The organism is Cupriavidus sp. DL-D2 (assembly GCF_039710735.1).
Classification (GTDB): domain Bacteria; phylum Pseudomonadota; class Gammaproteobacteria; order Burkholderiales; family Burkholderiaceae; genus Cupriavidus.
Window position 1 is genome coordinate 1 of sequence record NZ_JBDKXK010000060.1, and the last position, 46,295, is coordinate 46,295.

Annotated in this window: 42 protein-coding genes; 37 read left to right on the plus strand and 5 right to left on the minus strand. The window is 64.4% G+C overall.

The annotated features are described in order from the left end of the window. Positions 1-533 precede the first annotated feature (533 nt). The 5 genes from ABDB81_RS24455 (at position 534) to ABDB81_RS24475 (ending at position 5,309) form a co-directional block, all read left to right on the plus strand. Positions 534-1,217 (plus strand): 3-oxoacid CoA-transferase subunit A, encoded by a 684-nt coding sequence (locus ABDB81_RS24455; protein ID WP_346813852.1) that lies wholly within the window; start codon positions 534-536, stop codon positions 1,215-1,217. A 19-nt stretch (positions 1,218-1,236) separates the two neighbouring features. Continuing rightward, a complete protein-coding gene (locus ABDB81_RS24460) occupies positions 1,237-1,884 on the plus strand; it encodes a 3-oxoacid CoA-transferase subunit B (RefSeq protein ID WP_137925491.1) in 648 nt (215 codons plus the stop codon). Positions 1,885-1,913: 29 nt separating this feature from the next. Then, the gene (pcaF, locus tag ABDB81_RS24465) at positions 1,914-3,116 is read left to right on the plus strand and encodes a 3-oxoadipyl-CoA thiolase (protein WP_137925492.1); all 1,203 of its coding nucleotides are present in this window, start codon (positions 1,914-1,916) and stop codon (positions 3,114-3,116) included. Positions 3,117-3,460: 344 nt separating this feature from the next. Further along, positions 3,461-4,192, plus strand: a complete 732-nt coding sequence (locus ABDB81_RS24470; protein WP_137925493.1) for an SDR family oxidoreductase — start codon at positions 3,461-3,463, stop codon at positions 4,190-4,192. A gap of 112 nt (positions 4,193-4,304) precedes the next feature. Next, on the plus strand, positions 4,305-5,309 hold the full coding sequence (locus tag ABDB81_RS24475; RefSeq protein ID WP_137925494.1) for a tripartite tricarboxylate transporter substrate binding protein: 1,005 nt from the start codon (positions 4,305-4,307) through the stop codon (positions 5,307-5,309). Between the two features lie 186 nt (positions 5,310-5,495). Here the strand turns inward: ABDB81_RS24475 and ABDB81_RS24480 are convergent, their stop codons facing one another. After that, positions 5,496-5,711 carry a hypothetical protein gene (locus tag ABDB81_RS24480; RefSeq protein WP_137925498.1) on the minus strand — a complete coding sequence of 72 codons (216 nt, stop codon included), beginning with the start codon at positions 5,709-5,711 and terminating at the stop codon, positions 5,496-5,498. Further along, on the minus strand, positions 5,686-5,979 hold the full coding sequence (locus ABDB81_RS24485; protein WP_137925499.1) for a hypothetical protein: 294 nt from the start codon (positions 5,977-5,979) through the stop codon (positions 5,686-5,688). Before ABDB81_RS24485 ends, ABDB81_RS24480 begins: the two co-directional genes overlap by 26 nt. 72 nt (positions 5,980-6,051) lie before the next feature. Here ABDB81_RS24485 and ABDB81_RS24490 point away from each other — a divergent pair, with 72 nt between their 5' ends. Then, positions 6,052-6,621, plus strand: a complete 570-nt coding sequence (locus ABDB81_RS24490; protein WP_137925500.1) for a PadR family transcriptional regulator — start codon at positions 6,052-6,054, stop codon at positions 6,619-6,621. Between the two features lie 50 nt (positions 6,622-6,671). Here ABDB81_RS24490 and ABDB81_RS24495 read toward each other — a convergent pair whose 3' ends face one another. Beyond that, positions 6,672-7,661 (minus strand): nitronate monooxygenase family protein, encoded by a 990-nt coding sequence (locus ABDB81_RS24495; protein ID WP_346813853.1) that lies wholly within the window; start codon positions 7,659-7,661, stop codon positions 6,672-6,674. Between the two features lie 215 nt (positions 7,662-7,876). On the opposite strand from ABDB81_RS24495, the gene ABDB81_RS24500 reads away from it, so the two are divergent. Together ABDB81_RS24500 and galE are read left to right on the plus strand one after the other, a co-directional pair. Beyond that, entirely contained in the window at positions 7,877-8,947 is a 1,071-nt protein-coding gene (locus ABDB81_RS24500; protein WP_249359395.1) for a tyrosine-type recombinase/integrase, read from the plus strand. Between the two features lie 88 nt (positions 8,948-9,035). After that, positions 9,036-10,058, plus strand: coding sequence for a UDP-glucose 4-epimerase GalE (galE, locus tag ABDB81_RS24505; RefSeq protein WP_346813854.1), 1,023 nt, complete (start codon positions 9,036-9,038; stop codon positions 10,056-10,058). Between the two features lie 41 nt (positions 10,059-10,099). Here galE and ABDB81_RS24510 read toward each other — a convergent pair whose 3' ends face one another. Beyond that, positions 10,100-10,411 (minus strand): H-NS histone family protein, encoded by a 312-nt coding sequence (locus ABDB81_RS24510; protein WP_137925504.1) that lies wholly within the window; start codon positions 10,409-10,411, stop codon positions 10,100-10,102. A gap of 495 nt (positions 10,412-10,906) precedes the next feature. Here ABDB81_RS24510 and ABDB81_RS24515 point away from each other — a divergent pair, with 495 nt between their 5' ends. The 18 genes from ABDB81_RS24515 (at position 10,907) to cheZ (ending at position 30,487) form a co-directional block, all read left to right on the plus strand. Beyond that, entirely contained in the window at positions 10,907-12,682 is a 1,776-nt protein-coding gene (locus ABDB81_RS24515) for a methyl-accepting chemotaxis protein (RefSeq protein ID WP_137925505.1), read from the plus strand. Positions 12,683-12,832: 150 nt separating this feature from the next. Continuing rightward, entirely contained in the window at positions 12,833-14,827 is a 1,995-nt protein-coding gene (locus ABDB81_RS24520; protein ID WP_346813855.1) for a bifunctional diguanylate cyclase/phosphodiesterase, read from the plus strand. A gap of 232 nt (positions 14,828-15,059) precedes the next feature. Then, a complete protein-coding gene (locus ABDB81_RS24525; RefSeq protein WP_137925507.1) occupies positions 15,060-15,443 on the plus strand; it encodes a response regulator in 384 nt (127 codons plus the stop codon). 190 nt (positions 15,444-15,633) lie between these two features. Beyond that, positions 15,634-16,119 (plus strand): chemotaxis protein CheW, encoded by a 486-nt coding sequence (locus ABDB81_RS24530; protein WP_137925508.1) that lies wholly within the window; start codon positions 15,634-15,636, stop codon positions 16,117-16,119. Positions 16,120-16,197: 78 nt separating this feature from the next. Beyond that, the gene (locus ABDB81_RS24535) at positions 16,198-17,835 is read left to right on the plus strand and encodes a PAS domain-containing methyl-accepting chemotaxis protein (RefSeq protein ID WP_137925509.1); all 1,638 of its coding nucleotides are present in this window, start codon (positions 16,198-16,200) and stop codon (positions 17,833-17,835) included. A 183-nt stretch (positions 17,836-18,018) separates the two neighbouring features. Beyond that, a complete protein-coding gene (locus tag ABDB81_RS24540) occupies positions 18,019-19,875 on the plus strand; it encodes a methyl-accepting chemotaxis protein (protein WP_137925510.1) in 1,857 nt (618 codons plus the stop codon). A gap of 93 nt (positions 19,876-19,968) precedes the next feature. Beyond that, on the plus strand, positions 19,969-20,721 hold the full coding sequence (locus ABDB81_RS24545) for a DUF4088 family protein (RefSeq protein ID WP_137925511.1): 753 nt from the start codon (positions 19,969-19,971) through the stop codon (positions 20,719-20,721). A 398-nt stretch (positions 20,722-21,119) separates the two neighbouring features. After that, complete coding sequence (gene flhD / locus ABDB81_RS24550; protein ID WP_008647543.1) at positions 21,120-21,437, plus strand: flagellar transcriptional regulator FlhD; 318 nt, start codon at positions 21,120-21,122, stop codon at positions 21,435-21,437. Next, on the plus strand, positions 21,434-22,039 hold the full coding sequence (gene flhC / locus ABDB81_RS24555; RefSeq protein ID WP_137925512.1) for a flagellar transcriptional regulator FlhC: 606 nt from the start codon (positions 21,434-21,436) through the stop codon (positions 22,037-22,039). The genes flhD and flhC overlap by 4 nt, the downstream gene beginning before the upstream one ends. A gap of 129 nt (positions 22,040-22,168) precedes the next feature. Next, positions 22,169-23,032, plus strand: coding sequence for a flagellar motor stator protein MotA (motA, locus tag ABDB81_RS24560; RefSeq protein ID WP_137925513.1), 864 nt, complete (start codon positions 22,169-22,171; stop codon positions 23,030-23,032). A gap of 13 nt (positions 23,033-23,045) precedes the next feature. Next, the gene (gene motB / locus ABDB81_RS24565) at positions 23,046-24,023 is read left to right on the plus strand and encodes a flagellar motor protein MotB (protein ID WP_137925514.1); all 978 of its coding nucleotides are present in this window, start codon (positions 23,046-23,048) and stop codon (positions 24,021-24,023) included. A gap of 59 nt (positions 24,024-24,082) precedes the next feature. Beyond that, complete coding sequence (cheA, locus tag ABDB81_RS24570) at positions 24,083-26,104, plus strand: chemotaxis protein CheA (protein ID WP_346813856.1); 2,022 nt, start codon at positions 24,083-24,085, stop codon at positions 26,102-26,104. Between the two features lie 24 nt (positions 26,105-26,128). Then, positions 26,129-26,623, plus strand: coding sequence for a chemotaxis protein CheW (locus ABDB81_RS24575; RefSeq protein WP_137925516.1), 495 nt, complete (start codon positions 26,129-26,131; stop codon positions 26,621-26,623). A 68-nt stretch (positions 26,624-26,691) separates the two neighbouring features. After that, the gene (locus tag ABDB81_RS24580; RefSeq protein ID WP_137925517.1) at positions 26,692-27,603 is read left to right on the plus strand and encodes a CheR family methyltransferase; all 912 of its coding nucleotides are present in this window, start codon (positions 26,692-26,694) and stop codon (positions 27,601-27,603) included. Continuing rightward, positions 27,603-28,262, plus strand: a complete 660-nt coding sequence (cheD, locus tag ABDB81_RS24585) for a chemoreceptor glutamine deamidase CheD (RefSeq protein WP_346813863.1) — start codon at positions 27,603-27,605, stop codon at positions 28,260-28,262. The genes ABDB81_RS24580 and cheD overlap by 1 nt, the downstream gene beginning before the upstream one ends. A gap of 24 nt (positions 28,263-28,286) precedes the next feature. Further along, complete coding sequence (locus tag ABDB81_RS24590) at positions 28,287-29,360, plus strand: chemotaxis response regulator protein-glutamate methylesterase (protein WP_137925518.1); 1,074 nt, start codon at positions 28,287-28,289, stop codon at positions 29,358-29,360. Positions 29,361-29,452: 92 nt separating this feature from the next. Beyond that, positions 29,453-29,839, plus strand: a complete 387-nt coding sequence (cheY, locus tag ABDB81_RS24595) for a chemotaxis response regulator CheY (RefSeq protein WP_137925519.1) — start codon at positions 29,453-29,455, stop codon at positions 29,837-29,839. A 12-nt stretch (positions 29,840-29,851) separates the two neighbouring features. Continuing rightward, a complete protein-coding gene (gene cheZ / locus ABDB81_RS24600; protein ID WP_137925520.1) occupies positions 29,852-30,487 on the plus strand; it encodes a protein phosphatase CheZ in 636 nt (211 codons plus the stop codon). Positions 30,488-30,664: 177 nt separating this feature from the next. Here cheZ and ABDB81_RS24605 read toward each other — a convergent pair whose 3' ends face one another. Then, the gene (locus tag ABDB81_RS24605; protein WP_346813857.1) at positions 30,665-31,615 is read right to left on the minus strand and encodes an ABC transporter substrate-binding protein; all 951 of its coding nucleotides are present in this window, start codon (positions 31,613-31,615) and stop codon (positions 30,665-30,667) included. Positions 31,616-31,760: 145 nt separating this feature from the next. On the opposite strand from ABDB81_RS24605, the gene ABDB81_RS24610 reads away from it, so the two are divergent. The 11 genes from ABDB81_RS24610 (at position 31,761) to paoC (ending at position 45,992) form a co-directional block, all read left to right on the plus strand. Then, positions 31,761-32,468: a YceH family protein gene (locus ABDB81_RS24610; protein WP_346813858.1), complete on the plus strand. Its 708-nt coding sequence runs from the start codon at positions 31,761-31,763 to the stop codon at positions 32,466-32,468. 97 nt (positions 32,469-32,565) lie between these two features. Continuing rightward, positions 32,566-33,684, plus strand: a complete 1,119-nt coding sequence (locus ABDB81_RS24615) for a hypothetical protein (protein ID WP_160474288.1) — start codon at positions 32,566-32,568, stop codon at positions 33,682-33,684. A 315-nt stretch (positions 33,685-33,999) separates the two neighbouring features. Continuing rightward, entirely contained in the window at positions 34,000-35,145 is a 1,146-nt protein-coding gene (gene flhB, locus ABDB81_RS24620; protein WP_137928421.1) for a flagellar biosynthesis protein FlhB, read from the plus strand. Continuing rightward, entirely contained in the window at positions 35,142-37,232 is a 2,091-nt protein-coding gene (gene flhA / locus ABDB81_RS24625; RefSeq protein WP_137928422.1) for a flagellar biosynthesis protein FlhA, read from the plus strand. Before flhB ends, flhA begins: the two co-directional genes overlap by 4 nt. Positions 37,233-37,242: 10 nt before the next feature. Next, the gene (gene flhF, locus ABDB81_RS24630) at positions 37,243-39,864 is read left to right on the plus strand and encodes a flagellar biosynthesis protein FlhF (RefSeq protein WP_346813859.1); all 2,622 of its coding nucleotides are present in this window, start codon (positions 37,243-37,245) and stop codon (positions 39,862-39,864) included. Positions 39,865-39,876: 12 nt separating this feature from the next. Next, positions 39,877-40,692 carry a P-loop NTPase gene (locus tag ABDB81_RS24635; protein WP_346813860.1) on the plus strand — a complete coding sequence of 272 codons (816 nt, stop codon included), beginning with the start codon at positions 39,877-39,879 and terminating at the stop codon, positions 40,690-40,692. A gap of 116 nt (positions 40,693-40,808) precedes the next feature. Beyond that, positions 40,809-41,525: an RNA polymerase sigma factor FliA gene (locus tag ABDB81_RS24640; protein WP_137928424.1), complete on the plus strand. Its 717-nt coding sequence runs from the start codon at positions 40,809-40,811 to the stop codon at positions 41,523-41,525. Positions 41,526-41,626: 101 nt separating this feature from the next. Then, the gene (locus ABDB81_RS24645) at positions 41,627-42,004 is read left to right on the plus strand and encodes a flagellar protein FlhE (protein WP_237380837.1); all 378 of its coding nucleotides are present in this window, start codon (positions 41,627-41,629) and stop codon (positions 42,002-42,004) included. A 195-nt stretch (positions 42,005-42,199) separates the two neighbouring features. Further along, positions 42,200-42,847, plus strand: a complete 648-nt coding sequence (gene paoA / locus ABDB81_RS24650) for an aldehyde dehydrogenase iron-sulfur subunit PaoA (protein WP_346813861.1) — start codon at positions 42,200-42,202, stop codon at positions 42,845-42,847. Then, complete coding sequence (locus tag ABDB81_RS24655; RefSeq protein WP_137928426.1) at positions 42,844-43,803, plus strand: xanthine dehydrogenase family protein subunit M; 960 nt, start codon at positions 42,844-42,846, stop codon at positions 43,801-43,803. Before paoA ends, ABDB81_RS24655 begins: the two co-directional genes overlap by 4 nt. Next, a complete protein-coding gene (gene paoC, locus ABDB81_RS24660) occupies positions 43,800-45,992 on the plus strand; it encodes an aldehyde oxidoreductase molybdenum-binding subunit PaoC (RefSeq protein ID WP_346813862.1) in 2,193 nt (730 codons plus the stop codon). The genes ABDB81_RS24655 and paoC overlap by 4 nt, the downstream gene beginning before the upstream one ends. Positions 45,993-46,295 lie beyond the last annotated feature (303 nt).

Consider the following 46,295-nt stretch of genomic DNA (forward strand, 5'->3'; position numbering starts at 1 on the left):
ACCCATGTCTCCGAACACCTGTTACCCATGTCTCCGGTCTGTACATGCGGGAGAGGGGCGGGGGAGAGGGCCAGCAGTTCAAATTGCGACGCGTCGGCAAGCAGAACCTCCAGCCCTCTCCCCCAACCCCTCTCCCAAAGGGAGAGGGGAGCAAAGAATAAGCGGGACAGCGGAGTAACCCCCGCCACATTGCTGCACCGCAAAACGTCCGCTGCGCGATTATCGCCCTTCCCGCGCCAACCCTTATTGCCGCGCGGGAGGGTGGCGTGTAACCTTTGTTCATTCTGCGAATTGGAGTTCGTATAGCGAACGCGCTTGCGAGCCGTCCCAATAACGCGCAGATTCTCGCAAGGCCGCCAAGAAGACGGCCGTCAAGACAACTGCAAGTTGGACCCTGTCCTCGTGTGTGATCGGAACGGATCGGCGCACGGACTGGACGCCCGTCTGAGCAGACCACCGGAGACACTCTTTGCGTGCCGCACTTTGTGGCCGGTCCCGGTGCGATGTCGGACCCCTTCCGTACTGGAACGCAAGTGATCAACAAGCTATATGACTCGGTGGAAGCGGCAGTGGCCGGTATCCACGATGGCGCCACGATCCTGATCGGTGGTTTTGGCCTGGCAGGTATGCCGGCGGAGCTGATCGATGCACTGATCGCCTCGGGTGCGCGCGACCTCACCATCGTCAACAACAACGCCGGCAACGGCGATACGGGCCTGGCGGCGCTGCTCAAGACCAAGCGCGTACGCAAGATCATTTGCTCGTTCCCGCGCCAGGCGGATTCGTATGTGTTCGATTCGCTGTACCACGCAGGCGAAATCGAACTGGAACTGGTGCCGCAGGGCAACCTGGCCGAGCGCATCCGCGCGGCGGGTGCCGGCATCGGCGGTTTCTTCACGCGCACGGCCTACGGCACCCCGTTGGCTGACGGCAAGGAAACGCGCATCATCGACGGCCAGGGCTACGTGTTCGAAAGCCCGATCCACGCCGACTTCGCACTGATCAAGGCCGATACCGCCGACCGTTGGGGCAACCTCATTTACCGCAAGACGGCCCGCAACTTCGGCCCGATCATGGCGATGGCCGCCAAGTGCGCCATCGTTCAGGTCAGCCATGTGGTGGAGCTGGGCGAGATGGACCCCGAGCACATCGTCACGCCGGGCCTGTTCGTCAAGCGTGTGGTGAAGGTTGCTGGCGCCGCCGCCAAGGCCGCCTGAGCGCAAGGAGAAAAATACGATGCAACGCCTGACCCGCGATCAGATGGCCGCCCGCGTGGCCAAAGACATTCCGGAAGGTGCCGTGGTGAACCTCGGCATCGGCCTGCCCACCCTCGTCGGCAATCACCTGCCGGCCGACCGTGAAATCCTGCTGCACAGCGAGAACGGCCTGCTCGGCATGGGCTCCGCACCGCCCCCGGGCGAGGAAGACGGCGACCTGATCAACGCCGGCAAGCAGCCCGTGACGATCAAGGCCGGCGGTTCGTACTTCCACCACGCCGATTCGTTTGCAATGATGCGCGGCGGCCACCTCGACTTTTGCGTGCTGGGCGCCTTCCAGGTGTCGCAGCGCGGCGACCTCGCCAACTGGCACACCGGCGCGCCGGGCGCCATCCCCGCCGTGGGCGGTGCGATGGACCTCGCCATCGGTGCCAAGCAGGTGTTCGTGATGATGGAACACCAGACCAAGCAGGGTGAGAGCAAGGTCGTGGCCGAATGCACCTATCCGCTGACCGGCATCGGCTGCGTGACGCGTATCTATACGGACCTGGCCACCATCGACGTGACGCCCGATGGCCTGGTGGCCCGCGATCTCGTCGACGGCCTGTCGTTCGACGAACTGCAACGCCTGACCGGCGTGCCCCTGAAGCAGGCCGTAGCCGCCTGACCCTCCACCCAGAACGAGTGAGACAGAACATGAGCGACGCATTTATCGTTGACGCCATCCGTACCCCGATCGGTCGCTACGGCGGCAGCCTGTCCGCCGTGCGCGCGGACGATCTGGGCGCAGTGCCGCTGAAGGCCCTGATGGCACGCAATCCGAATCTGGACTGGAAGGCCATCGACGACGTGATCTTCGGCAACGCCAACCAGGCCGGCGAAGACAACCGCAACGTGGCGCGCATGTCGTCGCTGCTGGCCGGCCTGCCGCAGGACGTGCCGGGCTCGACGATCAACCGCCTGTGCGGTTCGGGCATGGATGCCACCGGCACGGCAGCGCGCGCGCTGAAGTCCGGCGAGACCAACCTGATGATCTCGGGCGGCGTGGAAAGCATGAGCCGCGCCCCGTTCGTGATGGGCAAGGCCACGTCGGCCTTCTCGCGCGATGCGCAGATTTTCGACACCACCATCGGCTGGCGCTTCATCAACCCGGCGATGCGTGCGGCCTACGGCGTGGACTCGATGCCCGAGACCGCCGAGAACGTGGCCACCGACTACAAGATCAGCCGCGAAGACCAGGATCTGATGGCGCTGCGCAGCCAGGAAAAGGCTTCGCGCGCACAGGCCGACGGTACGCTGGCGCAGGAAATCACCGCCGTGACGATCGCCCAGAAGAAGGGCGACCCGCTGGTGGTGGATCGTGACGAGCACCCGCGTGCCACGAGCATGGAAGCGCTGGCCAAGCTGCGCGGCGTGGTGCGTCCGGACGGCACCGTCACGGCCGGCAATGCGTCGGGCGTGAACGATGGCGCCTGCGCCATCCTGCTGGCAAGCGAAGCCGGCCTGAAGCAGCACAACCTGAAGCCGCGCGCCCGCATCGTGGGCATGGCCACGGCTGGCGTGGCACCGCGCGTGATGGGCATCGGCCCGGCACCGGCCACCCAGAAGCTGATGAAGCAACTGGGCATGACGCTGGACCAGATCGACGTGATCGAACTGAACGAAGCCTTTGCCGCACAGGGCCTGGCCGTGCTGCGCGAACTGGGCATCGCCGACGATGACAAGCGCGTGAACCCGAACGGCGGCGCCATCGCCCTGGGCCACCCGCTGGGCATGAGCGGCGCGCGTCTGGTGACGACTGCGCTGTACCAACTGGAGCGTACCAATGGCCGCTTCGCGCTGTGCACGATGTGCATCGGCGTGGGCCAGGGTATTGCGATGGTGATCGAGCGGGTTTGAGGTTGTTGATTGCCTGACGTTTTGCTCCCCTCTCCCATGGAATGGGAGAGGGGTTGGGGGAGAGGGCTGGAGGTTCTGCTTGCCGATCATTGGCAATTGCACCGCTGGCCCTCTCCCCCGCCCCTCTCCCGCTCGCGGGAGAGGGGAGAAAGACAAACAAGGCAGAGAACGCAATACCTCAAAGCGCTTAATTTCCGACATTTCCCGCCGTTAGTTTGAGCGGGAAGTTTCAGTGGTGTCTCTTCCCCAACGAGGTAGAGCATTGCGGCCAGACCGACGGGCTCGCCGGTCTTGCCGCATCTTTTTCCGTATGTCCCGGCGCTTGATGCCGGTGGAGTATCGAGATGTCCCTTCCCGTTGCCACGCTTGTCACCGGCGCCAGTTCCGGTATTGGCCGTGCCATTGCCGAAATGCTGCTCGCCGACGGCGTGACGCGTGTGATCAACGTCGACTATGCTGAACCGACGTGGTCACATCCGAACCTGACCTTCTTCCAGGCCGACCTGACCAACGCCGACGCCACGCGCGCGGTGGCGGCGCAGGTGACCTCGCAATACGCGGTGACGCGGCTGGTGAACAACGCCGGCGCTACCCGCCCCGGCACGGCCGATACGGCCACCGCCGCGGATCTCGACTATGTCGTGGGCCTCACGTTGCAGGCCACGATGCTGCTGACCCAGGCCTGCCTGCCCGCGATGCGCGCGGCCGGCTTTGGCCGCATCGTCAACATGGCCTCGCGCGCGGCGCTGGGCAAGCCCGAGCGCGTGGTGTATTCCGCAGCCAAGGCAGGGCTGGTTGGCATGACCCGAACGCTGGCGATGGAGCTGGGCGGCGACGGTATCACCGTCAACGCCGTGGCACCGGGTCCCATCGCCACCGAGCTGTTCCGAAAGAGCAATCCGGAGGGCAGCGAACAGACACGGCGCATCCTGGCAAGTATCGCCGTGAAACGCATGGGTACCCCGGAAGACGTGGCGCGTGCCTCGCTGTTCTTCCTCGCCCCCGAAAATGGTTTCGTTACCGGACAGGTGCTGTACGTCTGCGGCGGAACCACGCTTGGTGTGGCGCCCGTATAAGAAGTCGAAGTTGCCCGCCCCCAGGCACGGGGTGGAAGAGCGATTCAAGCATTGCGCCCGCGGCACTCACAAGGTTTGCCGGCGTGCGTAGCATCAACTCCTGGAGCACAGTATGAGCAACACCATTCACACCTCGAAGGCGCGCAGACGCCTGCTGGCCGCTGGCGTGGCACTGGCCGCCGGCTTTGCCACCATGACCGGCGCGCAGGCGCAGGGCACGTACCCGACCAAGCCGATCACCATGGTCGTGCCGTTCTCGGCAGGCGGCACCACCGACATCCTGGCCCGCATCGTCAGCCTGCAACTGGGCAAGGCACTGGGCCAGCCGGTCGTCGTGGACAACCGTCCGGGCGCTGGCGGCAACATTGGCGCATCGCTGGCTGCCAAGGCACCGGCTGACGGCTACACGCTGTTCATGGGCACCATCGGCACGCACGCCATCAACCAGTCGCTGTACTCGAAGCTGCCGTTCGATCCGGTCAAGGATTTCGCGCCGATCACGCGTATCGCCATGGTGCCGAACATCGTTGTGGTGAACCCGAAGGTGCCGGTCCACAACATCAAGGAACTGATCGCCTACGTGAAGGCGAATCCGGACAAGCTGTCGTACGGTTCGTCGGGCAGCGGCTCGTCGATGCACCTGTCGGGCGAGCTGTTCAACTCGATGACGGGCCTGCACATTCAGCACATCCCGTACAAGGGCAGCGCCCCGGCCGTGAACGACCTGCTGGGCAACCAGATCGGCCTGATGTTCGACAACCTGCCGTCGTCGTTCCAGCACGTGAAGGCTGGCAAGCTGCGCGCACTGGCCGTGACCTCGGGCAAGCGCTCGCCGGCCCTGCCGGACGTGCCGACCGTGGCCGAAGCCGGCGTGCCTGGCTATGAAGCCACGTCGTGGTTCGCGCTGTACGCCACGGGCGGCACGCCGCAGCCGATCGTCGACCGCATCAACGCCGAAGTGGTCAAGATCCTGGCCATGCCGGAAGTGAAGAAGCAAATGGCCGAGCAGGGCGCCGAGCCCAACCCGGAAAAGCCGGCACAGCTGGCCGCTTTCATGAAGTCCGAAGCCACCAAGTGGGCCAAGGTCGTGAAGGCTTCGGGCGCAACGGTGGACTGATCCAGTTCCCGACCGCTTTTGCAGTTCGTGGTACTGAAACCGGCCCTGGCGGCCGGTTTTTTTTCGTCGTGCTGTTGCGCTGTGGCGCACGAAAAGAAAAAACCCGCGAGGTTGTCGCGGGTTCAAATCCCAGGTCCGTGCTGGACGGGAGGAGACATGCGTTGGCGCTGCGGGTCAGGGGAGAAATCAGCCCAGGACGTATTTGACGACCTGTTCCTCGACACCCACGAAGCGCACCAGCTGGCGCAGGCCGCTGGCGTATTCCTTGATATGGTGGCCCTCCGGTGTATCCGGTAGCCGATAGTAGATCGGCGCCGTGCCGGCGCGGGCACGGGCTGCGAGGACCGACGCGGATGCCTCGCCTGCCGCCGTGCCCTCAGTGAATTCCGGTCTTGCGTTCATCGTCATCTCTCCATGGACGCATGGCGCTGAACGTTGGGCCGGGAGAAGGAAGGCGCGCGCATGCGAGTCGCAATGTCTGGAATGTATTGCAGTCGGTCGCGAAATGCCATTTCGTTTTTTTTAAATCAGTATCGAGATAATTGACCAAATTGTCATATTTGGCGATGCCGCCGCGGCGGGCTCCTCTACAGCGCGGATATCCGGCGTGTGGCGCGGCAGCCGCTCCCGGGTTAACGGCATGACGCGCCATGAACTTGCGCGCTACCATTACGCCACCTGAATGCTGCTGGGTGGGGAGAGCAACTCTCGTGCCAGCGTCTTTGTCTCTTTCTGGCCGCGAATGTCCACTCAGCACGCGCTACTGATTTCCCTCATCGAGAAGCCTTCCTCGGGCTACGATCTGGCCCGCCGTTTCGACAAATCCATCGGCTATTTCTGGCACGCCACGCACCAGCAGATCTACCGGGAACTGGGGCGCATGGCTGATCTCGGCTGGATTGCCGCCGATGAAGCGGCCGTGCCGGCGCGGACGGTCGAGGGCGAAGGGATGGAAAGGAAGAACCGGAAAAAGGTCTATGGCGTGTTGCCCGCAGGGCGCGACGAACTGGCGCGCTGGGTGTTGGCGCCGGGAGCCGGACTGGATCAGCGCGAGGAAATTCTGGTCAAGTTGCGTGCAGATGCTGCAATCGGACCGCTCGGGCTGGACAAGGAAATGTTGCGGCTGATCGCGCTGCACGAGGAACGGCTGGCGCTCTATCGGAACATCGAGCGCAAGGATTTTTCGGGCACGCTGGACCGCCGGCAGCAGATCCAGTACGCGCTGTTGCAGCGCGGTATCGGCTTCCAGGAGGATTGGGTCAAGTGGGGCCGCGCGCTGCTACCGCTGCTGGAAGTCCCTGAGAAAAAGTAAAAAAACTGGCTCCCGAGGGGAGCCAGTTTTTCCATCACCCTGCGGCGGATTTACGCCAGGTCGGCCGTCTGGCCAGCCTTGGCCGGTGCGGCCAGGCCCAGGCGGCGGCGCGCCACGGCGTATTCCTCGACAAACCGCTTCACCAGTTCACCGGCCGGCACCACGCGCTTGATGGCGCCCACGCCCTGGCCCGCACCCCAGATTTCCTTCCACGGCTTGACGCGTGTCGAGCCGAAATTCATGGCGGAGGCGTCTGACGTCGGCAGCGCAGCCGGATCGAGACCCGCGCGCACGATGCTGTCGCGCAGGTAGTTGCCGTGCACACCCGTGAACAGGTTCGAGTAGATGATGTCGTCGGCGGTGCTGTCGACGATCATCTGCTTGTAGGCCTCCTCGGCGTTGGCTTCGTGCGTGGCGATGAAGGCCGACCCGATATAGGCCAGGTCGGCGCCGGCAGCCTGCGCGGCCAGCACGGCGTCGCCGCTGGCGATGGCGCCGGAGAGTAGCAGCGGACCATCGAACCACTCGCGGATCTCATGCAGCAGCGCAAACGGCGACAGCGTGCCGGCGTGCCCGCCCGCGCCGGCCGCCACGGCGATCAGGCCATCGGCGCCTTTCTCGATTGCCTTGCGCGCGAACGTGTTGTTGATGACGTCGTGCAGCACGATGCCGCCATACGAATGCACGGCCTCGTTGACTTCCACGCGCGCGCCCAGCGACGTGATCACGATGGGCACCTTGTAGCGCACGCACATTTCCAGATCGTGTTCGAGTCGGTCGTTGGACTTGTGCACGATCTGGTTGACCGCGAACGGCGCGGCAGGCCGATCCGGATGCTTGTCGTTGTACTCGCCCAGCTCCGTCGTGATGCGATCCAGCCATTCCGCGAGCTTCTCCACGGGGCGCGCATTGAGCGCCGGGAACGAGCCCACCACGCCGGCCTTGCATTGCGCGATGACCAGATCGGGATTGGAAATGATGAACAGCGGCGAGCAGACAGCCGGCAGCGACAGGTTTTGCAGCAGGGCGGGAATGGCCATGACAGGGTCTCCGATTCGTACAGATCGATGCGAACGATGCGTGTTGAAGCAACTATATGCAACCAGTTGCATATTGGTGGAGAAAGTACCATGGCTCTGGTGCTTCGCGCAATGGCCGGACGGCGTGTGGGGCGATTGCCGGGCGATCCATCCAACGTGGCGTGTTGTCTACAATGAGCAGATTGCCGATCCAGGCATCACGGAAGAAGTCAGTGATTACTCCCACGAAGACGGCCGCGACACAGCCGGGCGCAACCGAAGTGGAGCCGAGCGAACTGTTCGATGCGGATCTGGCGGCCTGGTATGCGCATCCGGAGCGGGCCTTCGACGGCTGGCTGGCGCGCCACGGCTTCCGGCACGGCACGGCCACGGTGTACCGCGCGATGTGGGGCAAGCTTCTGCGCTGGTCCGGCGAACAGGGCATGCCGCCGCTGAAATGGTCGGCAGACCAGCTCGCCGCATTCCTGGATGCCCAGAACCTTCACAAGCGCCATCGCTATCGGTACGCGCGTCTGATCGAACGGGTGTTCCATCACCTGTCCACGCTGCAGCAGAATCTGCACAACCCGGCCAGCCAGGCGGTCAAGGCGCATCTGGCCGAAGGCGAGAACGATCCCACGGCTTTTCTGCTGCCCGGCGAGCGTGACCTGCTGGTGGCCCGCATCCTGGCGCCCGAACCGGAGCCGCTGCCGGCGAAAGACGGCGAGCGTGGCATTTCGCCGACCCAGTGGAAACGCGCGCGCGATATCGCGCTGCTGGCTGTGCTGCTCGGCGGGGGCCTGAAAGTGGCCGAAGTCCGTGCCCTGCGGCTGGAATCGCTGGAGGGGGTGGGCCAGGGCGCCATCGGCATCCGCATGGTTCGCACCGACAATGGCCGGGCGTACCAGGTGCCATTGTTCTCCTTTGTCCAGGCGCCATTGCGGCATTGGCTGGCCTTGCGGGAGGCGGCAGGTTCCCTTGGCGAACTGGTCTTCCCGGCCATGGCGAACGGACGGCCGATGCACGCCGCGTCGATCTATCGACGGATCGAGATCTTGCTGGAGGAGGCGGGCGTGCTGGCCGGACGCAGCGAGCGCGCCTCGCCGCAGACGCTGCGCAATACCTGCGGTGCCATGCATTTCGATGCGGGAACGCCGCCGGCAGCCGTCGCGCAGTTGCTCGGCATGCGGGATCTCGAATCAGGCTGGCGTTTGCATTCGGCGTATGAAGCGTGGCAGGCCCGCACGGGATTGCCGCCGCAGCCCAAGCCTGGCGGGCGGCAGGCCGGAGAAGCCACGCAGGCTTAATCTGGCGCGGTTATGATGCTCCCGGTAAGGGTTCCGCCCTGACGTCCGGCGCCTTACCTTTTTCAAACGCTTTCCGACTTAAGAATCCATGGCTGAAACCCTACTGCTGACAGGTGCCACTGGCTATATTGCTTCGCATACCTGGGTGGCGTTGCATGAGGCTGGCTATCACGTAATCGGGCTTGATAATCTTTGTAACAGCAATCGGGAGGTTGTGAACCGCCTGGCACGGATCACTGGCACCACGCCCCATTTCGTGGAAGGCGATGTCCGCGACCGCGCGCTGTTGGATCAGCTGTTTGCCGAGCACAAGATTGCCGGGGCCATCCATTTTGCGGCGTTGAAGGCCGTGGGCGAATCGGTCAGCAAACCGCTGGAGTATTACGGGAACAATCTGGCGGGCATGATCACGCTGTGCAGCGCCATGCAGGCCGCGGGCGTCAAGCAATTGGTGTTCAGTTCGTCGGCCACGGTCTATGGAAACCCCCATACCGTGCCGATTCTTGAAGATTTTCCGCTGTCGGCGACCAATCCGTATGGTCAGACCAAGCTGATGGGCGAGCAAATCCTGCGTGACCTTGAAATCTCCGACCCGGAATGGCGGATCGCATTTCTACGATATTTCAATCCGGTCGGCGCGCACGAAAGCGGGCTGATCGGCGAAGATCCGGGCGGTATCCCGAATAACCTGATGCCTTATGTGGCACAGGTGGCGGGTGGCCGTCGCGAAAAACTCAGTGTTTATGGTGGCGACTATCCCACGGTCGATGGCACCGGGGTCCGGGATTACATCCACGTATGCGATCTGGCCGATGGCCACGTGGCTGCGCTGAACTACCTGGGCAAGCACCCGCGCGGCATGACGGTCAACCTGGGCACGGGCCGTGGCTACAGCGTCCTGGAGGTAGTGAAGGCCTACGAACGCGCCAGCGGACGTCCGGTTCCCTATCAGATCGTGGCGCGCCGTCCGGGCGACATCGCCTCCTGCTATGCGGATCCCGCCCTGGCGGAATCCCTGATCGGCTGGCGTGCCCGGCACGATATCGACCGCATGTGCGAGGATTCCTGGCGCTGGCAGTCGACAAATCCGCTGGGGTTTGCCAAGGCATAAAAAAACCGGGCCCAGGCCCGGTTTTTTTATGCAGCAAACGCTTAGCGAATCAGGAAGTCTTCCATCGACTTGCCATTTGCCAGGGCCTGGGTCAGCCAGCCCGGGCGCTTGCCACGGCCGGTCCAGGTATTGCCGGCGCTGTCCCGGTAGCGGACCGGCACCTTGCGGGCGGCGGCGGCCTTCTTGGCGCCGGGCAGCTTGCCGCCAAATCCGAGATCTTCGGCGGTCAGGCCAAACTGTTCGATTTTCTCGCGAATCTCGGCGATCACGGTCGCTTGCTCGCGCGCCTTGATTTCTTCGGCCTGCTTCTGCAGTTCGCTGATTTTCTGAACGATTTCCTGATATGTCGCCATTTGTATCCCTCTATTTACTGTTGGGTCACCGTGAATTTCACGCAGGCCATTATAACCACTGTGCGCCGGGCTGCAAATCCGTTTTTCCGGACGCCTATCGGCAATGCGAAATTTCTTAAAATTGATTTATTACTGAACTTTTCTTCACGGGACGAATGCATGCCCGCAAACCGGCGCGGGGGGCCGCCGTCAAATGGCGGCTGCCGGCCATGGCCGGACAGTCGGGCGTACGGGATTGTCGATTCGGAAACACTGAATATCGCAATGTTTAATTCGGATGAGGCCCGGTATTTCAAGGGCGGAATGCATCGCATCGGATATTGAGGGGGGCTTCGTGTGCGCCCTGCGTCATTCCTTGAAAATGCTCCCAGTGCTTACCTCAAGGTTGAATGCATGGGCGCCGTTATGGAGTCCTGAGCAGGCCGTACGGGGTGTCGGTCTGCCGGACCGGAGCATGGGAGTGGCTTCGGGTTAACTCCTTCAGACCAGCACATCATGTCCTTTCATCAGAATATTCAGATCAAGACCCTCCTGCGGGGCGCCATGGCGTTGCTCACGGCGATCCTGCTGCTCGTGGGTGGCGCAGGGCTGTATGGCATCTCGCGGTCCAACGATGCGCTGAAGGAGACCTACTCGAACCAGCTCGCCTCGTCGCAGGCGCTGGCCGAGGCCATGATCGGCACCACCCGGCTGCGTCTGGCGCTGGACCGGGGCATCATGCCCGGCAGCGAAGGCGAGGACCTGAAGAAACACGTCGACCGCTCGCTGGTGTTCGTCGAGGTGTCGGATCGTGGCTGGAAGAAATACCTTGCGTTGCCGCAAGCCGATGACGAAAAGGCCCTGTCGTCCGCGCTGGCCGCCAAGCGCCAGGAATTCTTCGAAAAGGGTGTCGCGCTGTGGCAGAAGGCACTGGCCGATGGCAATCGCGAGGAAGCGCTGCGGATTGGCCGCGACGTGATGCCGGACCTGCAGCGCAGCATGTCCGCCGCGCACGAGAAGCTCGAGAAGTTCCAGATGGAAGCGGGCCGCGCCAATTTCGAAGCCGCCCAGTCGCGCTACGACACCATCCGCCTGATGTGCATCCTGCTGATCGTGATTGGCGCGGCGCTGGCGTTCGTGTCGGCCACGATGCTGAACCGCGCGATCGTGCGTCCGGTGGAAGAAGCCCTGAACGTATTCGAGCGCATGGCCGGTGGCGACCTGACGTCGCGTATCACCAGCATGTCGAACAACGAGATCGGCCGCATGATGCAGGCGCTGGCCAAGATGCAGCAGAGCCTGTCGGGCATCGTGCATGAAGTGCGCGGCGGCACGGACTCCATCGCCTCGGCCACGCAGCAGATCTCGGCGGGCAATACGGACCTGTCGCAACGTACCGAAGAACAGGCGGCATCGCTGGAGCAGACCGCTGCCAGCATGGAAGAACTCACCACGGTGGTGAAGCAGAACGCCGACAACGCCCGCCAGGCTGGCGTGCTGGCTGGCGAAGCCTCGCAGATCGCGCTGAAGGGCGGCGATGTGGTGGGCCGCGTGGTGGATACGATGAACGAGATCAACGGCGCGTCGCGCAAGGTGGTCGAGATCATCGGCGTGATCGAAGGTATTGCGTTCCAGACCAACATCCTGGCGCTGAATGCTGCCGTGGAAGCGGCGCGCGCCGGTGAACAGGGCCGCGGCTTTGCCGTGGTGGCTGGCGAGGTGCGCAGCCTGGCGCAACGCAGCGCCAACGCCGCCAAGGAAATCGAATCGCTGATCAGCGAGTCTGGCCAGCGCGTGGAGAGCGGCACGAAGCTGGTGGCTGAAGCCGGTCAGACGATGGGCGAAATCGTGCAGGCAGTGCGCCGCGTGACGGACATCATGAACGAGATCAGCGCCGCGTCGCAGGAGCAGACCACGGGCATCGAGCAGGTCAACCAGGCCGTGGCGCAGATGGACCAGGTCACGCAGCAGAATGCCGCGCTGGTGGAAGAAGCGGCTGCTGCGGCGGGTGCGCTGGAAGAGCAGGCGCAGAAGCTCAAGAGCGTGGTGTCGGTGTTCACGGTGGCGGCCGACGGTACGGTGTCGCGTCAGGTGGTGAGCGTGCCGCACGTTGCGCACACGCTGACGGCGGGCAAGCCGGCAATGAAGGCAGCCGTGGTGCCGGTGCGTCCGGCCGCGCAGCGTCCGCCGATCGTGCCGAAGTCCCGCGATGCCCAGTTGCTGCGTCCGAAGCTGAGTCAGCCTGCTGCGGCAGCGTCGTCCGCATCGGACGACAACTGGTCCGCCTTCTGATCGATTTCGATTCTTTGTCCAGACGGATACACGTAACGAACGCGTGAACAAGGTTCACATGGTGCGCGCGAGATGCCATGATGCGGGGTTTTGTCTGCCTCGCCTCCTGATGTCTCGCGCACGCTCGTCTCGCCTCTCCGCGCAGCTCCGATGATTGCCACGAACTTCAGCCTACTGCTGCTTGCGGCGTTGCTCGGCCTGATGGCCGCGCAAGGCCTGCGCACGGTCCGACAGGACGGCGCGCCGGAGCGCAAGTCCGCCCGGTCGCTGGCCTGGTGGGCGGCCCTGATGTCGCAGGGCACGATGGGCATGCCGCTCTGGGTGGCTGCCGCATCCGGCACGCTGACGGCTGCCAACAACGGCGCCAAGTTCGCTGCGGCCTTTGCGGTGACGCTCGTCGCCAGCATGGCCGCCTCGCATATGCTCGCGCCCACATGGCTGTGGCTGCGTGGCCATGGCCGTGGCTGGCAGCTTGCCATTGCCACGGCGATGATTGCCGGCGCCGGCCTCGTGGCCATGGCGGGTGCCCGGCTGGGCCGCGTGTGCGGCGGCACGTCGATGACGCCGCGCGACTGTATCGACGCGGCCGGCGTGCAGGGTCCGGGCTGGCTGGCCGGCGGCCTCGCGCTGCTGTGCGCGGGCTTGTACTTCATGCACCGTATCCAGACAAACCGCTGGAACGCCGTGCAGGCCGATGGCGCGGGCCGTGATGATTTCGATGAATTCCCCATGCCGGGCCGCGCTGGCAACGCCGGCGGCGCAGGCGAGGCGCGCAGCAGCATCCGTCGCAACCTTGGCCGCTTCGGTGGCCTGACCGTGCGGATGTCCGCGCGCGACCAGCGGCCGGTGGGCGAGTACAGCGTCAGCACGGAGTTGCCGGACCGTACCGCGTTTGCGCGCTGGCTCGACAAGAGCATGGCGCAATCGCGCCTGTCGGATACCAGTTGCGCGGTGCTGCTGATCCACATCGCCGATTTCCGCGAGGTGGACGAAGTCTTCGAAGTGCGCGCCGACGATATCCTCGCGCAGGATGCCGGGGCACTGGCCCAGGCCGCGCTGGAACCGCATCACTTCCTGGCACGGCTGGCGCGCGACGAGTTTGCCGTGGGCGTGCCGGAACTCATCCAGCACAGCCGCGCGCATGAACTGGGCGACAAGGTGCTGGGCTCGCTGTCGGAGTTCGTGGCCGCGCGCGGCCTGCAGATGCAGATCGGTGTGAACATCGGCATCGCCATTTCGCCGCGTGACGCCACCACATCGGAAGCCTTGATGCAGGCGGCGCGCGTGAGTTTGTCCGAAGCGCGCGAGAGCGGTTCGAACCAGATGCGCATGTTCAACTCGGCGGCGGGCGAGCGCGCGCGCCGCATGCGCGTGATTCGCCGCGATCTGTGGCCAGCGATTCAGGACGATGCGCTGTCGCTGGTGTACCAGCCCAAGTACGACGTGAAGACGCGCAGCGTGATCGGAGCCGAGGCGCTCTGCCGCTGGCGCCATCCCACGCTGGGCGCGGTCAATCCGGCGGAATTCATCATGGTGGCCGAGCAATCGGGCCAGATCGACAAGCTCGACGACTGGGTCATCTCGCAGGTGTGCCGCCAGGTGCGGATGTGGCACGACGCCGGGCTGCCGCCCGCGCCGGTGGCGATCAACGTATCGGGTTTGCGCTTCGCGAGCCGGAACTTTCCGCAATACCTGCTCGAACAGATCCACCAGCACGACATTCCGCCATCGGCCATCACGCTCGAAATCACCGAGACGGCGGCGATGAAGGACATCGCCAAGTCGCTGGAGACGCTGACCGAGTTGCAGTCGCTCGGCATCCACGTGGCGCTCGACGATTTCGGCAGCGGCTATTCGAGCCTGGGCTACCTCAAGCGGCTGCGCGTGGGCACGCTCAAGATCGACCGCACGCTGATTGGCGGACTCGATGCCGATCCGCAGGGCCGGGCCATTGTCGGATCGATGGTGGCGTTGGCACACGAACTGCGCATGAAGGTGGTGGCCGAAGGCGTGGAGTCTGCCTCGCAACTCGACATTCTCGATGCCATGGGCTGCGACGAAGTGCAGGGCTACCTGATGGCCATGCCGCTGGAGGCGTCCGTGTTTGCCGACCTGCTGCAGGGCGCACGCACAGCGCGGATCTGATTCCCGGCGCCGAAGGCCGACCGCGTGGCGATCTAGAGCGATTCCTCTAATACCGGGGTGAGCGGCCTGCCAGGCGGGCGGGGGTGCTAAAGCCGGTCTGCCGGCGTGTCGATAAGTCCAGGACAGGGCAGTGGCATTTGCCGTTCTTCGCGGCACATGCCAGCGCGCTGGCTTGTCCGTCGCCGGCCGCATTCCTTGCCACTGGCGGACCCACCTCGAACGGAGTCCCCGAATGTCTCTTCCGCACATCCTCGTCGTTGACGATTCGCCATCCCTGCGCCGCATGACGGGCGCCTGCCTGCGCGCGGGCGGATTTACGGTGACGGAGGCGTCCGATGGCAAGGAGGCGCTGGAAGTGGCCATGGAGGGCCGCTTCGGCATGCTGGTCACGGACCAGGTGATGCCGGTCATGGACGGCCTGTCGCTGATTCGCGCGCTGCGTGCCACGCCGGACTATGCGTCGATTCCCATCCTGATGCTCTCCACGGAGCATGACGCCACCATCCTCGACCGCGCCCGCGAGGCCGGTGCATCCGGTTTCCTGGCCAAGCCGTTCGATCCCGAAGAGTTGATGGCGTCGGTCGATGCCTTGCTGACCCCTCCCACGGAGGGGTGAGGTCGGCGCCAAGTCGCCCTTAATCCACCTCGGTGGATGCCGATATCACAGGAAGGCCATATCAGGTGGTCCGGTCCTGCTGCTGCCATGTTCGATACGCGGCGCGGCGGGGCGGGCCATTGCATCGGGTCGCCAGCAGCCGGGGGCACGTAACTCCCGGCCACGACCAACCATGCCAGCGGGGGCAACCATGAACCACAGCACGAACCGCGCGGACGGCGCGGGAGAAGAATTCCTGGCTTTCCGGCTCGGTCGCGAAGAGTACGGCATCGACATTCTCAAGGTTCAGGAGATTCGCGGCTACGAGTCCGTCACGCAGATTGCGAACGCGCCCGACTACCTGAAGGGCGTGGTCAACCTGCGCGGCACCATCGTGCCGATCATCGACCTGCGCATCAAGTTCCGGCAGGCCGAGATCAGCTACGACCAGTACACCGTGGTGATCATCGTCGATATCCATGAACGCACCACCGGTATCGTGGTTGACGGCGTGTCCGATGTGCTGACGCTGACGCCCGCGCAGATCAAGCCGGCACCGGCGTTGTCCGGCGGCGTGGAAACCGAGTACATCCGCGGACTGGGCTCGCTCGAAGGCCGCATGCTGATCCTGGCCGATATCGAGAAGCTCATGAATATCGATGACCTCGCGGCACTGGATGCCGCGGCGGGCGCCTGATGCCACAGAGGGGACGCGCCGGGCGCGGCCCCAACTTTTTCGAGCCGCTTTCCGAGCCGCCTTTCGAGCAGTAGAGCCATGCGCAACAACCAGCCTGTCACCCAGCGCGAGCATCCGCTCTCGCCGAACGATTACCTGATCTCGCGGACCGACCTCAAGGGTCGCATCACGTTCGCCAACCGGGCGTTCGTGGAGATCAGCGGCTTCACGTCGCGAGAGCTGCTTGGTGCGGCGCATAACCTGGTCCGGCATCCGGACATGCCGTCCGAAGCCTTCGCGGACCTCTGGTCGTCCATCCAGGCGGGCAAGACCTGGGTGGGCATCGTCAAGAACCGCCGCAAGAATGGCGACCACTACTGGGTGCAGGCCACTGTCACGCCTACGCGCGTGGACGGCCGCATCATCGGCTATACCTCGGTGCGGTCGATGGCCACGCGCGCGCAGATCGATGCAGCCGAGGCCGCATATCGCCGCTTCCGCGAGAACCGCGCCAGCGGGCTGGCCATTCGCGATGGCGCCGTGGTCCGCACTGGCGTGGCGGGCCTGCTGGGCCGCCTGATGCGCATGACGCTGCGCCGCCGGATCATGCTGGCGCAGGCAGCCGGCGTGGCGTGGTTCCTGGTGGCGCTGGGCGGCGTGCACTGGATGTCTCCTGACGCCGCCGCGCAACTCTGGCCGTGGCTGTGGGGCACCTTTGCGATGGGCGTGGTGTCGTCGTTCGCGGCGGGCTCGCTGCTGGTCTCGCGTGTGGATCGCCCGGTCGGAGAAATGCTCGATTTCGCGCTGCGCATGGGCGCGGGCGACCTGACCACCACGTACGAACACAAGGCCAATGATGAAGTGGGTTCGCTGTCGCGCGCCATGCGCACGATGCAGCGCAGCCTGCTGTCGGTGGTGCATGACATCCAGGAAGGCATGGCCAGCATCTCTACCGTGACGCATCAGGTGGCCGCCGGCAACAACGATCTCTCGCAACGTACCGAGCAGCAGGCGGCCTCGCTGGAGGAGACCGCTTCGAGCATGGAGCAGTTGACGGGCACCGTGCGCCAGAACGCCGATAACGCGCGCCAGGCCACGGGGTTGGCGGCCACGGCGTCGGAGACGGCGCTGCGCGGCGGCGAAGCCGTGGGCCGCGTGGTGCAGACCATGGACGAGATCAACGAGGCGTCGCACAAGATCGTCGACATCATCGGCGTGATCGAGGGCATTGCCTTCCAGACCAACATCCTGGCGCTGAACGCGGCGGTGGAAGCGGCACGCGCCGGCGAGCAAGGCCGTGGCTTTGCGGTGGTGGCTGGCGAGGTGCGCAGCCTGGCGCAGCGCAGTGCTAACGCGGCCAAGGAAATCAAGGGCCTGATCGGCAACACCGTGGAGCGCGTGGAGAACGGCGCGGCGCAGGTGTCGGACGCCGGGGCGACGATGGACGAGATCGTGCAGGCCGTGAAGCGCGTGACCGACATCATGGGCGAGATCAGTTCGGCATCGGCCGAGCAGAGCACGGGCATCGAACAGGTGAACGAGGCCGTGGCACAGATGGATGAAGTCACGCAGCAGAACGCTGCGCTGGTGGAGCAGGCCGCTGCCGCGGCAGGCTCGCTGGAGGAACAAGCCGACCGCCTGCGCGAGTCGATTTCCACTTTCCGCATCAGCACGCAGGCCGAGACCCGGCCCGTGCGGCAGCGGCAGGCGGAGTTGGCAGTCGAGGCAGTTGGCTGAAGTGGGGAGCGCGGCCAGCGCCCGTCAAGGGTGCGGAGCCGACCAAAAGCGCCGCGCGCCTTTCCTTTGCGCGCGGCATCAGGAACGGGGTAGATCGGCCGCCCACGCAGGCGGCAGCGACAACAACTCGGGACGGAGAGACTGGCCAACCCGAACTTTCTGACACAAGAAGGGGGTAGTTCAATGCAGTGGTTCAATCAACTACGTGTGACAACCAGGCTCATCGCCGGCTTCCTGGTTGTTTCCGTGATCGGCGCCATCATCGGCCTGCTGGGCGTGGTCAACATGGGGCGCATGGCGGAGTGGACCGGCAAGATCTACAACACCGATCTGCAGGCGCTGAAGGCCGTGCAGGACGGCAACATCAACCTGGTCTACGCCAGCCGTGCGCAGATTGCGCTGCTGTCGGCATCGACCATGGGCGAGCGCGCCACCGAGAAGACCCAGATCGAGAAATCGCTGGGCGAAATGGAGGCGCGGGTAAAAACTGCAAAGGATTCGTTCGCGCAGCCTGAAGGCCAGGCGCTGTTCAAGCAGTACGAAACGCTGGTGCCGCCGTTCAAGGAACGGATGACGAAATACGTGGCGCTGGTGAGCAAGCAGCCGCTGGACACCTCGCAGTTCGACAGCAACGTCTTCACGGAAAGCAGCGAGCTGCTCAAGGACAGCCACGCGCTGGAAGAGATCCTGTTCAAGATGGTCAAGCGCCGCGACGAGCGCGCCAAGTCCAACATGGAAGAGTCCACGAGCGTCTACAACAGCTCGCGCGTGGCGATGCTGCTGCTGGTGCTGGGTGGCATGGTGGTGTCGGTGCTGCTGGGATTGTTCCTGGCACGCCAGCTCTCGCGCCAACTGGGTGGAGAGCCCGCCTACGCCGCGTCGATTGCCGCACGTATCGCCGAGGGCGATTTCTCGGGCAAGGTGGACCTGCGCGCAGGTGACCAGGCCAGCCTGTTGCACGCCATGGGCCAGATGCAGCAGCAGCTCTCGCACATGGTGCGCGACTTCAAGGAATCGGCCGAATCGATCGGCACGGCCTCGCGTGAAATCGCTGCGGGCAACAACGACTTGTCTCAGCGTACCGAGCAGCAGGCGGCCTCGCTGGAGGAAACCGCTTCCAGCATGGAAGAACTGACCAGCACCGTGCGTCAGAACGCGGATAACGCACGTCAGGCCAGCGGTCTGGCGGCCAATGCGTCGGAGACCGCGGTGCGCGGCGGCGAAGTGGTCAGCGAAGTGGTCAAGACGATGGGCGAGATCAACGGCGCTTCGCGCAAGATCGTCGACATCATCGGCGTGATCGAAGGTATTGCGTTCCAGACCAACATCCTGGCGCTGAATGCTGCCGTGGAAGCGGCGCGCGCCGGTGAACAGGGCCGCGGCTTTGCGGTGGTGGCTGGCGAGGTGCGCAGCCTGGCGCAACGCAGCGCCAACGCGGCCAAGGAAATCAAGACGCTGATCGACAACTCGGTGGCGCAGGTGGATACCGGTGCAACGCTGGTGGGTCAGGCCGGCACGACGATGGAAGAAATCGTGCAGGCCGTGAAGCGCGTGACCGACATCATGGGCGAGATCAGCGCGGCTTCCGCCGAACAAAGCTCGGGCATCGAGCAGGTCAACCAGGCCGTGGCGCAGATGGACGAAGTCACGCAGCAGAATGCCGCGCTGGTGGAGCAGGCCGCTGCCGCAGCGGGCTCGCTGCAGGATCAGGCGGGCCGTCTGATGGAGTCGGTGTCGGGCTTCCGCCTGTCCGATGAGGATGTCTCGCACGCCGTGCCTGCCCTGCCGGCACCGGTGGCACGTTCGGTGACGCGTCCGAGCGCCAAGGCACCTGTCGCGCGCACGAAGGCCGCTGCAAAGACCGCCAGGGCACCGAAGGCCGCCAAGGCTGCCGGTACGGCACTGGTTGCCACGACCGCCGAACCTGCGCTGGCTGAAGTTGGCGACGAAGATGCCGATACCCAGATGAAGCGTCCCGCCCTTGCCGCGAAACCGGCAGGCCATGGCGCATCCGACAACGGTGACTGGAGCGCGTTCTGATCGCCTGACCGCATCGCTGCGATCTCGATAGCGCACGCCCCGGCCCGCCTTGTAAAAGTTGCGCCGGGGCGCTTACTCGTTCAAAGAACAACCATGCAAACCGATATCAGCCTGTCCCTGTCGGCCGAAGCCACGGCGCGGCTGCGCGCGGACTTCGATGCCTTTGTAAGAGTTTCAACGGGCATCGACGCCGAGTTCATTCCGCCCGCCTTCGACGACTTCCTGCGTGCCCGTCTGATGCAGCAGGACGGCCCGCTGACCGAACGTGCCGTGATGCGCCTGCTGGCCAGCGGCGAGTACGGATGGGCCAGGAAGGTCTTCGACAAGCAACTGCCCAACGCCTTGGCCGCGCTGATGCGTGACGCCGCGCGCTTCGGCTTCGGCCTGGCTGTGCAGCCCGCGTGGTCCGCACAGCAGCGCATGGAACATGCGCGCGAATGGGCCACCAACATCCTGAGCGAAGCCGGCGCGGACACCGCCTTCACCGAGGCGCTGGCCGCGCAGATCTCGTCATCCGCCGTGGACATCTGCACGTTGGAAGAGCGCATGCGCACGCCCGCATGGCGCGTGGCCGATGGCCTGCGCCAGCGGGCCTACGACGTCATGTACGCGCTGCAGACCGAGCAGAGCGAAGCCCTGGGCCGCAGCAAGGTAGGCGAGCTGCGCGCGCTGCTGGGCCTCGCGCTCGAATACCGCTCCGTGACCGCAGAAGAAGCCGCGCGCGTGCTGGAGCAGGTGGAGCGCTCGCGTCCGAACCTGTTCCGCGAAGCCCCTGACGATGTGTTCGCGCGCCTGGCTGCATGGCTGCGTCGCGCGTTTAGCCAAACTGTGGTGGCGCGTCAATAGTGGAATCCAGCAACACTGTTCAGCACAGTGATCTGTGCACCGCAACAGGACCTTGTCCGTTGAGTACGCAACCGTTACAGCCTTGATGTAAATCAAAAGTCAGACATCGGTCCTGTTACAAAATTCGCGACCTATGTATGTTCCTTGCGACATTTGTGAATCCCCAACGTAAGTAGGGATTGGCATTGCAGGCCGATTGCCGATATAAACGTAACAGTTTCACTTACACTCTGTAACATCTGTAACGTTTCGGAGAGAAGGTGTAACCGGGCGAAGTTCCTTTCGTAGTACGTCGTACCTACTCGAACACGCACCCAAACGATCTGGTCGCTGGCAAGCAGTGTCTGCCGGTAAGCGCCGGACAAGCGGTCGAGAGGTTATTTGGTAGCGGGGAAAAATTGGAAAGCAGTGAAGTTCTCCAGGAGATCAGGGAGGTTAACCTCGCCTATCTTCTGCTTGCGCAACGACTGGTGCGCGAAAACCAGGTGGAAGCCATGTTCAGGCTTGGCGTCAGCAAGGAAATTGCTGAGATTCTGGCCAAACTGACCTCGGCGCAACTCGTCAAGCTGGCAGCATCCAACATGGTGCTGTGCCGTTTCCGCTTTGACGATCATGCGCTGCTGTCCACGCTCACTCACACGGCCAAGAGCCATGATATGCAGCAGATCCACGCTGCTATCCTGCTGGCACGGCAACCTGTGGAGTCGCTCAATTGACCGCACTCCTCCAGGCCTCGCCGGGCAGCAGCTTCACGGCCACGACCGTACCCAACCGCAAAAGCGTCCTGCAGGATGCCAACCAGACCCAGCTCGCCATCGAGCTGATTGGCCTGGGTGCGCGCCTGCAAGTGCTTGAAGCCGAGACCACGCTCTCGCGCGACCGGTTGATCCGCCTCTACAAGGAGCTGCGCGGCGCCTCGCCGCCCAAGGGCATGCTCCCGTTCTCGACAGACTGGTTCACGACCTGGCTGCCGAATATCCATTCGTCGCTGTTCTTCTCTGCTTACCAGTTCATGGTGCAGGAAGGCGAGACGTCGGGCATTCGTGCGGTAGTGGCCGCTTACCGTCTGTACCTGGAACACGTTTCGCTGCTCGGCGGCGAAATCGTCTTAAGTTTCACCCGTGCCTGGACGTTAGTACGGTTTTTCGAGAGCAACATGCTGCAGCTTTCCAGCTGTACCTGTTGCGGCGGCCAGTTCGTGACGCATGCCTATGAGCCGCACGCGAACTTTGTCTGCAGCCTGTGCCGTCCGCCCTCGCGGGCCGGAAAGGTAAAGAAGCTCTCGAAGGACGCCACTGCCGCGCAAACCGTAGCCTGAGTTCATCGGGCTGACGTCTGCAAGGCAAGGTGGGCCCCGGAACGTACCGGCAGGCGCTGACGGCGCTCGCCTGTACGGCCGCGAGCCCCCGAGGCGCCTGACGCGTGTTATTCAGACGGGGATCCGATCGTGCTAGTTGTTCTTGGCTATGTCGTCGTAGTGGTTGCGGTGCTGGGCGGTTACGCCATCACCGGTGGCCACATGGGCGCGCTCTACCAACCGGCAGAGCTCATCATCATCGGCGGTGCCGCCGTTGGTGCGTTCATCAGCTCGAACAGCGGCAAGGCCATCAAGGCCACGGGCAAGGCCATGCCGATGCTGCTGAAGGGTTCCAAGTACAAGAAGGAACTCTACCTGGACGTGATGGCACTGCTGTACGTGCTGCTCTCCAAGGCCCGCCGCGAGGGCATCCTGTTCCTCGAAAAGGAAATTGCAGACCCTGCCTCCAGCAGCGTGTTCAGTCAGTATCCCCGCATCCTGGCCGACGCCAAGATGATGGAGTTCCTGACCGACTACCTGCGGATGATGGTCAACGGCAACATGAACGCCTTCGAGATCGAGGCGCTCATGGACCACGAAATCGAAACGTACCGCCACGAGGCCGAGATTCCCGTCCATGCGCTGTCGCGCGTTGGCGACGGCCTGCCCGCCTTCGGCATCGTGGCCGCGGTGATGGGCGTGGTGCACGCACTGGCCTCGGCAGACCTGCCCCCGGCCGAGCTGGGTGCGCTGATCGCCAACGCACTGGTCGGTACGTTCCTGGGCATTCTGCTGGCGTACGGCTTTGTCTCGCCGCTGTCGTCCCGCGTCGAGCACCAGGTGTCCGAAAGCATCAAGGTGTACGAGTGCATCAAGGTCACGCTGCTGGCATCGCTCAATGGTTACGCACCGCTGGTGGCGGTGGAATTCGGCCGCAAGGTGCTGTACTCGACGGTGCGTCCGTCGTTCCTTGAGCTGGACGACCATGTGCGCGAAGTCAAGAGCCTGACCTGACGGGAGAGCAGCCATGAGCAGCGCCCAGGACCTACGTCCCATCGTCATCAAGAAGGTCAAGGGGCATCACAAGCCCCATGGCAACCACAGCTGGAAAATCGCCTATGCCGACTTCATGACGGCCATGATGGCGCTCTTCCTGGTGCTGTGGCTGCTGAGTTCGTCGTCGCCCAAGACGCTGGTCGGCGTGGCCGAGTATTTCAAGACACCGCTCAAGGTGGCGGTGGCCGGCGGCGACAAGAGCAGCCTGTCCAAGAGCGTGATTCCGGGCGGCGGCAAGGACCCGATGGCAAAGGATGGCGAAGTCATGCGGGCCATGACGAATGATCCGGCCGACGCGCAGCGCCGCCGTGACCAGCTCGAGTCCGAACGCCTGCACGCGCTGAAGGGCCGCCTCGAACAGATCATCGAGAACAACCCGCAGCTCAAGCAATTCCGTCCGCAACTGCTGCTGGACATCACCAGCGAAGGGCTGCGCATCCAGATCCTGGATACGCAGAACCGTCCGATGTTTCGTACCGGCAGCGCAGCGGTGGAGCCGTACATGCGCACCATCCTGCGCGAGATCGGCCCCGTGCTCAACGAGATGCCCAACAAGGTGAGTCTCTCGGGACACACCGACTCGGCCACCTACATGGCGGGCGAGCGTGCCTACAGCAACTGGGAGCTGTCGGCAGATCGCGCCAACGCCTCGCGTCAGGAACTGATCGCGGGTGGCATGCAGGAAGGCAAGGTCCTGCGCGTGCTGGGACTGGCGGACACCATGCCGCTGGAAAAGAAAGACCCGCTCGCTGCCGTTAATCGTCGTATCAGCATCGTGGTGCTGAACAAGCGGGCGCAGGCGCAGTTCGAGTCGGAAAACGCCAGCGCGGCGGACGTATCCGTGCAGGCGCAGAAGGGACGTACGGCGGAAGAGATCCAGTCGCAGCTCGGGGCCGCTTCGGCGCCCGCTGCCCGCCCGGCCTCTGCGCCCCGCGGCAAGATCGAATGAGGCGCGCCGCCCGGGGAGGGCGGCGCATCTTCCAGAGCAACTAGCGAGTCAGGACGATCATGTCTGTCGATATCGATATCACCCAGTTCTATCAGACCTTCTTCGAGGAGGCGGAAGAGCTGCTCGTTGAAATGGAGCAGCTGCTGCTCGAGGTGGACATCGAGTCCCCCGATGCCGAGGCGCTCAATGCCATCTTCCGGGCAGCGCACTCCATCAAGGGCGGCGCCGCGACGTTCGGCTTCACGGCGCTGACCGAGACCACGCACATCTTCGAGAACCTGCTCGACCGTACGCGTCGGCGGGAACTGGCCCTGACCCGGGTCATCATCGACACCTTTCTGGAAACCAAGGACGTGTTGCAAGACCAGCTCAACGCCTATCGCAACGGCACCGAACCCGATCCGGAAACGTTCAAGCGCATCTGCGCCGTGCTGCAGCAGCTGGCCCAGGAGGCCAATGGCGACGCCGCACCGGCTCCGGGCCCCGCACCCGCCGCAGCCCCGGCACCCGCAGCGGCACCGGCACCGGCAGCCGGCGGTAACCTCAAGGTCCGCCTGATCAAGGTATCGGCGGGTGACCAGGCGCTGATGCGCGAGGAACTGGCCAACCTGGGCGAGATCACCGGACAGGAAGAAGCCGACGGCGACCTGACCATCTGGCTGAACAGCGCCTGCAGCGCCGATGACATCATCGCGGTCTGCTGCTTCGTGATCGACGAGAAACAGATCGTGGTGGAAGCCGTGGCCGCAGGCGAAGCACCTGCCGCACCCGCGCCGGCCCCGGTGGCCGCACCGGCTCCGGTGGCTGCCGCGCCGGCGGCAGCCCCTGCTGCACCGGCTGCCAAGGACAAGGAAAAAGCCAAGCCCGCTGCGGCCGCCGCGCACGCACCGGACTCCGGCTCGATCCGCGTGCCGACCGAGAAGGTGGACCAGATCATCAACCTGGTGGGCGAACTGGTGATCACGCAATCGATGCTGGCACAGACCGCATCGTCGCTGGACCCGGTACTGTTCGACCGCCTGTTCTCCGGCATGGGCCAGCTCGAACGCAATGCGCGCGACCTGCAGGAAGCGGTGATGTCGATCCGCATGATGCCGATGGACTACGTGTTCTCGCGCTTCCCGCGTCTGGTGCGTGACCTGGCCAGCAAGCTGAACAAGCAGATCGATCTGGTCACGTTCGGCAAGGCGACCGAACTCGACAAGAGCCTGATCGAACGCATCATCGATCCGCTGACCCACCTGGTGCGCAACAGCCTGGATCACGGCATCGAAACGCCCGAGAAGCGCGTGGCCGCCGGCAAGGAAGCCACCGGTCAGCTGATCCTGTCCGCGCAGCACGCGGGCGGCAATATCGTGATCGAAGTCAGCGACGACGGCGGTGGCCTGAATCGCGAACGCATCCTGGCCAAGGCCATCCAGAACAACCTGCCGGGCGCGTCGGAAAGCATGACCGACGACGAAGTGTGGCAGCTGATCTTTGCACCGGGCTTCTCCACTGCCGAAGTGGTGACCGACGTGTCGGGCCGTGGCGTGGGCATGGACGTGGTGAAGCGGAACATCCAGGAAATGGGCGGCCACGTGGAAATCGCGTCGCGTCCGGGCCTGGGCACCACCACGCGCATTGTGCTGCCGCTGACGCTGGCGATTCTCGATGGCATGTCGGTGCGCACCGGCGAAGAGACTTTCATCCTGCCGCTGAACTGCGTGATGGAGTCCCTGCAGCCGAAGTCCGAAGACGTGCATACGGCCGCCAACGGCGAGCGTGTGATGAACGTGCGCGGCGAATACCTGCCGCTGCTGGAACTGCACAAGGTCTTCAACGTGGCCAACGCCGTGCAGGAACCCACGCAGGGCATCGCCGTGATCCTGGCCGCCGAAGGCAAGCGCTTTGCGCTGCTGGTAGACCAGTTGATCGGCCAGCACCAGGTGGTGCTGAAGAATCTCGAAACGAACTATCGCAAGGTGCCGTGCATCTCGGCCGCAACGATCCTCGGCGACGGCAGCGTTGCGCTGATCGTGGACGTGGGTGCGTTGCAGCGCACGGGTGTGCGCCGCCAGGACCCGGTAGCCGTTGCGTAACTGAAAGAAGCAAGGAGAACAGACATGGCCGGCATCGGACAGATCGATACCCAGGGCAGCGAAGCCTCTGGTCAGGAGTACCTGGTCTTCACGCTGGGCACCGAGGAATATGGCATCGACATCCTCAAGGTGCAGGAGATCCGCAGCTACGAAACGGTGACGCGCATTGCCAATGCGCCGGACTTCATCAAGGGCGTGACGAACCTGCGCGGCGTGATCGTGCCGATCGTCGACCTGCGTTTGAAGTTCGACCTCGGCAACGTGCGCTATGACCACCAGACCGTGGTGATCATCCTGAACGTGGCGGGCCGCGTGGTTGGCATCGTCGTGGATGGCGTGTCGGACGTGCTGACGCTCACGGGCGACGATATCAAGCCGGCGCCGGAGTTTGGCGTGTCGGTGTCGAACGAGCATCTCACGGGCCTCGGCTCGGTGGAAGGCCGCATGCTGATCCTGATCGACATCGAACGCATGATGACCAGCCCCGAGATGTCGCTGATCGAAGCCGAACTCGCCTGACGCGCGAGCTGGTTCCGTCCCCAAGAATTGAAACTGCCGCGACCCGGCATTCCTGACGATACACACACATGACGCCGCTCCGTTCTTCCTCCAGCCCCACCGGGAAGCCAGGCGCGGCCGTGAGTCCGGCAATGCCGGTGCTGACGCCGCTGCGCGACGACATGCGTGACTTCCTGCTGACCGAGCGCGACTTCGAGAAGGTGCGCCAGCTGATTCACAAGCGTGCGGGCATCTCGCTGGGCGCGCACAAGCGCGAGATGGTGTACAGCCGTCTGGCGCGGCGCCTGCGTTCGCTGCAATTGAGCGATTTCGGCACGTACCTGGAATTGCTGGAAGCCGACGACCGTTCCGACGAATGGGAGTACTTCACCAACGCGCTGACGACCAACCTCACATCGTTCTTCCGTGAGGCACACCACTTTCCGCTGCTGGCCGAGCACGCCAGGAAGATCGGCCGCCCGTACAGCGTGTGGTGCGCGGCGGCATCGACTGGCGAAGAGCCCTACTCGATTGCGATCACGCTGGCCGAAGCGCTGGGCGAACGCGCGGGCACGGTGCTGGCCACCGACATCGACACGCAGGTACTGGCCAAGGCCCGCGCAGGCGTCTATACGACCGAACAGGTGGCGCGGCTTTCGCAAGAGCAGTTGAAGCGCTTCTTCCTGAAGGGCACGGGTGCACGCGCCGGTGCGGTGAAGGTCAAGCCGGACCTGGCATCGACGATTGCGTTCGAGCCGCTGAACCTGCTGGCGCCCGATTGGGGCATCCGCGAGAAGTTCGACGCCATCTTCTGCCGCAACGTGATGATCTATTTCGACAAGCCGACCCAGGGCCGCATCCTGGAGCGGTTTGCGCCGATGCTGAAGCCCCACGGCCTGCTGTTCGCCGGGCACTCGGAGAATTTCTCGTATGTCACGCGCGCGTTCCAGTTGCGCGGACAGACGGTGTACGAACTGTCAGGCAAGGGCGGAGGTGCATGATGCGCGGCACGCCCCAGATGCCCGAGGCCATTGCCACGCGAAAATACTTCGATCGCGAATTCGGCAAGCAGGCCATCAAGCTGTTGCCCAACGAATACTTCGTGACCGGCGATGACGTGGTGCTGACCACGGTGCTGGGATCGTGCGTGTCCGCATGCATCCGCGACGAATACACCGGCGTGGGCGGCATGAACCATTTCATGCTGCCCGACGACGAGAACGCGGGCCCGGATCGCATGCTGTCCGCGTCGATGCGCTACGGCTGCTACGCGCTGGAAGTGCTCATCAATGAATTGCTGAAGATGGGCGCACGCCGCGAACGTCTGGAGGCGAAAGTTTTTGGTGGCGGCGCGGTACTGGCGAACATGACCACCCTCAATATTGGGGACCGGAATGCCGATTTCGTACTGAAGTACCTGCGCACCGAAGAGATTCGCGTGGCCGCACAGGATTTGCGCGGGCCGCATGCGCGCCGCGTCAGCTATTTCCCGAAAACGGGGCTGGCGCTGGTGCGCCGGCTGACGCGTCAGGACGATACGGTAGGCGTGGAACGCGAGGAACGTGCCCTGGCGCGTGCGCTGTCCACCTCCACGAAGGCACCCGCGCGTGGTGCCGTGGAATTGTTTACGCGGCAGGCATCGGCCAAGGCGCCGACCTGAAACCTTAGAGACGTAGAGACAAACATGACTGCCGCGAAGATCAAGGTGCTGTGCGTGGACGATTCCGCGCTGATCCGCAGCCTGATGACGGAGATCATCAACAGCCAGCCCGATATGGAGGTGGTGGGTACTGCCCCCGATCCGCTGGTGGCGCGAGACATGATCAAGCGCCTGAACCCCGACGTGCTGACGCTCGACGTGGAAATGCCGCGCATGGATGGGCTGGATTTCCTGGAACGCCTGATGCGCCTGCGCCCGATGCCGGTGCTGATGGTGTCGTCGCTGACCGAGCGCGGATCGGAAATCACGATGCGCGCGCTGGAGCTGGGTGCCGTCGATTTCGTGACCAAGCCCAAGCTCGGCATTCGCGAAGGGCTGATCGAATACACCGACACCATCGCGGATAAACTGCGCGCGGCGTCGCGTGCCCGCGTGAAGGCCCGCACCGAATCGGCACCGGGCAGCACGCCTGCCGCGCCGATCCTGCGCGCGCCGCTGCTGTCGACGGAAAAGCTGATCATCGTCGGCGCATCGACGGGCGGCACCGAGGCCATCAAGGAATTCCTGATGCCGCTGCCGCCGGATTCGCCCGCGATCATGATCGTGCAGCACATGCCGGCCGGCTTCACGAAGTCGTTCGCGCAACGGCTCAACGGCCTGTGCCGCATCACGGTGAAGGAAGCCGAGCACGGCGAGCGCGTGCTGCCGGGCTATGCGTATATCGCGCCCGGCGATTCGCACCTGCTGCTCACGCGCAGCGGCGCCAACTACGTGGCGCATCTGTCGCAGGAAGCACCGGTCAATCGCCATCGTCCTTCGGTGGATGTGCTGTTCGATTCGGCGGCGATCCACGGCGGCAAGAACGTGACCGGCGTGATCCTGACCGGCATGGGCAAGGATGGCGCGCGCGGCATGCTGCGCATGAAGGAAGCGGGTTCATACAATTTGGCGCAGGACGAGCAGTCCTGCATCGTGTTTGGCATGCCGAAGGAGGCCATCGCCACCGGCGGCGTGCATGAAGTCGTACCCCTGCACCAGATGAGCCAGCGCGTCATGGCGCACCTGGCAACGTTTGGTGCGCGGGCGCAACGCGTGTAGGCCCGGACCGACAAGGCGCCGCGCGCGAAGAGGTCAGATCAGCAACAACAACCGGATGGCACTGTCATCCGCAACCGTATTGGAGCCGTAAAGTGGATAAGAACATCAAGATCCTCGTGGTCGACGACTTTCCGACCATGCGTCGGATTATTCGCAACCTGCTCAAGGAGCTGGGGTTCAACAACGTCGAGGAAGCCGAAGACGGCGCCGCCGGTCTGGAAAAGGCCAAGGACGGCAGCTTCCAGTTCGTGGTGTCGGACTGGAACATGCCGAACATGGACGGCCTGACGATGTTGCAATCGATCCGCGCCACGCCTGGTATCGAAAAGACGCCGGTGCTGATGGTGACGGCCGAAGCCAAGAAGGAAAACATCATCGCCGCCGCACAGGCCGGTGCCAACGGCTATGTCGTGAAGCCCTTCACGGCCGCAACGCTCGACGAAAAGATCACCAAGATCTTCGAGAAGCTGGCTCAATAAGAGGTACGCGATATGTCGACGACTCCGACTTTCAGCCAAGAATCGGCCGATCAGATCATCCATCGCATCGGCAACCTGACGCGCATGCTGCGCGACAACATGCGGGAGCTGGGGCTCGACAAGGAGATCGAGAAGGCCGCGCAGGCCATTCCCGATGCGCGCGACCGCCTCAGCTACATCGCCGCGATGACCGAGCAGGCCGCCGAGCGTTCGCTCACGGCCGTGGAACTGGCGCAACCGCTGCAGGAAGAACTCGAAGCCCGCGCCAACGCGCTCGACAAGCGCTGGGAGGCGTGGTTCGAGAAGCCCGTGGAACTGGGTGACGCGCGCGCGCTGGTGCTCGATACCCGCGAGTTCCTGACCGACGTGCCGGCCAAGACCAAGGCCACGGGCAGCCACCTGCTCGAGATCATGATGGCGCAGGACTTCCAGGATCTGACGGGTCAGGTCATCAAGAAGATGATGGACATGATCCGCGGCCTGGAGCAGGAACTGCTGCAGGTGCTGATCGACAACGTGCCCGCCGATCGCCGCGTGGAAGCTCCGCCCACGCTGATGAACGGCCCGCAGATCAACCCCGAAGGCAAGGCCGACGTGGTGGCGGATCAGTCGCAGGTGGATGATTTGCTGGCGAGCTTGGGGTTCTGAGTTTCGTTGCTCCCCTCGCTGTTTTGGCTCCCCTCTCCCGCATCGCGGGAGAGGGGTTGGGGGAGAGGGCAAAGCGGTTCTGCTTGCCGACAAGTGGCAGATTGCACCGCCAGCCCTCTCCCCCGCCCCTCTCCCAAAGGGAGAGGGGAGCAAACCATGGGAAGCCGTGGTCCTTGGTCAACCCACCACCAACCGCTCGAACGTCCCCGCCACCTCCAGCCTCTGCTTCAGCAACCCCGTCTTCAAGTAAAAGTCCGCCGTCTGCTGCTGCACGGCCACGACTTCCGCGTCGATGGCCTGCCATTGCGTCTTGCGTCGCTCGAACTGCAATCGCGCCGCTTCCGGTGGAATGCCGATGATGCGCGCCAGCGTGGCCGAGAACTCCGGCACATGCTGGTAGGACCACGCCTGCGCACGCGCCACGCGCTGCAGGAAATCGCCCAGCACCGCGCGCTTGCTTGCCAATGCAGATTCCGTCGCCGCCAGATAACTGAGCCCGGACCACAAGCCTCGCCCGCTTACCAGCACGCGCGCATGTCCGCTGGTCTCCGCCATCGCCGTGTACGGTTCCCATGTGGCCCACGCATCCACCGATCCGTTGGTCAGTGCCAGCTTCGCGTCTGCGGGCGGCAGGAAGCGGATGTCGGCGTCCTCGGGTTTCAATCCGGCCGATTCCAGTGCCTTGAGCGTGACAAAGTGTCCGATCGATCCACGATTCGTGCCGATGCGCTTGCCCTTGAGATCGGCGGCGGTCTTGAGCGGCGAATCGGGGCGCACCAGCACCGCCGTGCCATACGGGTCGGACCGGTTCACGCCGATCAGCTTGATCCGAGTCCCGGCAGCCAATGCGAAGATGGCCGGTGCATCGCCGATGGGGCCGCTATCTACCGCGCCCGCATTGAGCGCCTCGGCCAGCGGCGCGGCGGCGGGGAATTCGGTCCACTGGATGTCGTAGGTCACACCCTTCAACGCATCGGCCGCTTCCAGCAGAGCGCGCAATCCGCCTTTCTGGTCACCGGCTTTCAGGACGGGCCGCGTCTGGGCGTGTGCGGCATGCACGGCGGGAACGAGCGCGAGCATCGCGCCGGCATTGACGGTGTTCAGGAAGTGGCGGCGGGAGCGGTTCATGGCGTGGCGGGAAGTGAGTCGAAGCCCTGACCGTACGTGCAACACGGACACCGGCCAACGAATGTTTTCGCAAATCCATATGCCAGGTTGCATCGGCGGAGCGCTTGCGCTTCAATGTGGCACCGCATCCAACCTGCCGCCGACGATGGACCAGACCTCCGCACCCGCTTCCCGCCCCGCCCTTCGCGAACTGACCGCGCTCGAAGGCCGCGTGGTGGCCGTGCTGCTCGAAAAGCAGTTCACCGTGCCCGATACCTACCCGCTGTCGCTCAACGCGCTGGCATCCGGCTGCAACCAGAAGACCGCGCGCTCGCCCGTGATGAGCGTGTCCGAGGACGAGATCCTGACCGCCATCGATGGCTTGAAATCCCTGAGCCTCGTGTTCGAAGGCAGCAGCAGCCGTGTGCCGCGCTTCGAACAGAATCTCGGCAAGGTGCTCGGCGTGCCCAGCCAGTCGGCGGCGCTGCTCTCCACGCTACTGCTGCGCGGCCCGCAAACCGCCGCCGAACTGCGCCTGAACACCGCGCGCCTGCACGCCTTCGCTGATATCTCGTCCGTCGAAGGTTTTCTCGATGAACTCGCCGAACGCACCCCCGCGCTGGTAGTCCGCCTGCCCCGCGCACCGGGCGAGCGCGAACACCGCTGGATGCACCTGCTCTGCGGCGAAGTCAGCATCCCGGAAAGCACGGCCGCCTACCGATCCGGCGCGGAGTCCGCCGCATCCCCTTCGGAACTGGAAGCCCTGCGCATCAGCCACCGCGCGCTCGAAGACAAGGTGGCAAAACTGCAGGCGCTGGTGGTGGAGATGGCCGGTCAGTTGGGAATCGAGGTGGAGGCGGGGCGGCTGGAGTGAGACGAATCTGAAAGGGACCTGTTGCACGACCTGGCGCAGTACATCGGGCGGAGTGCATTGCTAGTCTTCCTGCATGTTCATGGTCAGGGAGTTTGCAATGGGATTCAGAAATCCGGGGGCCGCTGTTGCCGTGTCACGCATTGACCCGGCGCTGCTGCAGCTGGTCGACGTGGCCAGGGAGTCGCTGGAAGCGACGCAGAGGCGTCAGCGGGCCCGCAAGGCAAGCACGCTGATCCAGGGCTGGAAAGATGAAGGTATCTACCCCTTTGGTGGTCTGGCAGCCGATCCGCTCGAAGCCGCGCGGCGCGATATGTTCGATATCTGCGCGCTGGGTATCGACGAATGCCTGGAGGTGTTCCGGACGGGGACCGTGCATGATCGACGTTTCACCCTGGCGATGCTCAAGGCGACGCTTGAAGCGGGCGCTGGCCCCTTGAAGCAGGTGCTTGCCGAAGTTTTCAACCTGCCCGCCGCCAGGACCAGCGAGCTGCTCGGGCTGATGCAGTTGACCTCGTTGTCCTCGATGATCGAATGCAGCCGGTTGGTGACAGACCGGCTTCACTTCCTGACCGGCCTGGAGTCGATGCTGTTCGACATCGGTAACAAGCGCGGCTTCCGCGAGCGCGGACAGTTGCATCGCCTGATTGAAAACGAGACGTGGATCTTCGGTGAAGAATTCCGGCTGACGAGCAGCGGGGAGAGCCTGAACACGGTGTTGCGCAAGCATGTCCACAAGCTCGACATGGGCAAGGGGTGGCTTCAGCAAGCGGTGCTCCGCGACGACGGCAAACGCGGTTTCATCGACTTTGTGCTGGGGCGCGAATTGCCAGCCCCGGGCCTGCAGCGGGAATTTCTCGTTGTGGAATTGAAGCGTCCGATGAAAAAGGTCGACATGGAGGCGAAAGGGCAGATCGAACGCTACGCGATGGCCGTGGCGTCGGACGAGCGGTTCGACAAGGCCAATACACGATGGACGTTCATCGCGCTGTCGAACGAGATGACGCCGGAAGCGACCCGAATGGTGCAGTACATGCAAGGCGCCTTCGGCTGTACCTATCAGGACGCCACGCTGCGCATCGGCCTCTGTTCCTGGAGCGGCGTGCTCAATATGGCGCGGGTCCGGATGGAGGCGCTTCGGTCCAAGTTGAACTGCACTGTTTCCAGCGATCAAGGAATGGCGTGGCTGCGGCAGCGCTATGCCGACTACCTTTCATGATCCGGATGCCCGGAATGATCGCGACAACCGGGGGGGAGGGCGGGAAAACCCTCCCTGTTCCCCCGAAGGCGACGCCCAAAACGTGACAACATGCCGTCATTCCGGTGCCGATACGGGCCATTAGTGGCCATATTCGTCACAAATTAAGGGCGGCGGCTCTAAAGAACGCACCCCTCGGGCCGTTATTTTCGCTGCCCCCTTCATTCCCGAAACAGGCACCTGTTTCCCCGCCTTTTCCTCCCAATGCTTTCCCTGCCCGGATTTGATAATCCTCGGTGACGAAGTGCCGCCCGCGCGCTTCGTATTGGAGCCTGCATGTCCGAGGAAAGCGATCTCGAGAAAACCGAACCCGCCTCACCCCGGCGCCTTGAAAAGGCGCGCGAGGAGGGGCAGGTGGTGCGTTCGCGCGAGCTCGGCACGTTCGTGATGCTGATGACGGGCGTCATCGGGCTCTGGACCCTGGGCGGCACGCTGGGCCGCAAGCTTAACGCCGTGATGCAGACGAGCCTGGCGTTCGAGCCGGCCACGGCGTTCGATACCAACCGGATGCTGTCGCAGTTCGGCATCGCCATTTTCGATGCGCTGCTGGCTTTCATGCCGCTGCTGCTGATGTTTGGCGTGGCCGCGCTGGTGGCGCCGATGGCGCTGGGCGGATGGATCTTCTCCACCAAGTCGTTCATGCCCGATTTCAAACGGCTCAACCCCCTGTCCGGGCTGGGCCGCCTGTTCTCGATGCATTCGCTGGTGGAACTCGCCAAGGCCATCGCCAAGTCCCTGCTGGTCGGTGGCGTCGGTGGCTGGATGGTCTGGCGCAAGCTGCCGGAAGCCATCGCGCTGATGAACGCGCCGGTCGAGGAAGCCATGCTGCACACGATGGAACTCGTGCTGTATGTGTGCGGCATCGTGGCCGGTTCCCTGCTGCTGGTGGTGGCGCTGGATGTGCCCTGGCAGCTATGGGAGTACTACAAGAAGCTCCGCATGACCAAGGAAGAGGTCAAGCAGGAGATGAAGGAAACCGATGGCGATCCGCACGTCAAGGCCCGTATCCGCCAGCAGCAGCGGGCCATGGCGCGTCGCCGGATGATGACCGAGGTGCCGAAGGCGGACGTGGTGGTGACCAACCCCACCCACTTCGCCGTGGCACTGCGCTACGACGAAAAGGCGCGCTGGAATGCGCCGCGCGTCGTGGCAAAGGGCACTGACGAGGTGGCCGCCCGCATTCGCGAGCTGGCCGCCGAGCATCGCGTGCCGGTGTTGTCTGCTCCGCCGCTGGCGCGGGCGCTGCACCGTCACGTGGAACTGGGCCATGAAATCCCGGCGGGACTGTATACCGCCGTGGCTGAAATCCTGGCCTGGGTGTTTCAACTGAAGAACTGGCACTACAGCTATGGTCCGCAGCCCGACGCACCGTCGGATCTGGCTGTGCCCGATGAACTCGCCGTACCGGAAAGCCGCGCATGAACGCACTGACCAATCTTTTCAACCTGCCCGCGTTGATGCGCGGCGGCACCCAGATGAAGGCGATGGCAGGTCCGCTGCTGATCGTCATGATCCTCGGCATGATGATCCTGCCGCTGCCGCCGTTCATCCTGGACCTGCTGTTCACGTTCAACATCGCACTGGCCATCATGGTGCTGCTGGTGGGCATGTACACGCAGCGCCCGCTGGACTTTGCCGCGTTCCCGGCCGTGCTGCTGTTTTCCACGCTGCTGCGCCTGTCTCTGAACGTCGCATCCACGCGCGTGGTGCTGCTCGAAGGCCATACCGGTCCCGACGCCGCCGGCAAGGTGATCGAGGCGTTCGGCCACTTCCTGGTGGGCGGCAACTTCGCGGTCGGTATCGTGGTGTTCGCCATCCTGGTGGTGATCAACTTCATGGTGATTACCAAGGGTGCGGGGCGTATCGCGGAAGTTGGCGCGCGCTTCATGCTCGATGCCATGCCCGGCAAGCAGATGGCCATCGACGCCGACCTGAACGCCGGCCTGATCAATGAAGAAGGCGCGCGCAAGCGCCGTGCCGAAGTGGCGCAGGAATCGGACTTCTACGGTGCGATGGACGGTGCGTCGAAGTTCGTGCGCGGCGACGCCATCGCCGGCCTGCTGATCATGTTCATCAACGTGGCTGCCGGCATGGTGGTCGGCATGGTGCAGCACGACCTGGACTTCGGCACCGCCGTTCACAACTACACGCTGCTGACAATCGGTGATGGCCTTGTGGCACAGATCCCGGCACTGGTGATTTCCACGGCAGCCGGTGTGATCGTGTCGCGTGTGTCGAACGAGCAGGACGTGGGCCAGCAGCTAACGGGGCAGCTGTTCTCGAATCCGCGCGTGATGTACATCACCGCCGCGATCATCGGCCTGATGGGCCTGATCCCCGGCATGCCGCACTTCGCCTTCCTGGCACTGGCCGGCGGCCTGATCTGGCTGGGCCGCCATATGACCAAGCGCGAGGTCAAGGCTACGGAAACCAAGGCGAAGGAAGAGCGCAAGCCCGCCGTCGCAGCCGAAGCCGCGGAAGCCACGTGGGAAGACGTCACGATGGTGGACCCGCTCGGCATGGAAGTGGGCTACCGGCTGATCACGCTGGTGGATCGCGGGCAGAACGGCGAACTGCTGGGCCGTATCAAGAGCATCCGCAAGAAGATCGCACAGGACATCGGCTTCCTGGTGCCGGTGGTACACATTCGCGACAACCTCGAACTGAAGCCCAACGCCTACCGCATCACGCTCAAGGGCGTGGAAGTGGGCAGCGGCGAAGCGAATCCCGGCCAATGGATGGCGATCAATCCCGGTCAGGTCAGCGGCACGCTGCAAGGCGCGGCCACGCGCGATCCGGCGTTCGGCCTGCCGGCTGTGTGGATCGATGCCAACCTCAAGGAACAGGCGCAGGCATACGGCTACACGGTGGTGGATGCCAGCACCGTGGTGGCCACGCACCTGAATCACGTGATCCAGATGCACGCGTCGGAACTGCTGGGCCGTCAGGAAGTGCAATCGCTGCTGGACCGCATCGGCAAGGAAGCCCCGAAGCTGACCGAAGACCTGGTGCCGAAGACGATCTCGCTCACGGGCTTGCAGAAGGTGTTGCAGAACCTGCTGGACGAAGGCGTGGCGATCCGCGACATGCGCACCATCCTCGACGTGGTGGCCGAGCATGCACCGAAGGTCAGCGATCCATCCGAACTCACTACGCTCGTGCGCGTGGCACTGGGCCGTGCGATCACGCAGCAACTGTTCCCGAACAACGCGGACATGCAGGTCATCGGCCTGGATGCCGGGCTGGAGCGCGTGCTGACGCAGGCCATGACCAACGGCGGCGGCATCGAGCCGGGTCTGGCCGATGCGCTGCTGCAGCAGGCACAGGGCGCCGTGGTGCGCCAGGAACAGATGGGCTTCGATCCGGTGCTGCTGGTGCCGGCGCCGCTGCGGCCGCTGATGGCGCGCTTCCTGCGCCGCACGCTGCCGCAACTGAAGGTGTTGTCGCACGCCGAAGTACCGGACAACCGCAATATCCGTATCACCGCCATGATCGGCGGTGCAGCGTAAGGACTGAATCATGAGCGTGGCAAAGTTTGTGGCGGCCAATGGCCGCGAGGCGATGCGCAAGGTACGTGAGGCCATGGGCCCCGACGCCGTGGTGCTGTCGAACCGCAGCATCGAAGGCGGCGTGGAAATCGTGGCGATGCGCGATACCGACCTCGGCGCCGTCAGCGCCAGCGCGCAGATGTACGAGCCTGCCGTGCCTGCCATCGCCACTGCGCCCTCGAAACTGCAGGTGCTGCAGGCACTGCACGACGACCATGAGCCAGCCGTGCCCGGTTACGCACCGCTCGGCCTGCTGAATGCACCGTCGATGTCGCCGCTGCCTTCCCTGGCACCTGCAGCTTCGTCGATCACGCCGTCGCATCACGCGTTTGCCGCTACCGCTCCCACTGCCGCGCCCGAAGGTGCCGCGCTGGGCGACCTGCGTGGCGAACTCGCCTCGATGCGCTCGATGCTCGAACGCCAGTTTGCCGGCCTGGCACACCCCAGCGCACCGGGCGTGGCCGCTGGCGATCCGCTGCGCGAGTCGCTGTTCGAATGGCTGATCAATGCAGGGTTTTCGGGCCAACTGTCGCGCACGCTGCTGGCACGCCTGCCGGTCGGTACGGATCGTCCTGCCGCGATGGCGTGGATTCGCGCGGAAATCGCCAGCAAGGTGCCCGTCCTCGAAAACGAGGATGCACTGTTCTCGCAAGGCGGCGTACTGGCCCTGATCGGTCCGACCGGTGTGGGCAAGACCACCACCACCGCCAAGCTGGCCGCGCGCTTTGTGCTGCGCAACGGCCCGCAAAGCCTGGCGCTGCTGACGACTGACCGTTTCCGTATCGGCGCACACGAACAACTGCGCATCTATGGCGACATCCTTGGTGTGCCGGTTCACGCGGTGAAGGACGCAGCAGACCTGCGCTTCGCGCTGTCGGCGATGAAGGACAAGCACCTCGTCATCATCGACACCGTGGGCATGAGCCAGCGCGACCGCAGCCTGTCCGATCAGATCGCGATGCTGGCTGGCGTGCAGACGCCGATGCAACGCGTGCTGCTGCTCAATGGCGCCGCGCATGGCGACACGCTCAACGAAGTGGTTCACGCCTATCGCAACGATGGCGCCGGGGCTGCCGGTGGTATCGATGGCTGCATCATCAGCAAGCTCGATGAAGCCACGCACCTCGGCTCCGTACTCGACGTGGTGATCCGTCACCGCCTGCCGGTGTACTACGCCTCGACGGGTCAGCGCGTGCCCGAACATCTGGAACTGGCACAGGCCGACGCACTCGTGGAGCGCGCCTTCCTGACGCCACGCCGTGGCTCGCTGTTCAATGACGCCGATGTGGCGCGCCGTCAGGCCGCCAACGCAGAAGCCGCAGCCGCGCCGCGCCAGCCGGAACGCAGCGGTGCGGACGACATGCTGCGTTCGCTGACCGACAGCGCCAGTGCCGTAGGCGTCTGCGTGGAAGAACTGAACGCCGAACGCTATGGCTTCGAGCTGGCCCGCCAGCTCTGGCAGCAACGCACGGCAGGTGCCACGGCACTGCGTCCGATGGCCCAGCAGGTTCGACTGACGATGTGCCGCGAGGCGAGCCGCGCCTGCGACAAGTATGTGCTGGCCGTCACGCACAACGCCGCGCACGCCGTGGAAGGCCGCCGCGCCCCGCAGATGATGCAGCACACGCTGTGGCTCGCGGATCGCGATGGCCTGCCGCTCGCCAGCACCGTTGTGCCGGCCACGCGCGCACGTCAGTCGATCGCCGAAGCAGAAGCCGATGCGGATGCCGCTACCGTGCGCAGCACGCTGGCCGCTGCACGCACCATCGTCAATCTGGTGTCGTCGCTGCCCACGCCCGCCACGCTGGCGCGCTGGCAGCAACTGGGCGAGCGCTGGGTCGCCGGCACGCGCAAGACCACGCGCGTGATTGCCGATGGCCAGGCCAACAAGCTCGATACGATCGCCGACACGCTGACGTTCCATGCGATTGGCGATGTGGAGTTTCGTGAGCGCGATGCGGTGCATTGGCTGGCGCATGGCCTCGTCCGTATTCCGGACGGGCAGGTCCGTACCGCGGCACGCCAGCGCGGCGCGGGTGGCGAGGTCGGCAGCGAGGCATGCCTCGTGGTGTCGCGCCTGGTGGATCGCCAAAGCGGCGAGATGCTGTCCGTCGATTACCTGCTTTGCGATCCTGCACTGGCCGATGTGGCCGCGCAGGTCGCACGCTGGTCGCAATGGACGCTGGCTGCCGAAGAACAATTCCGCACGCTGCGCCACGCGATGGAACATTTCGCACAACCGGGCGATGACGATGCCGCGCTGTGCAACAGCATGGCCTCGCTGCAACTGGGCCTGACCACGCTGCGCCTGCAGCATTCGCCCACGCAGACCGCGCCCGCGTTCCTGTCGCGCCTCGCGGGCCGTGCCTCGGCACGCGTGAATGCGCCGGTGGCGGGCACCGTACTGAACGAAGGCATGGGCCGCCTGCTGGCGCTGCTCGACGTGCTTGAAAACTATCCGGGCCGCAACACCGCCTCGCCTTCGATCGTGGAAGCGGAGAAGGTGGAAGAGCCGGCCGAGGCTGCCATGTACGCGATGCGTGCGATGCAGTCCACCGAAGCCATGCCGCAGTTTGCGGCCGCAGGGGAGTAAGACTTGAATCCGATGGCTTCCGATCAGGCAGAAAGTCTGCGCCGGCTGCTGGCTCCCCGCGTCACGCGGCGGATTGCCGTAGTCGGTGCCGAACCCGGCGCCGGTACGACCACCGTGGCGTTGGGATTGGCTAACGCGTTGTCGATGCAGGGCGAACGCGTGCTGCTGGTCGATGAAGACACGTTCGGCGCACGCGCCACGCGGCTCGCGGGTGCATCGCCCACGGCCACCCTGGGTGACGTGATGGCAGGCCGCACGACGCTGGCCTCGGCCATCGGCACGCGCGCCGCCACGGGCATTGCCGTGCTGCCGGCCGGCGCGTTGCCGTCGGGCACGCGGCTCGATGACGCCGCAATGTCCGCGCAATGGCCCGACATGCGCACCGTGATCGTCGATGCACGCCGCGATGGCACGGGCGCGCTGTCACCGCTGGCTGCAGTTGCGCACAACGTGGTAATCGTGATGCGGCCCGAGGCCAATTCGATCACCGCCGCGTATGCCTGCATCAAGCGGCTGCACCATGAATATGCATGCCGTCAGTTCCAGCTCGTCGTGAATCTTGCGGCGGCGGAAGGGACGGTCGTGGCCCTCGCGCGCAACCTGGCCCGTACGGCGAGCCAGTACCTGGGCGTGGAGGCCAGCCTGGCAGGGTATCTGCCGATGGATCCGCTGGTAGCGCGTGCGCTCCAGCTTGGACGGTGCGTGGTGGAGGCGTACCCCGCCGCTGCGGCCACCGGTGCGTTGCGGCACATCGCCGGTGGTACCGGCGCATGGCCGCTGCGCCACGAATCATCGCCCCAGGGCATGGCTTCGGCCGTGCCCGCGTGACACGCCAAGAACAAGAAGTCCCGACAAGACCCGAAACCGAAACTCAGCCAGCCAGTGGCCGCCATCGTCTCCGACGGCCCCGGCACACACAGACAGCATTTACCGAGAGTTCCACCATGTACACGATTCAGGGAAAGCTCGAGCAGGCGGACGTGGTCAAGTCACACGCGCCACTGGTGCGGCGCATCGCGCTGCAACTGGCGGCCAAACTGCCCGCCAGCGTACAGATCGACGACCTGATCCAGGCCGGCATGATCGGCCTGCTCGACGCCGCCAAGCGCTATGAAGACAACCACGGTGCGCGGTTCGAGACTTATGCCAGCCAGCGTATTCGCGGCGCCATGCTCGACGAGGTGCGCGCCAACGACTGGCAGTCGCGCAGCCTGCGGCAGTTCACGCGCAAGATCGAACGCACGCAGCGCCAGCTCGAACAGAAGCTCGGCCGCACACCGATCGATTCGGAAGTGGCCGCCGAGCTGGAGATGGCGCTCGACGAATACCAGGAGCTGCTCAACGAGGTCTATGGCTGCCAGTTGCTGCACTACGAGGATTTCGAGCGCTCGGGAGAAGAAGATTTCCTGGATCGCCACCTCGGCGTGACCGATGACGGTAACCCGCTCACCGTGCTGATGGAGTCCGGCATGCGCGATGCGCTGATCCGCGCCATCGACAAGCTGCCCGAACGGGAGAAGCTGGTGCTGTCGCTGTGCTACGACCAGGAGCTGAACCTGCGCGAGATCGGCGCGGTGCTGGAGGTCACGGAATCGCGCGTGTGCCAGATCCGCAGCCAGGCCATCACGCGCCTGCGCAATCAACTGCGCGGCATGCTGTGATGCGCAGCGCCATGGTCAACCCCTGCATCGCTGCCGCGCTCTGCGCGGGCTTCGCACTGGCGGCTGCGCGCAGCGATGCGCAGACCGTGGCGCCGGTGTTCATGAAGGCCACGTACGAGCTTGCCGGATCGCGCTACGCGTGGACTGCCTCGGTGCAGGCGCCCCAGATCACGAATCGGGGCCAGCGCACGTTGTCGTCGCCCGTGATGCCGGTGGCCACCATGCCGCAGGCATCGGGACAGATCACGTCCGTGCGCTGGCGCTACAGTTTCACGCGCGTGCCGCCGGTCGACATGCAAGCCTACCTGTGCAACGCAGATCGATGCGTGCTGTTGCCGGGCGCCGAAGGCAAGACCGACGCCTTTGTGGGCGACAACGCCACCAAGGGTTTTGTCTTCGCGTATCGCGTGCCGGGTCAGGGCAGCCTTGCCCCGATGCTGCAGGGCCGCAGCAACGAAGTGACCGTCAGCTATCGCTGACTGTCAGCACTGCGCGCTCGATGGCACGTTTCGTGCGCCTTTCCGGCCACGCAACGTGCAGAGTGCGCGACACAGAACCCCGCAATCCCCTTCCTGTGTGACCCCGGCTACACGGCGAACATGATCGCCGTGTAATTCCTACGCGCAAGTCTCGCCACGTTGCTCCCTCAGCCCATGAGCCTGAAAGGATCGACGATGGAAGAATTTAGCGACATCAAACTTTCGCGGCGCGAGTTCGTGATGGTCGGCGCGGCCTCGGTCTCGGCGGTTGCCGTACCGGCTGGCGCGGCCACGCCTTCCACACAGCGTACTCCGGCGTCGATGACGCCCGTGGCGGCGAGCGTTTCATTCGTGGTCAACGGGCAGCCTCGCTCGCTGCAACTCGACACGCGCACTACGCTGCTCGATGCCCTGCGCGAACATCTGCATCTCACGGGCACGAAGAAGGGCTGCGACCACGGACAGTGCGGCGCCTGCACGGTGATCGTCGATGGGCGGCGCATCAATGCCTGTCTGACGCTGGCCGTGATGCACGAAGGTGCGAAGGTGACGACCGTGGAGGGACTCGGCACGCCCACGCGCATGCATCCGATGCAGGTGGCCTTCGTGAAGCACGACGGCTATCAATGCGGCTATTGCACGCCAGGACAGATCTGCTCGGCCGTAGCCGTGCTCGATGAAATCCGCGCAGGCATTCCGAGTCATGTCAGTCCCGATCTCAACGCGCGGCCGCATGCATCGCCAGGCGAGATCCGCGAGCGGATGAGCGGCAATATCTGCCGCTGCGGCGCCTACTCCAATATCCTCGAAGCGATCACCGAAGTTGCAGGGAGCCAGTCATGAACCCCTTCACCTACGCGCGTGCGCATTCCCCCGCCGAGGCTGCGGCGGCAGCCATGCAATCGCCCGGTGCGCGCTTCATCGCGGGCGGCACCAATCTGCTGGACCTGATGAAACTCGGCATCGAGACGCCGACGCACCTGATCGACGTGAACGGTCTCGCGCTCGACAAGATCGAAGCGACGCCGCAAGGTGGATTGCGTATCGGCGCACTGGTGCGCAACACCGATCTGGCTGCCGATGCGCGGGTGCGACGCGACTACGGTGTGCTGTCGCGCGCGTTGCTCGCGGGGGCTTCGGGCCAGTTGCGCAACCGCGCCACCACGGCGGGCAATCTGCTGCAGCGCACGCGGTGCCCCTATTTCTACGATACCAACCAGCAGTGCAACAAACGCAATCCGGGCAGCGGATGCGCGGCGATTGGTGGCATCAGCCGCCAGCATGCAGTCATCGGCAGCAGCACGGCGTGCATTGCCACGCATCCCAGCGACATGGCCGTGGCGATGCGTGTGCTCGACGCGAGCGTGGAGACGGTGCAGCCCAACGGCGCACGCCGCGTGATTCCGATTGCGGACTTCCACAAGTTGCCGGGCAATACACCTCATATCGAAACGGTGCTGGAGCGCGGCGAACTGATTACCGCCGTCACGCTGCCGGCCCCGCTGGGCGGCACGCATGTCTATCGCAAGGTGCGGGATCGCGCATCGTATGCGTTTGCCCTGATCTCCGTGGCAGCCATCGTGCAGCGAGACGGCACGGGGCGCGTGGCGCTGGGCGGTGTGGCACACAAACCGTGGCGCGTGGAAGCCGCCGATGCGGAGATGGCGCACGGACCCACTGCGGTCACGCAACGATTGCTCGATGGCGCCACACCGACAACCGATAACGAGTTCAAGCTGCAGCTCGTGCGCCGCACGCTGGCTGCGGTGATGATGCAAGAGAAAGGAGCGAAGTCATGAAGTTCGACACTCCTGCTACCACCAATCCGATCGACCAGTTGCGTGTGGTCGGCCATCCCACCGACCGCATCGATGGCGCGCGCAAGACCACAGGCACCGCGCCGTATGCGTACGAACGTCACGACGTGGTGCCGAATCAGGCGTACGGCTACGTGCTCGGCGCAGGCATCGCCAAGGGCCGCATCGCATCGATGCAACTTGATGCCGCGCGTCGCGCACCGGGCGTGCTCGCCATCGTGACAGCCGCCAATGCGGGCAAGCTGGGCAAGGGCGAGCGCAATGCGGCGAAGCTGCTGGGCGGTCCCGAAATCCAGCATTATCACCAGGCGATTGCACTGGTGGTGGCGGAGACATTCGAACAGGCCCGCGCGGCGGCCATGATGATTCGGGTGTCATACACGAAAGAATCCGGCAGCTACGATCTGGCTCACGCCTGCTGCTACGCCAAGCCGCCGTCGAAGGATCAGGAACCCGATACCGCCGTAGGTGATTTCGCAGGAGCCTTTGGCGCAGCGCCCGTGCAACTCGATGCGAAGTACACCACGCCGGACCAGTCGCACGCGATGATGGAGCCGCATGCGTCGATTGCCGCGTGGAATGGCAACCGGCTCACGCTGTGGACATCGAACCAGATGATCGGGTGGGCGCACAAGGATCTGGCTGAAACGCTGCGGGTGCCGAAGGAGAATGTGCAGGTCATCTCGCCGTTTATCGGCGGTGGCTTCGGCGGGAAACTGTTCGTGCGCGCGGAGGCGTTGCTGGCGGCGCTGGGTGCGCGCGCCGCGCGTCGTCCCGTGAAGGTGGCGCTGACGCGTCCGGTGATGGGCAACAACACCACGCACCGTCCGGCCACGATCCAGCGCATTCGCATCGGCGCCACGCGCGACGGCAAGATCACGGCCATCGGCCATGAAAGCTGGTCCGGCAACCTGGAGGGCGGCGATCCGGAAACGGCGGTCATGCAGACGCGTTTGCTGTATGCGGGCGCCAACCGCATGACCGCGATGCGGCTTGCCACACTCGATCTGCCCGAAGGCAACGCGATGCGTGCACCAGGCGAGGCACCGGGCATGATGGCGTTGGAAATCGCCATCGACGAAATGGCCGAGAAGCTTGGCATGGACCCTGTGCAGTTCCGTATCGTCAACGACACGCAGGTCGATCCCGAGAAGCCAGAGCGTCCGTTTTCGCAGCGTCGTTTTGTGGAATGCATGCAGCAGGGCGCCGAGCGCTTTGGATGGAATCGTCGCAACCCGAAACCAGGGTCGATGCGTGAAGGACGATGGATGATCGGCATGGGGGTGGCATCGGCATTCCGCAACAACCTGGTGATGAAATCCGCCGCGCGTGTGCGTATCGATCAGGGTGGTGCGGTGGTGGTGGAAACCGACATGACCGATATCGGCACGGGCACGTACACGATCATCGCGCAGACCGCTGCGGAAATGATGGGCGTGCCGCTTGAACAGGTGGTGGTGCGGCTCGGCGATTCATCGTTTCCGATATCGGCGGGGTCGGGTGGACAGTGGGGCGCCAACAGTTCGACCGCAGGCGTCTACGCAGCGTGCGACAAGCTGCGCCAGACGTTGGCACGGCGCGCAGGGTTCAACACCAATGACGTGACGTTCGAAGGTGGCCAGATCCGTGCAGGTGGCCGTAGCGTGCCGCTCGCGCAGTTCGCGGGTGTGTCCGCCGAAGACGCGATCGAGTTCGGCGACCTCGACAAGAAATATCAGCAATCCACCTTTGGCAGCCATTTCGTGGAGGTGGCCGTGGATATGGCCACAGCAGAGATCCGCGTGCAACGCATGCTGGCGGTCTGTGCGGCGGGGCGAATCCTCAATCCGAAATCCGCGCGCAGTCAGGTGATCGGCGCGATGACGATGGGCGTGGGCGCTGCATTGATGGAGGAACTTGCCGTGGACACGCGGCTTGGCTTCTTCGTCAATCATGACCTGGCGGGCTACGAAGTGCCTGTGCACGCCGATATTCCGCATCAGGAGGTGATTTTCCTGGATGAAACCGATCCGATCTCGTCGCCGATGAAAGCGAAGGGCGTGGGCGAGTTGGGTATCTGCGGCGTGGCTGCAGCAGTGGCGAACGCGGTGTACCACGCGACGGGTGTGAGGGTGCGGGATTATCCGGTGACGCTGGATAAGTTGCTGGCGGGGATGCCGGTGGTGGCCTAAACGCGACCGCTCCGCGAAGGTTTGCTCCCCTCTCCCGCAAGCGGGAGAGGGGCGGGGGAGAGGGCAGGCGGTGCAAACCGCGACGTGGTCGGCAAGCAGAGCCTCCGGCCCTCTCCCCCAACCCCTCTCCCACTTTGTGGGAGAGGGGAGCCAAAACCGGAGGAGAGGCCGCGTCAACGCCCCAACCGCTCCAACAACCCCTTCAACACTCCCTGTTCCTCCGCCGACAACCCTGCAGCAATCCGCGCGTCATGCGCACAAACTGCTGCGGTCACGTCCTCCAGCGTCTGCCTTCCTGCGTCA

Excerpts from the sequence above, each read along its gene's own strand:
- motB (WP_137925514.1), top strand. The coding sequence starts at position 23,046 with ATGAGCAGCGCCCAGGACCTACGTCCCATCGTCATCAAGAAGGTCAAG.
- ABDB81_RS24615 (WP_160474288.1), top strand. The coding sequence starts at position 32,566 with ATGGGATTCAGAAATCCGGGGGCCGCTGTTGCCGTGTCACGCATTGAC.
- ABDB81_RS24520 (WP_346813855.1), top strand. The coding sequence starts at position 12,833 with ATGATTGCCACGAACTTCAGCCTACTGCTGCTTGCGGCGTTGCTCGGC.
- cheD (WP_346813863.1), top strand. The coding sequence starts at position 27,603 with ATGCGCGGCACGCCCCAGATGCCCGAGGCCATTGCCACGCGAAAATAC.
- ABDB81_RS24640 (WP_137928424.1), top strand. The coding sequence starts at position 40,809 with ATGTACACGATTCAGGGAAAGCTCGAGCAGGCGGACGTGGTCAAGTCA.
- ABDB81_RS24460 (WP_137925491.1), top strand. The coding sequence starts at position 1,237 with ATGCAACGCCTGACCCGCGATCAGATGGCCGCCCGCGTGGCCAAAGAC.
- ABDB81_RS24480 (WP_137925498.1), bottom strand. The coding sequence starts at position 5,711 with ATGAACGCAAGACCGGAATTCACTGAGGGCACGGCGGCAGGCGAGGCA.
- paoC (WP_346813862.1), top strand. The coding sequence starts at position 43,800 with ATGAAGTTCGACACTCCTGCTACCACCAATCCGATCGACCAGTTGCGT.
- ABDB81_RS24475 (WP_137925494.1), top strand. The coding sequence starts at position 4,305 with ATGAGCAACACCATTCACACCTCGAAGGCGCGCAGACGCCTGCTGGCC.
- pcaF (WP_137925492.1), top strand. The coding sequence starts at position 1,914 with ATGAGCGACGCATTTATCGTTGACGCCATCCGTACCCCGATCGGTCGC.
- ABDB81_RS24540 (WP_137925510.1), top strand. The coding sequence starts at position 18,019 with ATGCAGTGGTTCAATCAACTACGTGTGACAACCAGGCTCATCGCCGGC.
- flhB (WP_137928421.1), top strand. The coding sequence starts at position 34,000 with ATGTCCGAGGAAAGCGATCTCGAGAAAACCGAACCCGCCTCACCCCGG.
- ABDB81_RS24510 (WP_137925504.1), bottom strand. The coding sequence starts at position 10,411 with ATGGCGACATATCAGGAAATCGTTCAGAAAATCAGCGAACTGCAGAAG.
- ABDB81_RS24470 (WP_137925493.1), top strand. The coding sequence starts at position 3,461 with ATGTCCCTTCCCGTTGCCACGCTTGTCACCGGCGCCAGTTCCGGTATT.
- paoA (WP_346813861.1), top strand. The coding sequence starts at position 42,200 with ATGGAAGAATTTAGCGACATCAAACTTTCGCGGCGCGAGTTCGTGATG.
- cheA (WP_346813856.1), top strand. The coding sequence starts at position 24,083 with ATGTCTGTCGATATCGATATCACCCAGTTCTATCAGACCTTCTTCGAG.
- flhF (WP_346813859.1), top strand. The coding sequence starts at position 37,243 with ATGAGCGTGGCAAAGTTTGTGGCGGCCAATGGCCGCGAGGCGATGCGC.
- ABDB81_RS24515 (WP_137925505.1), top strand. The coding sequence starts at position 10,907 with ATGTCCTTTCATCAGAATATTCAGATCAAGACCCTCCTGCGGGGCGCC.
- ABDB81_RS24535 (WP_137925509.1), top strand. The coding sequence starts at position 16,198 with ATGCGCAACAACCAGCCTGTCACCCAGCGCGAGCATCCGCTCTCGCCG.
- ABDB81_RS24490 (WP_137925500.1), top strand. The coding sequence starts at position 6,052 with ATGTCCACTCAGCACGCGCTACTGATTTCCCTCATCGAGAAGCCTTCC.
- ABDB81_RS24655 (WP_137928426.1), top strand. The coding sequence starts at position 42,844 with ATGAACCCCTTCACCTACGCGCGTGCGCATTCCCCCGCCGAGGCTGCG.
- galE (WP_346813854.1), top strand. The coding sequence starts at position 9,036 with ATGGCTGAAACCCTACTGCTGACAGGTGCCACTGGCTATATTGCTTCG.
- cheZ (WP_137925520.1), top strand. The coding sequence starts at position 29,852 with ATGTCGACGACTCCGACTTTCAGCCAAGAATCGGCCGATCAGATCATC.
- ABDB81_RS24610 (WP_346813858.1), top strand. The coding sequence starts at position 31,761 with ATGGACCAGACCTCCGCACCCGCTTCCCGCCCCGCCCTTCGCGAACTG.
- ABDB81_RS24485 (WP_137925499.1), bottom strand. The coding sequence starts at position 5,979 with ATGGTAGCGCGCAAGTTCATGGCGCGTCATGCCGTTAACCCGGGAGCG.
- ABDB81_RS24575 (WP_137925516.1), top strand. The coding sequence starts at position 26,129 with ATGGCCGGCATCGGACAGATCGATACCCAGGGCAGCGAAGCCTCTGGT.
- flhA (WP_137928422.1), top strand. The coding sequence starts at position 35,142 with ATGAACGCACTGACCAATCTTTTCAACCTGCCCGCGTTGATGCGCGGC.
- ABDB81_RS24525 (WP_137925507.1), top strand. The coding sequence starts at position 15,060 with ATGTCTCTTCCGCACATCCTCGTCGTTGACGATTCGCCATCCCTGCGC.
- ABDB81_RS24545 (WP_137925511.1), top strand. The coding sequence starts at position 19,969 with ATGCAAACCGATATCAGCCTGTCCCTGTCGGCCGAAGCCACGGCGCGG.
- ABDB81_RS24605 (WP_346813857.1), bottom strand. The coding sequence starts at position 31,615 with ATGAACCGCTCCCGCCGCCACTTCCTGAACACCGTCAATGCCGGCGCG.
- ABDB81_RS24495 (WP_346813853.1), bottom strand. The coding sequence starts at position 7,661 with ATGGCCATTCCCGCCCTGCTGCAAAACCTGTCGCTGCCGGCTGTCTGC.
- ABDB81_RS24635 (WP_346813860.1), top strand. The coding sequence starts at position 39,877 with ATGGCTTCCGATCAGGCAGAAAGTCTGCGCCGGCTGCTGGCTCCCCGC.
- ABDB81_RS24645 (WP_237380837.1), top strand. The coding sequence starts at position 41,627 with ATGAAGGCCACGTACGAGCTTGCCGGATCGCGCTACGCGTGGACTGCC.
- ABDB81_RS24590 (WP_137925518.1), top strand. The coding sequence starts at position 28,287 with ATGACTGCCGCGAAGATCAAGGTGCTGTGCGTGGACGATTCCGCGCTG.
- ABDB81_RS24530 (WP_137925508.1), top strand. The coding sequence starts at position 15,634 with ATGAACCACAGCACGAACCGCGCGGACGGCGCGGGAGAAGAATTCCTG.
- ABDB81_RS24580 (WP_137925517.1), top strand. The coding sequence starts at position 26,692 with ATGACGCCGCTCCGTTCTTCCTCCAGCCCCACCGGGAAGCCAGGCGCG.